Consider the following 57,671-nt stretch of genomic DNA (forward strand, 5'->3'; position numbering starts at 1 on the left):
TCAAATCTTATTAAAAGAGCAAGTAGGCAGAGAACAAGCCAAAATAGCACGCAACTTGAAACAGGCACGTTTTATCGATACGAAGACGCTTGAAACCTATCAGTGGCATAAAGACATTTGTTTACCTAGTCATTTAACAAAAGAAGAATTAGAGCAGCTGGATTTTATTCAGAGAAAAGAGAATGTTATTTTAGTTGGCGCACCCGGCACAGGTAAGACACATTTAGCCTCAGCCCTTGGCCGAAAGGCTTGTGAGTATGGGTTTGAAGTCCGTTTTTATCGCGTTTCACATTTAGTTGAGGAACTAGAGCAAGCCTTGCATACGGGGAAAATGAAGCAATTTAGAAATAAATTAGAAAAAGTGGATTTAATGATTTTAGATGAAATGGGTTATTTGCCTTTTGGCAAAGAAGGAGCAGAATTACTATTTCAAATTATTTCAGAATTCTATGAACAAAAGAGTCTGATTATCACATCAAATTTAGAGTTTAGTCAGTGGAACCGTATTTTCTCGGATTCACGTTTAACGGCAGCTCTGGTGGATCGTTTGATTCACCATGCCCATATTATTTCGTACACGGGCCAAAGCTTCCGTTTAACAAACGCATTGTCGAGAAAATAAGGAAAATATCGGGTGGCAACATTCTGTATTTTTCGTTGCAATTCTCTGCACTTTTTTATTGCAAAACACATTTGGTACAGTATGAAGTTTAAGATTTATGTATGGAACCACAACTGTATCATCAAAATTATTTAGACACGAAAAAATCATCAAAAGATGAATCAGGTTGTATAAAAATAGCACGTTTGTACATATTGTAGGCATTATAACTCATTAGAACACTAAGAACAAGAAGCAACAGTTGGATTAAAAAGCTAGTGACAGGGGCAAAAAGAAGCGTTAATAATAAAAAAAATGCAATTCCTCCATAAAAAAAAGCTGTGTTTTTATTCTTCATAGTAGTCCTCTCTTTCAAACATCATAATAAATTATAGACAAAAAATAGATTTTCTAAACATTTCCATTTACAAAAAATAAATGCTATAGATTATTTCAAAAAAATTTAAAAGATGGTTATCAAGCGTTTTATTTTTTTAGAATAGGGAAAGGTGATAAAGTAAAGAATAGAATTTGAAAAAAATGTAATATTATTTACGCAGTATCCATAGCTTACAAAAAAGGAGTATACCGATGAACAGTGATTTAGAGGAATATTTGATGAACGGTGATTTTGAACAAGCGTTTCATATAGCACAAACAATTTCATATGATGAGTTAGAGAAGCAGATGTTGTATTTAGCGTATGAAAACGAATCCATTGCCATTTATACATTTATTAATTCATTGCTTATCGAACTTGAATCATGGAAATTACATGGAATCGCTTATAAACTATTAACGAGTAGTCTTAGTTTTATGGAAGGTGCTTATATTTCAGCAGCATATCATGCACGTAAAGCAATTGAAATTACAAGTTATCAAGAAATTGGACCACTAGAAGATTTATTATTTTTATATACAGAATCGCTTGAACTCATTTCACAACCAGAAGCGTTACGCCTTGCGAAAGATATTCTTAAATTAGACGAGCATCATAAGCTAGCAAAGCAAGTCATCGGGAAGCTCTCCAATAGAAAATAGGGGGAACTTCAATGAAAAAAATATTTTTACAACCACATGATATTTCGTATGCTGCACAATTAGCGGCAATGCTTGCAACCCCATCTATTAAGCAAGCATTGGCATTAACGGATGAGGAATGCACATTACAGGCGATGGAGCAATTTATTCGGGTGATGCAGCTAGAAGAAATGGAAGGGCATTTTTATTCGCGTATGATTTTTAATGAACAACGTCATTTAATCGGTGTGATTACATTAAAAAATATTAATGAAACGACAAAAAGCTGTCATATGGGGACATGGATTGCAGAACCATATTGGGGGAAAGGGTACAATTTTTTAGCAAAAGAGAAGATTTTGTATATAGCTTTTACACAATATAATTTACAATATGTTTTTGCCGGAGCACGCGTGGAAAATTTACGTTCGCGTAAGTCACAACGGAATTTGCCATATGTGACAACGAAAGTAGAACGTCAATTTGCGACAGAACATCGGAAATTAGAACGCTTAGAACAAACTACGTGTGTACTTAATGTCGTAAAACGTTTTGATTTTTTAAATTGGTATTACAATGGTCGGATTGCTGGATAAGAGCTACGCGCATCGCGTAGTTCTTTTTTGTTATAAAATAAGCAACTTTTAAACGAGCAAGGCGTCTACATAGATAGAAAAGAACTATTTTATCAAATGAGCTTATTTCAGTAATTATAGAGAAATTAGATGGTTATTATGAATAAGGTAAAAAAATGGTGCTAAGTGCTCTATATATAAAAAGGACTTGTATAAATTTGAGAGTGATATATCGAAAGTTCGAATTCTAATAATGGGCATCAAATTTTTTTGATACTGGTTGCGTTATACTAAAAAACTATGATATTGTAGGTTACAAACATGAAATCAGATAGACAACTGAACACATTTTTGTTGGGGGAATTGAGATGCATTCTACAAAAGAATTATTAGAGAAACATAAAAAAAATAAACGTATTAAACGTTTTTCTAGCTTACGAGAAGTTCCAGCACCAACAGTGAAAATTGGCGATCGTCAAGCTGTGACAGAGGAACTTCAAAAAGCATTGAGCGTATTTGATACTATGAAAGATAAAGAAATTGCAAAACAATCAGAAATTGATTGTTTTGCAGATGCTATCGCAGTTTATGAATTGTACATAAATCAAATGTTGGTCATTATGGATAATGGTGAAAATGCGTGGAATTATTCTAATGCTGAAATCGAAGAATTAGTCGAAAGTGTATCATTACTTTATCGACACTTTGATTCTATTGTTCGTAAAAAATTATTTCAATGGTAAAAAAATAAAAATCCGGGAAGTTTTTTCATTCTCGGATTTTTATTTTTTAAAAAAAGCTTTTTAAGGCTTTTTACCGTCTATAAGACAAGAATCGACAATAAGTATGTGGGTGTGTCGAAAAGACGCTTAAACCGTCTAAAAAACGGCTTTAAGCACATCTGTATGACTGATTATTATAAAGTTGAGTAAAACACTCTATTTTTAAAAAAATTATACATAAAATGTATAAATAGATGCATTTTATATGTATAAAAGAATAAAAGTTAATTTTTGTACAAAAATATGTACATTAAATGTTAGAAATAAACAATCGATCATTTTTTTGAAACTAAAAAAATAACGACATAAGCATTTTTAGAATGTGTCGAAAAAAGTCGCTTTTTCAAAAAAGGACATGTTATATGTTGTAGTGTCAAAAAAATATTATAAAGTGCACCTACAGTCATATATATTACGCGGTGTAAACATATCTGTTAAAAATAGGTAACTTCTTAAACTATCTAAATCTAACATAAATCTCACATTCCGAGTAAAAAAGTTATGAGAATAGTAAAAAAGGGGTTTTTTGTGCAAAAAAATACTGATAGTTCTTCTAAAACTACCAGCAGTATTTTTATTGTTATAATCCGACCGAGACTATCGAGCATCTCCCGGTTTTCATCATTTCAATAAAGTATTCAAGTTTATCAAATTGCGCATTCAATTCTTCTTTAGTATACAAGTCGGCACCTTTATTTGCTTCAAAAGCAAAAGGGTTCGTTGGCATTGCATCAACGAGTGCTCTATACTTTTCAATACATTGTATAAAAGAGGGCATAGAATCTTCCAACAACACGGTAAGTTTAAAATTATCTACTGTTGTATTGATTTTTTTATAGTCACTATTTTCATCCGCTGCAGGAATTCTGAATAGGCAATTTTTATTTTTATAATGGTTCAAGTCATCTGGAATACTAATAATTCTCTCCCATTCCACTCTTTTTTTCGTACTTTCCTCAAACATTTCATCTGTCCACTGGAAAACATCAACCTCAAATTTCCCTATATATTTCTGTATCTCATCGTATGCTATATCCACAAAATAGTCCTCAGATTCAGTATCTTCTTTCTTGTGTTCATACAAATACAAAAGATAATCGTCACCCATACCTAACATTTGTTACATCACCTCTCAAAGTTTTAATAGTTTAGTATTATTACTCTGCTACTCTTTATGAGTATATGTAATTGTTGAAATAAAGGAAATATTCGAGGTTACATTTAAACTGAATTAAAAAATAAAATATAGAATCTTTATCTGCTTTGCTCTTTAAAACCCGATATTCGTTCAAAAAATCTCACATTTTTAAGCGGAAACTTCAAACGACGCTATAAAACGTTGATTTAACAACGTTTCTAAGTGTAACAATCTAACATCTATCTAACATAAATCTCACATTCCGAGTAAAAAAGGATGAAATCTCACGCAATGAACGCTACAATGGGAAAGTAGAAAGTCAATAAATACAAGGGTTACGACCCAATATGAAAGAGGCTAGAACGATGAATGCTTATGATGAATATATGCGCGGTATTGTACAACCAATGCGCGAAGAATTAGTAAATGCAGGATTTACACAATTAATGACAGGTGACGAAGTAGCAGAACATATGCAAGAATCAAAAGGCACGTCTGTAATTGTTATTAACTCAGTATGCGGTTGTGCTGCTGGACTTGCACGTCCGGCAGTAATTGAAGCTGTACAAGCAGTAGAGAACAAACCACAACATTTAGTAACGGTTTTTGCCGGACAAGATAAAGATGCGACAGCACAAGTGCGTGCATTCTTTGAAGAAGTACCGCCATCATCACCATCGATTGCTTTTTGGAAAGATGGTAATTTGGCATACTTTATCCCACGCGAACAAATTGAAGGACAAATGATGGAATCTGTACGTGACCATGTGATCGACGTATTAGATAAAATCGTTGAGTAATTGATGAAAACAGTTGTAACAACTGGCGGGCGCCCCGACGAATTATCTCGTCAGCGCGCCCTTTTTGCATCAACGATGTTAGCGATTCCGTTTATCGAACGTCGCAAGCAATCTATGAAAAAAATGATGGAACAAGAGCAAGCTAATATTTTAATTGCCGGAAAATTGCGATATGAATATTATGCTTTTGGTCAACAAGAACCATTTTTCTTCCATCCTTCTTCAGCTGCGTTTCGTGCAAAACGTCTCGTGCGTGGAGAAAAAGATACGTTTTTAGAAGCGGTGCAGTTAAAAATCGGAGATACATTACTTGATTGTACATTAGGAATGGCAACCGATAGTATGTTGGCAGCCATTCAAGTAGGAGGTACGGGGCGCGTAATTGGCTGTGAAGGGAATCCTATTATTGCATTTATGTTGCAACAAGGACTACAACAATATGATTATGTAGAAGAGAAATTACCAGAGTTAGCTAGTATGCGAAAAATTGAAGTCGTCTCATCAATAGCTGTTAACTATTTGCGGCAACTGCCAACAGCATCTGTTGATGTTGTATATTTAGATCCAATGTTTGAAAAAACAATTGAAGAATCTAAAAATTTTACACCCCTTCGAGAAGCGGGTATTCATGTTTCATTAGATGATGAATGGATGAAGGAAGCGATTCGCGTTGCTAAAAAACGCGTCGTATTAAAAGCTCATTTTCGCTCGTTATTATTTGATAAATATGGTTTTACTCAATTAAAACGCCCGAATACAAAATTCCATTATGGGATTTATGAAAAATGATATTTTTTCGTAGAAGACGCCTTCTTTAAGGAGTAGATAGGCGATGAATACTAGTTGCTTGACCTAGAATGCGTATTCTCATAGTGAATTGCTTGGATAAATATGAAAGTTATAGGACAATTAAAGATGAGGGACGTTTTAAAATTTAATTTTTAGTGAATAAAGAAAGTAGTAGCCAATTTGAGCTACTACTTTTTTGTTGGTACATGAAACTTTCTCAATGTATAAAACGTAACATAATTAAGAATATTTTGAGAGCAGGTGAGTTAAGCATGAAAAAATGGTTTCAAAAAGCAATGGTTTCAGCAGTTGCTGTTGTTACATTGGGCTTAATTACACCATCGCATGCATTTTGGGAAAATGTATTTGAAGGAAATTCGCAACATAAAACATTAATTGAACATCAAAATGAACCGACTACAACACTTGTTGCTTACGCAGAAGAGCAACCGGTAATTGAACAAATATATGAACCGATTGATTTTATGCAAGAAGCAAAGGAGCAAGTTTATTTAAAATTTGGTACGAAAGTTGGACCAAAAATCCAACAAAATTTTGATGAATTAATTTTTCCGAAAATGCAAGAAGCAATTGATTATACAGTCGCACGCGTTGGTGAAGAAGAATGGGCAAATTTGGCAATTACTGAAAATCCAAGTGGCAATTACTCTGAGAAAATTTTCAATATTTATAATCGAGAGACGCATGAAGATATGATTCGTTTCCATGTGCGTACAGAAAATCGACCGTTTGAAGGATTCTACTATAATTTTCACTATCATACATATGAAGATAATTTTGCTTCACATTATGACTTAGGGGAAATTTATTGGAGCAAAAATACGCCACCAAAATGGTTGTCATAAATAAAAAAAGTAGGAATCACCCATTGCTAGGCGGTTCCTACTTTTTTGTACTTACGACATATATTAGCATAGTAATAAGGGAGTAAAGTATTGGGGATTATAGGAACTTGTTGACTATTTATGAGGTTGGAGGTTTTAGCGTAGACATTGTTGTAAATACTTATTGTAAGGGTAGGTGGTTTGATGACAATCGAAGAGGCAAAACAATTTTATATGCATTATGGCGGCGATGAGTTAGTGATGGGGCGTGAAGCAGTTTTACAGTATGCTGCCTTTCAACGTCTTGCAATTCAACCGCATATTATTGAAGAATGGCGCCAACAATTAATCGAGAAGCAATTCGATCATTTTTTTGATGATCCTATGGAAATTTGGCAAAGACATCGCGATATTATTCGGAAAATGTTAGAAAGTACGACACCACAAGAAGAAAATGCGAATCGTCTTATTGAAGTGATGGCACAATTGCCAACAAATTTAGAAGAGGACCAACGCTTAGCGTTACTTGAAAATATGGTAGGGCGCAATATAACAAATTGGGATGCAGGGGTGCGAGCGATTTGTGCAGGTAATGCAGATTTGGCGCCTAAGATGGATGTAATAGTAAAAGATGTAGCTAATTTTAATGGTAGTTACTATAAGGTAGATGAGCGAAAAGATGAACTTATGCGTACATATAAACGTGTTTATCGACTTCATGCAAAGAAAAAAAGATTATGGATTTTTTAGTTGGATTTGAAAAGTAGGAACTACGCGTTTGAATCTACGTTAACCATATCATTTTTAATGAACCGTTATTAAAAATGATGAAAGTCACAGAAAATTCAATGAAAACGCTTAGAGTTTGAACGAATTGTGAAAAGATATGAAAAGGTCTTTTCTTTTTTGAAAATCAGAGTAGAATAGGATTTAAGAAATATGTTATATAACAATTTGCAAAAGTCACCGGAAAATAATAATTGTTGTAATACACAACAATGCGAAATGGAGACCTGAATTATGTGGGTAGTAACTGTATTTAATAATATTAATGACATTCGTATGTTTGAATATGCCGATAAAGCAACAGCAACAGCTAAATTACAAGGTTTCGATAATGCTATTTTGTCATATACAAAATAATCGAACAGATAAATCACGAAGCGTAGCAATTCCAAACACGGAGTTGCTGCGCTTTTTGTGTTATTGTAAAGAGACTTATAGATGGAGGAGATGAGTTTTAGATGTCATTCAACTTTGAGACAACATATACGACATTACCGGCATCATTTTATCGTGAGATAGGACCTAATCGCGTAAAAGAACCATGTATGCTTTTGTGGAATGAACGATTAGCACAACAATTAAATGTTGATGATGAACGAGAAAATGTAGATTTATTTACTGGTTCACAACAACGTGACTATATTGCACAAGCATACGCAGGACATCAATTTGGACATTTTACGATGTTAGGTGATGGTCGTGCTATGTTAATCGGCGAACATGCATATCAACAGCATCGTGTAGATATTCAATTAAAAGGAAGTGGGCGTACACATTATTCTCGTGGAGGTGATGGTCGCGCAGGTATTGGGCCGATGGTGCGCGAATATATTATTTCAGAAGCAATGCATGGCCTAGGTATTCCAACGACACGTAGCTTAGCGGTGACAGCGACTGGCTTACCAGTTTACCGTGAAGAAGTGCAGCAAGGTGCTGTATTGACGAGAGTGGCGGCAAGTCATTTACGCGTAGGAACATTTCAATATGCGCGTCATATGTTAGATGAAAATGCTGTGCGCGACTTAGCGGATTATGCGATGGCGCGTCATTACCCATCGCTTGAACAGGGAAATTATATTGACTTTTTCCGTGTAGTCATGAATCGTCAAGCGCAATTAATTGCACAGTGGCAACTTGTTGGTTTTGTACATGGTGTCATGAATACGGACAATATGACGATAAGTGGTGAGACGATAGATTATGGTCCATGCGCTTTTTTAGATGTTTTCCAATCCAATCAAGTTTTTAGTTCAATTGATCAGCAAGGGCGCTATCGTTATAGCCAACAACCAGCAATTGGCGGTTGGAATTTAACGCGCTTTGCGGAAACAATGCTGCCTTTAATTGATGACAATGAGGAAGTGGCGATCGCTTCATTAGAAGAAGTGCTTAAGAGCTATCCACGAGTATTTGGTGATGCATGGCTAGCAGGTATGCGAGATAAGTTAGGCTTTGCTACAGCACGCCCTGAAGATAAATCATTAGCAGAACAATTGTTAACATTGATGGAAGCACAGCAAGCAGATTTCACGACCACATTCCGTGCTTTATCAGAAGGAACAGCTATCAAAGATTTGGGCGAGTGGAAGAAACAATGGACAGCACGTCTAGAGCAAGAGGGAACAACGGTTGAAGAAGCACAGCAGCGTATGCAACGCGTAAATCCAGCGATTATTGCTCGCAATTATTATGTGGAGGCAGCCATTCAAGATGCAGAAGCTGGCAATATGGAAACAGCTAAAGTGTTAGTTGAAGCATTACAAAACCCATATATTGTACGTGAAGAACATGCATATTTGCGCACATCTCCAGCGATGGCGAAACCGTATGTCACTTATTGTGGCACATAAGTAATCTATTATAGGAATGACCATTTTAAAATCGACAATAAAAAAGCAGGAAGCGCACGCTTCCTGCTTTTTTTGATGTTCAACTATTTATTTTTCAAAAATTTTATAGTCAAACGTATAGCCATCTGCTTGTTGAGGCTCAGAACTAGATACTTCATGCCAATCAGCGTATGCAGGGAAATACGTATCGCCAGGGAATTGATGGTGAATTTCTGTAATGTATAAACGCTCTGCAAGTGGCAAGGCCTCTACAAAAATTTGTCCACCGCCAATAATCATAATTTCCGCATGTTCTTTTTTTGCGAGTTCAATTGCTTGGCTAAGGTTACTTACTGTAGTAATGCCTTCAGCTGCATAGTCGCTATTACGTGTAATAACGATGTTAAGACGTCCAGGTAACGCGCGGCCAATGGATTCAAATGTTTTCCGGCCCATAATAATTGGTTTTCCCATAGTTGTGCGCTTGAAATATGCTAGGTCACCAGGAAGATGCCAAGGCATATCATTTTCATAACCAATGACGCGATTTTCATCGTGTGCAACAATTAATGAAATCATGTTTTTCCCTCCTTATTAAACTGAAATCGGCGCTTTAATGCGCGGATATGGATTATAACCATCAATAATAAGGTCGTCCATTTCATAATCGAAAATAGATTGTTTATCAGTTGTGATGCGTAGTTTTGGTAAAGTTCGAGGTTCACGTGTTAACTGTTCATGTACTTGATTTAAATGATTTTTATATAAATGAGCATCTCCTAGTGTATGAACAAAATCACCCACGTCAAGGTTACATTCTTTAGCAATTAAATGTGTTAGTAGCGCGTAGCTTGCAATATTAAAAGGTACACCAAGGAAAACATCTGCCGAACGTTGATAGAGCTGGCAAGAAAGCTTTCCATCTGCTACATAAAATTGAAATAAAGTATGACATGGTGGGAGCGCCATATCATCTACCTCTGCTGGATTCCATGCGCTGACGATATGACGGCGTGAATTTGGATTTTTTTTGATTGATTCAATCACGTTATGTAATTGATCAATTGTGCCACCAGAAGCATCAGGCCAAGAGCGCCATTGCTTGCCATATACAGGACCTAAATCGCCATATGTTTGTGCAAAATCATCATCATCTAAAATACGTTGTTGGAATAACATCATTTGCTCATCATATGCTTGTTTAAAGTGTTCATCTGTTAATGAACGATGACCGAAATCCGTCATATCGGGGCCATTATAAGCCTCAGACGCTATCCATTTTTCAAACGCCCATTCATCCCAAATATGATTATTTTGAGCAATTAATGTGCGTACATTTGTGTCACCTTTTAAAAACCATAATAATTCGGTAGCAATAAGGCGGAATGCTGTTTTTTTCGTTGTTAAAAGGGGGAAACCCTCCTGTAAATTAAAGCGCATTTGATAGCCAAACACACTGTATGTACCAGTGCCTGTACGGTCGCCTTTGTCATAACCTTCCGCTAAAATATGGCGGCAAAGGTCTAAATATTGTTTCACGTCAACATCCCTCCTGAAATTCTGTGTTTAATAATAACGGAATTTGTAGATGCTTTCCAGCGAATTCTCCTCAAATAGAAAAACAGAGCCTGAAAAATTCAAGCTCTGTTTTAGTTAAACATAAAACATTACAGTTGTTAACATAAAGGCACTACCTGCTAAGACAAATAGATGCCAGATTGCATGATTATAAGGTATTTTATGATTGGCGAAGAAGAATGCACCAATTGTATACATTAAGCCACCAGTTAAAAGATATTGGAAGCCCGTCATCGTAATATGCGTCACAACGGGTTGGAACGCTAAAATAATTAACCAGCCCATACCTAAATAGCAAATAAGTGAAATGGCTTTAAAACGTTCAATGAAAAACATTTTAAAAATGATGCCACATAATGCGAGACCCCATTCGATTCCGAAAATTGTCCAGCCTAGGCTACCGCCGATTGCAATTAATGCAAACGGGGTATATGTACCGGCGATTAAAATATAAATCGAGCAGTGGTCAAAGATGCGGAATAACCGTTTATATTTTTCTGGTGCAGCATGATAGACCGTTGACGCTAAAAAGAGCAGTGTTGTTGAAACACCAAAAATGATAAAACTTGTAATATAAAGTGCAGAGCCGGTTGAAGCGGCTTGTGAAATTAAAAATACAAGTGCCGGAATCGTTAATAAAAACCCGATGCCATGCGTGATGACATTCCATGTTTCTTCGTTATTTTTTCGATAGTCTAACACAGTTGTATTTTCCATCGAGTGACACTCCTATCTATAAAAGGGAAATTTGGATACGTTTTTTCTTTATAAACCTATTATGACAGTCATTTTATCATCCAAATATTGACGTTTGTCACATGTATCATATGACAAACACTAGTAAAATAAGGTATAACATATAGAAGTCGAGCAGAAATGCCTCGAAAGCATGAGAAATGGATGTGTCAATAATTATGAAACGTGTACATGTTGTAACAGATTCAACAAGTGGAATCTCACAACAAGACATTGAAAAATATGGTATTCATGTCGTGCCATTAACAATTTTTATCGATGGGGAGTCATTCCAAGATGGTGAAAACTTAACACCTTCACAATTCTTAGATAAGATGACGCAATCAAAAGCGCTACCAAAAAGTTCTCAACCACCAATGGGCGTATTTGAAGCACTTTTCAATGAATTAGGAAAAGATGGTGATGATGTATTAGTTCTTACGCTGACACATACGCTAAGCGGTACGGTAAGATCCGCAGAGTCAGCAGCGCAGTCGTCAATCGCCAATGTGAAAGTGATGGATTCGCAATTTACATCATGGGCATTAGGGTTCCAAGTATTAGAAGCTGCAAAAATGGCGCAGCAAGGTAATTCATTAGATGAGATTATTGCGCGCGTTGAAACAGTGCGTGATAATATGAAACTTTATTTAGTTGTTGATACGTTAGAAAATTTAATTAAAGGCGGCCGTATCGGAAAAGGTATGGGAATGGTTGGCGCATTATTAAATATTAAACCTGTCGCTACATTACATGAAGGAGCCTTAACAAACTTTGCAAAAGTGCGGAGCCATAAACAAGTAGTAAAATTATTGAAAAAGCAATTTTTAGAAGATACGGCAGGTAAAACGATTAAAGGCATTGGCTTAGAACATGCCAATAGTCCAATATTAACGGAACCATTGCTAGATTTCTTTAAAAATGAAGTTGGCTTTGATGATGTGCATTTCAATGTGACATCACCAATTATTAGTACACATACGGGCGTAGGTGCCATTGGCTTAAGCTATTATGCAGAATAGTCACTTCACATTAGTTTAAAAAAAATTCAATTAGTAGTAACATTAAAGTTGTCCACAATGGGCAACTTTTTTTAGTAGGAGATGGGTATGAGAAAGGGTTTGGCATTATGTGTGCTTGTGCTATCAATAGTTGTACTCAGTGCATGCGATATCACTGCACAATTAGAAAAAGATGGCTGGGTACCATTTAGTCATAAAAAAGAAATAGAAGAGAAACCGATTCATTATGTATCTTTAGGAGACTCGTTGACTGAAGGTGTAGGGGATGAAAAAGACCAAGGCGGATATGTAGGGCGTCTTGCAACGGAAATGCAGCATTGGGATGGCGTTGCAAGCGTGACAGTGACAAATGCCGCTAAAAAAGGCCGCCGTAGTGATCAATTGTTAACACAACTTGAAAGTGGCGAATTAGATGAGACGCTGAAAAATGCTGATATTATTACGCTGACAATTGGTGGAAATGATATTATGAAAATTGTCAAAGCACATATGCAAAGTCTTGATAAAGGAGACTTTGATAATGAATTGCCGTTGTATAAAGAGCGCTATGAAAAAATATTCCACCTCGTTCGGGAACAAAATAAAAAAGTACCAATTATCGCGATTGGTGTCTACAATCCATTTACGGTGTATACGCGTGACGTTGGTCAAACAGACATGATTATGAAACAATATAATGAAGCGATGCAACAAATCATTGAGCAACATAACCATTATGCGATTTTCGTACCGATTAATGATTTATTTATTTCCAATGAGAACAAAGTGTATCACGATGATTATTTTCATCCGAATGCGAAAGGGTATCGTTTAATGGAAGAACGCATTGTGACAACGATAGCACAGCAAGACTTATATACATTATCAAGTGGAAATTTAGACATGAAGGAGAATAGCGATGATGAAAAATAAATGGAAAGTCGCCTTTTTCGGACTGTTAGCGCTTATTATCATAGCGTTTGTCGCCTTATTTGTTGTTGTGACATCTTCATCAGAAGATCAAGCAATTCCTAAAAATTTAGCACAAATTGATGGTAGTGAAGTAACGGTCAACGCAACAGCAAATGATTTTGAAACATTAGCGAATCACTTTATTAGTGATGCGACAGCGGATACACAAATGCCGATGAAGATGTTTGTCGATAAGGATATTACATTGACGAGTAAAGTGAGTGTTTTAGGCGCAACATTACCTGTCACAATGGATTTTGAGCCGTCGATTGATGACAAGGGCAATTTAATTCTTGAGCAAACAAGCATTGAAATTGGACGGTTAAATATTCCGCCAACGACGGCGTTAAAATTAGTGAAAGATTCGGGGAAATTACCGGACTTCATCACTATTCAGCCAAGTAAAAATCAAGCGTATATTAATTTGAATGCGATTCGTATTCCGATTTCAAAAAAGGTAGATGCACATCTTCGTGCAACAAAATTTGATTTAACAAATGACGAAATTGAGTTGAAAGTAATTATTCCATCGAAGGAGTAGAAGTATATGACAAAACAAATTGCAACATTTGCAGGCGGGTGCTTCTGGTGTATGGTCAAGCCATTTGACCAACAACGAGGGATTGAACGCGTCGTGTCAGGCTATACGGGCGGTACCGTTGAAAATCCAACGTATGAACAAGTATGTTCGGAGACAACAGGGCATTATGAAGCAGTGCAAATTACATTTGATGATGAGATTTATCCGTATGCTAATTTAGTGGAACTTTATTGGAAGTTGATTGACCCAACGGATGCAGGTGGGCAATTTTATGACCGAGGTCAAAGCTATCAAACGGCGATTTTTTATCATGATGAACAGCAACAACAAATTGCGGAAGCGTCGCGTGATGCTTTACAGGCTTCCGGGAAATTTGAACGACCAATTACGGTGAAAATTTTGCCTGCAAAACCATTTTACGCTGCTGAAGAGTATCATCAACAGTATTATCAAAAAAATCCGATGCATTATGAACGCTATTCACACGGTTCAGGACGCGTCGCGTTTCAACATCAACATTGGGGGGATATTTATGAAAAATAAAGAACAGCGCTTACAAGAGTTAACGGAAATGCAATATCATGTGACGCAAGAAGAGGGCACTGAACCACCATTTCGCAATGAGTTTGATGAACATTTTGAAGAAGGTTTATATGTAGACATTGTATCGGGTGAGCCACTTTTTACATCAAAAGATAAGTTTGATTCGGGCTGTGGCTGGCCAGCGTTTACGAAACCAGTAGCACTATTGACCGAAAATACTGACATGCGCTTTGGTATGTTGCGTACGGAGGTGCGTAGTAAAGATGCTGATTCGCATTTAGGCCATGTATTCCCAGATGGTCCAGCAGAAACAGGTGGCTTACGCTATTGTATTAATTCGGCAGCGTTGCGTTTTATTCCTAAATCGGAATTAGAGGAGCAAGGATATGGTGAATATGTAGCGCAATTTAAATAGCGCACAAAAAAGGACTCGCGATAATGCGAGTCCTTTTTTGTGCGCTCGTTTATTTTACAGCCGTTGCTTCAATAGCTTTTGCAAAAGCTTGTTCAAAGTCAGCGATTAAATCATCAACATTTTCTAAACCGACAGATAAGCGTAATAACCCTTCTGTAATCCCACGCTTGTCACGCTCTTCTTTTGGAATTGCTGCATGGCTCATTGTGACCGGGTACGATAGAATCGATTCCACGCCACCTAAGCTTACCGCAAAGATTGGGATTTTTACATTTTCAACAAATACCTTTGTAAATTCTTTTGACGGCAGTTCAAATGATAGTACAGCGCCGGCGCTTGTTGCTTGTTTAAAATGAACAGCATGACCAGGATGAGATGCTAGTCCTGGATAGTGTACAGCTGTGACATATTCATTTGTGTCAAGGAAATGAGCAATAGTATTGGCAGAGGCACTTTCCAATGTTAGGCGGGCATTTAATGTTTTAATGCCTTGAATTAATGAAAAGGAATCTTGTGCTCCTAAAATAGCGCCCATTGAATTTTGCATGAAGTAAATATCATTGCCAAGTTCTTCATCTTTTGTGACAGCAAGTCCTGCAATAATATCGCTATGACCACCTAGGAATTTGGTTGCGCTGTGCAGTACAACATCGGCTCCTAAATCAAGTGGTTTTTGATAAAGAGGTGTCATAAAAGTGTTGTCGACAAACGTTTTTAAGTTATGTTTTTTGGCAATGGAAATGATGCCTTCTAAGTCCGTAATGCCAAGTAATGGGTTGGCTGGTGTTTCCGCATATAACACTTTTGTATTGTCTTGAATGGCAGCTTCAACTTCTTTTAAGTTTGTGAAATCTGCAAATGTATGCGTGATATTGTATTTTGGTAATACTTTTGTGACGAAGCGGTATGTACCGCCATAAACTTCAGAGGTAATAACAAGATGATCTCCGGCTTCGAGTGTTAAAAGGGCAGATGCGATTGCGGCAATGCCTGATGAAAATGCAAAACCGCGCGTACCATGCTCTAATTCGGCAATCGTATTTTCAAGTGCTTGGCGTGTTGGATTACCAGAACGGCTATAATCAAATGGTCCAAAGCTATCGAAATGTTCCTGGTCAAATGTTGAAGATACGTAAATAGGTACGTTAACGGCACCTGTTTTAGCTTCGTAATCGCCACGCGTTGAAGCGGTAATTAACGTTGTTTCAAAGTTTTCATTATGATTAGTCATGTGCTGTCACTCCTTCTAATGTTGCAAAAACGCGTTGTAAGTCTGCTTTTAAATCATCGATATCTTCTAACCCAACTGAGAAACGTAATAGCGATGCATCAACCCCGCGTGCAAGACGTTCTTCTTCAGGAATATCAGCATGCGTTTGCGTTGTTGGATACGTGATGAAACTCTCAACCCCGCCGAGGCTTTCAGCGAAGGCGATTAAATCAATACCTTCTAAAAAGGCTGGAACCCACGCTGCTTTTTGTAAACGGAATGAGATCATGCCGCCAAGTCCAGCGTATAAAACATCTTTAACTTCTGGTTGTGCATGTAAAAATTCGATAAGTGCTGTCGCATTTTTCGTGTGCTGCTTCATGCGTAAATGCAATGTTTTTAATCCGCGAATTAATAGCCAACAATCGAATGCGCCAAGTGTAGCGCCACTTGCATTGTGTAATAAGAACAGTTTTTCACTTAATTGTTCACCATTTGCAACGACAAGGCCGGCTAATACATCATTATGACCACCAATATATTTCGTCGCGCTATGAAGCACAATATCCGCCCCTAATTCGATAGGACGTTGATAGTAAGGTGTTAAGAAAGTGTTATCGACGATTAATAATAAATTATGTTGATGTGCAAGCGCTGCATATTCTTCAATAGCAATTTCTTGCATTAAAGGATTTGTCGGTGTTTCAATGAAAATGGCTTTTGTGTTGTCATTGATCAATGTTGCAACTTCATGAACATCATGGAACGGATTAAAATGAGCTTTTATGTCATATTGTGCTTCATATTGCTTGGCTAAACGATATGTACCACCGTATAAATCATCTGGATAGATAATTTCATCACCAGCTTTAAAGAGAGAGAATACAAGTCCTACAGCAGCCATACCGCTACTACAAGCAAACCCAGCAGTACCACCTTCTAAATCCGCGATACCATTTTCTAAAATGTCGCGCGTCGGGTTTTTGGTACGTGTGTAGTCATAGCCTGTCGATTGGCCAAGACCAGGGTGGCGATAAGCGGTTGATAAATAGATGGGTGCATTAATGGCACCAGTACGTTCATCTGAATTGTTCCCAAGTTGTGCTAATTTTGTTTCGATATTTGTCATGTGTCATCATCCTTTATTAATGAAATAAAAACTCCCCAATCTATGCAGTAGAAAGGGGAGGAGAAATCGTCCTTTCTTATCTGCAAGACCATGTCTTCGTGGATGTAGCACCTTCCAAAGGGGTTGCTGAGATGTCAACGGGCCACGTCCCTCAATCTCTCTCGATAAGAAAACCTATTCAATTAATAAGATATAATCAATTAATGGAATTCTAACACTAATTTACAGTTGTGACAATATAAAATCTGAAAAATGATAAAAATCAGAAAAAGGAAACGATATTGGTGCATGTGATGTAATCGATGTTAAAAATAATGACAATTAAAAAGCAGAAATCGCCATCATTAGACGATTTCTGCTTTGATCGTACATTATTTCATTGAAGTTAATTGGAATAGCGTTTTAGAACCTTTTGTAATTTTTACTACACCTGTTGTTGGAGCGATGTAATACGTTTCATTTGCCGCTTTCACCGTCACCGTATTTTGGAATGTACCAGCAGTTGTTTTAACTGTTTTATTGACACCAGTCACTTTATACGTTGTTGAACCATTTTTATATATGTCGCCAACTGCGAATGGATAACCTAATAGTTTTACCGTTTTTTCGCCGGCTTTTTTGTAATATAAACCTTTGTTAGCGACTTCTTTTAAATAGATAGTCGATGTTTTTTTCGTTTTATTATCTTTCATTGACCATACTGTATAGCCTGTAGACGTCTTTTTACCTTTGCTAGAAAGCGTTACCGTCGAGCTGTTTAAGGCATATGTGTATGTTTTTGAAGTGTCTAAAGCATACCCTTTTTTCGTTGATGTAGCGGGTGGTTTATTATCTGTCGTTGCAGCAGGTTTTTTCGCACCAATATAGTCTTTATAGACGTAGGCTGTGCCATTATTATATTTAATTTTTACCCAGCCATCTTTAGTTGTACCATAGGCTGTTACTTTTGTTCCTGGTGTTAATTTACCAAGGATTTTTGATGATACATTTCCTTTTTGACGTACATTTGCGCCAGGTTCTTGAATATATTTTGTCGTTGCTTTTGATGTCAATGGTTTGTTCTCAGTTGTTGATGATGTTACTTTTACATAATCTTTATAGATGTATGCTTTTTTATCATTGAATTGAATTTTTACCCAACCATTTTTATCAGTAGAATAAACTTTAACTTTGTCACCTTTTTTTAAAGCGCCAAGTGAATCGCTTTTTACGTCTGCGCCTTCACGAACTGTGACAGGATTTAAAATTGTACCTGACATTGTTGCTGTAGAAGTTGCAGCAAAAGATGGCGTTGCAACTGTTAATGTAGAAGCAGTTAATACTCCTAAAGATAATGCGTATTTTGTTAATTTCATAATCAATCATCTCCCGTTAGGCCATAATACCACTAAAATGTGCGAAAGTGTATTTTTTTCGTCAATAGTGGGGCAATCTTGTAACAGGACGCTGTTAGCGAAGGAAAGCTGCCACCAAAATTAAGAAATTTTAAAAGCTGTAATCATTTTTTGTAGCGAACTTGATTGTAACGATAAATTTTCAATTGCATCGTAAATTGCATCAACAGAGCGTGCGCCTTCTTCAGCAGATTGAGCATTTTCTTCAGCTTGCATGGCGTTTTCTTCGGCAATCATATTTACTTCGATAAATGATTGCGTTACTTCTTCGCTATGCATTTCAAAAGCTGTGATTTTTTGCGACATATCGTCGATAATTGTTAAGGTGTCGGTCGTTTGTGCCACAATAATATCAAGTGATGATGTCGTTTTATTTGTTAAGCCAACACCTTGAATCACTTTTTCAACACCAGTCCTATTTTGTTCAACAATCGTCTGAATTTCTTGTTGAATTGCATGAATCATCGAAGCTACTTCATTTGCTGCTTGTTGCGAAGATTCAGCTAATTTGCGAACTTCATCTGCGACAACAGAAAATCCTTTGCCAGCTTCACCAGCACGCGCCGCTTCAATCGACGCATTAAGCGCTAATAAATTTGTTTGATCGGCGATTTCTGTAATCGTTTGTATAATTGATGTTATTTGTGAAGAACGTTCGCCGAGTTTGTGAACGGTATCGGTCGTATTTGCAATGGTTTCTTCAATTTCCATCATCATATCGGCTGCATTTTGAACAGACGCATACCCTTCATCTGCAGCTGAAATCATTGAATCTGCAGAGAATTTCATATCGTTTGTATCACTTGATAAATCTGCCGCTGCACTATGCAACATTTCCATTTTTTGAGCAGCACTATTCATATGCGTAATCGTATTTTCGCTACTTTCAGAAATGACATTAGAAGATTGCGCAATCGATTGAATAATATCGGTACTTTGAGCAGCCGATGTTTTAAGTTGTGTGCCATTCGCAGCAACATCATGCGCGAGTGTATCCATGTTTTTAACAAGGTCAGCAATCGATTCGATAAGTGAATTGGTACTATTCCCAATTTGAGAAAATTCATCTTTTGTAGAAATGTGAATGCGTTGCGTTAAATCACCGCCGTTATTGGCCATGTCATCAATAGCTGTTTGGATGCGATATGTATTACGTTTGATCGATTTAAATAAAAGAACTCCAGTTATAGATAAGACAGTAATTGCTAACAACGTTAACACGAAAAAAATAATTTCGGCCAATGTCGTAGCTTGCTCTAAATTCATCAACTTTTTAGAGCTTTTTTCATTTAAAGTATTCGTCAAATAATCAATTTGTGTATTAACGTTTGTCATCGCTTTGTGGCCCGTACCACGCGCCACATATTGTTGTGCCGCTGTTAGACCATCTGTTTCTCGCAAGTTCATAGCGTTAGTTGCCGTATTCGCATATGTAGTGTAATATGCTAAAATCGTTTCGAGATGCTTTAATTCATTTTTAGAATGATTAAATTTTTTTTGTAGCTGTTCAATGTGCGTTAAAAACGCTGTCGTTTGTTCATCGTACAAATCGCGTTCGTTATTATTTCCGGTAATAATATACGTTTTTTCAAGTGCTGTAATTTCGGCCAATTTACCAGATAAGCTATTTACTTCAAGTTGCGTTTTTAATGTATCGCCATTAAAGACTTGTAGCTCATGTTTTAGCTTTTCTAAATTGTTGTGTGTTAACAGTAGCATTGCGACGAGTAACAGTGATAAAGCGCTAAACGTGATAACAATTCTCCAACGAAGAAGAAATAAAGGGTGACCTTTTGTGGAGTGTGATAAAAGTCGCGTCTTTTTAGTAGATGAGCTTTTTTCTTTTGTTGCTATTGTCATGAGTATAACCTCCTTCTAACTAGGTATAATTATATAGTACTCGATGATTAGTGTAAAATCTGTATTTTCAAATAACAGGAAGAAAGGAGCGAGAGCAGTGCAACCAAGTTTTTATTTATATGCTTTAAATTTTCGCGGGGCAAGCGATAGTTACGGCGTTTTTGCTGAAGCCATGTTTCATGATCATGCTTTTCCGAAACAAGAAATAAATTTTGAAAAACTTTCTTCGTATATTGAAGAACTAGCGCATGATGATTTAAATACTGTTACATTTGACAGCTTATGGGGTATGTATGAAGAGAAATATTGTCTCGATTATTGATTATTATTTGTCAGAGGTCAGACTTTTTAGTACAATCAAAATAGCTATGAAAAGGCTTTCGATAATTAATGAAAAGAGGGAATTTATATGAGTATTCATATTAACGCAAAAGACGGCGAAATCGCTGATATTGTATTATTACCAGGAGATCCATTGCGCGCTAAATTTATCGCGGAAACATTTTTAGAAAACCCTGTACAATATAACGATGTTCGTAACATGTTTGGCTATACAGGAACGTATAAAGGCCACCGTGTATCCGTACAAGGAACAGGCATGGGTGTACCATCAATTAGCATTTACGCAACAGAGTTATTAAAAGATTATGGTTGTAAAAAATTAATTCGTGTTGGTACAGCAGGTGCATTAAAACGTGATGTAAAAGTGCGTGATGTTGTATTGGCGCAAGGTGCTACAACGGATTCAAAAATGAATGAAATCCAATTTGGCGGTTTAGATTATGCGCCGATTGCTGATTTTGATTTATTATTAAAAGCGTACAATGCAGGTAAAGAAGCGGGTTTAAATTTACGTGTTGGTAACGTATATACAGCAGATTTATTCTACGGAGAGAAAAATCCGAATGATTTATTGGCTGATTACGGTGTATTAGCAGTAGAGATGGAAACAGCAGCACTTTACACATTAGCAGCGAAATATAATGCACAAGCATTAGCTGTTTTAACAATTTCAGATCACTTAATTACAGGTGAAGTAACAACTTCTGAAGAACGTCAAACGACTTTCAAGGAAATGATGGTTGTAGCATTAGAAGCGGCTATTGCTGAATAAACATAAATAAAAAAGCTGGAATGGTCTATTTAATTAGACGATTCCAGCTTTTTTAATGATTTGCACGATAATTTTCAAGCTGTTGTCGCAATAATTTTGAGCTATTTTCAATGCGACAGTTGTTAATATACCATATGTCGGAAATGGCATCATAGGCATGTAAAATATCTGAAAAAGTTAGTGTATCGCCAATGTGATAGCCTTTTTCTTCTAGTGATTCAATGAATGTATAGTCAAACGACGCTTTGATGAGTGGCAAATCCATCTCCTGCAATTGAATCTCGCGGTTATGTTCATCAACGGCCGTGATTTGGGCAGACCATTTGATGCTGCTGCCAGCTTGTTGATAGGCAAGCTGTTGATTTTGCATCGTGCGTTCATCGTGACTCATTCGTAAGTAGTCGATATCCGCATACGCATAATTAATGGTGGCGCTTGTTTTTGTTGGCGATACACAGCCTGATAGTATAATGGTTGTAGTTAAAAAGATAAATACTAATGATTTCATTAACCTACTCCTTTTGAATTAATTACCTTAAATGGTACCATATTTATTTTTTACAATAAGCGCTTTGTGGCAAATTTATCGGAAACGAGGCGTTAAAACCAATATTGCTATACTGGAATTTGAAAAGAGTCGTCGTTTTCACGTAACTTTGCTTTTCGGATGCATAGAATACTGCTAAAATAGACGTAGTGTGCGAACGTTTGAATAGTGAAAGTGGTGAAGAGATTGGACGAGAAAAACTCGCAAAATGAGGAACAACATGATAATGAAGTAAAACCTGCAAAAAAATATGTTCGTATGAAGCCATTTACACTCATTATGCTAATTATCGTTTTGATTATCAGTACGTCAGGTATTACGATTTTAGCATTAACTTTTGGCGAAGAAAAAGTGGTTGAAGTACGAACGAATACACATCCACAATTCCAAAAGTTGCTTGATGTTTATGATGAATTAGACAAAAATTACTTTAAAGCAGTTGATGAAGAAAAAATGGTTGAAGGGGCTATGGAAGGTATGATGGGCGCGCTTGATGACCCATATTCAACATATATGCCGAAAAAAGAAGCTGAACAGTTTAATGACCAAATTTCATCAAGTTTTGAAGGGATTGGCGCAGAGATTCAAGAAAAAGATGGACAAATTGTTGTCGTATCACCAATTAAGAATTCTCCAGCCGAAAAAGCAGGGATTAAGCCAAATGATATTATTAAAACCGTTGATGGCAAATCAATTGTTGGCAAAACAGCAGATCAAGCTGTTAAATTAATTCGTGGTAAAAAAGGAACAAAAGTAAAAATCGAATTCCAACGTGGTGACTCAAAAAATCTACATAAGATGACACTTGTGCGTGATGAGATTCCTGTGGAAACGGTATATGCTTCAATGTTGAAAGGTAAAGTTGCGCATATTCAAATTACGAGTTTTTCTGATGACACGTATAAAGAGTTATTAGAAAAATTAGATGACATGGAAGCTAAAGGCATGCAAGGTCTTGTACTAGATGTTCGCCAAAATCCAGGTGGTCGCTTAGATGTAGCGATTAATATTGCAAGTTTATTTGTTGAAACGGGGAAACCGGTCGTACAAGTAGAAAATCGTGCAGGTAAAAAAGAAATTGCGAATGCACAAGATGGTCGCAAAGTAACGGTGCCAACAACAATTTTAGTGGACGGTGGTAGTGCGTCTGCTTCAGAAATTTTAGCTGGGGCATTAAATGAATCAGCGAATGTGAAAGTTGTTGGTGAAAAAACATTTGGTAAAGGAACTGTTCAAACTGTCGAAGAGCTATCAGACGGTGCAACGCTAAAATATACGACAGCAAAATGGTTAACACCGGATGGCAATTGGATTCATGAAAAAGGCATTCAGCCAAATATTCATGTGAACTATCCATCATATGCAAATTTACCATATATTGATACAACAAAAACGTTGAAGCAAGGGGATGTTTCAGACACTGTTGAGGTCGCTGAAAAAATGCTCGATGCGTTAGGTTATAATGTTGGGAAAATTGATGGTTTATATGATTATAGTACATTAATAGCAGTTCAAACATTCCAGCAACAACATGATTTAGAAACAACAGGTATTATGAATGGAGCGACAACAACTGAAGTGATGAATGAGCTCCGCAAAAAAATTAAAAAAGATGATCCACAGCTGAAAAAAGCGCGTGACATTGTCATAAAAGAAGCGAAATAATAGGGGATAGAAGAGCTGCTTCGGTGGCTCTTTTTCCTATTGGAGGGTATACAAATGAAAGATGTTTATTTATTGAGTGGATTTTTAGGAAGCGGCAAAACAACGCTGCTTGCTAATTTTATTAGTGAATTGAAAGCAAAAGATATGAAGCCAGCCGTTATTATGAATGAATTAGGTGATTTGAACTTTGATTCACAAGCAGTTGAAGAAGGCGTGCCATTAAAAGAAATGCTTAATGGTTGTATTTGCTGTTCAGGTGCTGAAAAAACAGAAGCGCAAGTACAGTCGCTATTAGCAGATTCGGAATGGGATGTCTTATTAATCGAAACGACTGGTGCAGCACATCCGGTAGAGGCGCTTGATGCTGTTTACTCGCCGTTATTTGCGAACGATTTAAATATTAAAGGCATTATTACTGTAGCGGATAGCAAGCGTTGGTTACATCGCGATGACATGACGCCGCAAACGCGCTCATTATTCCTTGAACAAATTCGTCATGCACATTTAATTTTAGCGAACAAATCCGATTTGTTAACACCAGAAGAGTTAGCACAAGTGACATTTGAAATGCAAAGCTTAAATCGTCATGCACCTATTTTACAAACAATCAATGCGAAATTCCCATTTGGTTTTGTTGAAAAAATGCAAGCAACAGCAACGGGTGAAGTGCAAAAAGCTGATATTGGTCATCATTTACATTTAAGTTCGCGTCTGCTGCATTTTGAAGAAGATGAAAGCTATACGATTGAAGAAGTAGAGGACTGGGTGCGTTCGCTACCAGAAACAGTTTATCGCATGAAAGGGTATGTGCCGATTAAAGGAAATAGCCATCCGATGTTATTTCAATATGCATATGGCTTAACACAATGGCTGCCTGAATATATGAAGATGGCACCGGATTTAGTAATTATTGGTGATGGTGTAGACCGAATTCCGTTATTAGGAAGACATAACTAATTAGAGAGGGTCGCATAATAGGCGGCTCTTTTTTTTCATGCTTTCACTATGCTACAATGGACGTTGTGATAATAATTTCGTTGGAACAGGTGCATTTCTTTGTTAGAGGTGTATAATGACGAAGTTGTTAAATTGAGTCGTTAATATTGATAGGAGCGTTTATATAAATTATGAAGAAAACCATCGTTTTTACAGGTGGCGGAACAGCGGGCCACGTATCGCTTAACCAAGCGATTATTCCATCGTTTTTAGAAGCTGGATATGATGTACATTATATCGGTTCAAAAGAGGGGATTGAAAAAGAAATTATTCCACAAGCATTTCCTCAAATTGCCTACCATGCTATTTCAAGTGGGAAATTACGTCGTTATTTTTCAATGAAAAACTTTTCTGATCCATTTCGCGTATTAGCAGGTATTGCACAAGCATCTGCTATTTTACGCAAAGTAAAACCACAAATCATTTTTTCAAAAGGTGGTTTCGTCTCAGTGCCGGTAGTCATGGCCGCAAAAATGGCGGGTATTCCAGTTGTTGCCCATGAATCAGATGTAACACCGGGGTTAGCGAATAAGTTAGCATTACCATTTGCATCGCATATTTTTACGGTTTTTAAAGAAACATTAAAATATGTACCGGCAGAGAAGTCGACATGTACGGGTTCCGTTATTCGCCCTGCACTATTTTCTGGGAATCGTGAATCAGGCTTGAAATACTGCGGATTTTCTAATGATAAACCGACAATTATGATTATGGGTGGGTCGCTAGGTTCTAAGTTTATTAATGACGCAGTGCGCGCAAACTTAGAGGAGTTATTAGCAACGTACAACATTATTCATTTATGTGGTAAAGGAAACATAGAACCGAGACTAGATATATTTGCAGGATATAAACAGTTTGATTATGTCACAACGGAGTTACCAAATTTATTGTACGCCTCAGATTATATTATTTCACGTGCCGGCTCAAATTCTATTTTTGAATTTTTAGCACTTGAAAAGCCGATGCTATTGATTCCGTTATCGGCAGCTCAGTCGCGCGGCGATCAAATTTTAAATGCACGTTTATTTAAATCGCAAGGACTAGCTCTTGTTTTAGAGGAAGAAGCGGTTAACAAAGATACGCTCTTAAACGCAGTTCACGACTTACGCGCTCAAGAACCTGCATTAATGAAAACAATGCAAGAAGCAGAAAAGCCAAAATTACCAGATGATATGATGCAATTAATTTTGCAATATGCTAAAAAATAATAGCGGTATAAACGGGGAGCTACGCAATTGCGTAAGCTTCTTTTTTTGTATTATAAAAGGCAGCTCGCGTCGCATAATTGCTCGGGAGCTGCCTTTAGGTCGGGGTAATTTCGCTTGTGGTATCCATTAGATTGCTTGTTCCTCCTCGTTAGTTTGAGTAGCAAGATATAAATAAAAGTTATCTTTGTCTACTTTGAATAATTCAAATGGGATGTCGCCGCTATTTACTTGTGCATATAGCGCTGGGTGTAAGTCTTGCGCATCGATTGCGTAGCCTAATTTTTCAACAGCACGCTGCGATTGTTTGTTTACTTTACGAACTTTCATAAACACTGTTTGGAATCCTAATTCAAAGAACAGTTCTTTGAAGAACTCGACTTTAGCTTTTGGATTGTAACCTTTACCTTGATAAGGTTTACCAATCCAAGTACCTAAAAATCCTGCGCCGTCTGCAACATCATACAATGCAATAACGCCAATTGGCTTGCCCCAATCATCTGTAATTGTGCGAGATACTGTTTGGCCAAAATGTTCTTCTACCATTAATTGCCGTGTCATAAAAGCAAATTCCTCAGCAGATTGTGCTTTTTGCCGTACGTACGGGAATACCTCAGGGTGTTTCATAAGTTCAAATAGTTCTGCAGATTCGTGCAGCTCACGTTTTTTTAACATGAAGAACGCCTCCTTTAAGATGAGTTAATCATCAGAAAATTTTAAAACAAAAAATTTCAGGGCGGGAATTGAACCCGCTAAAACTAACAAGTTGTTAGTGGCGCACCATTTGCGTTCTAAAATTCTATTTTATTATAGAGATAATCTAAACTAAACAACTTGTTTTATAATTTAGATTATAATGAAAAATTTCCGTTTTGGAAATAAAAAAATAGATTAAATTAGCAAAAAATGCTCTTTTGTGACAGAAAAGTGTTTTTGTTATAGAATAGATTTTCCGTTTTTTTGCTGTGGCGTATCACAAGAAACGCTCACAGTGATATATACCCGCGATGCGCAAAAAGTATACCAATTAACAAAAAAAAACTTAAAAACGATGCAAAATAATGAAAAAACAGGACTAAAAACATAGTAATGTTCGCTTTTTCGCGTAGATTCATCCATTGTACTATATTGAAAGTCGTATTTTTCTATGGTTAAAACAAAAGAAGTTAGTTGTATGAAAGTACATTTCCTATTATCATTAAGGGAAGGAAAGTAGGGGGTAAACAATGGCAGGAAATTTATTAAAAGTACATGGTTCAGGAAATACATTTTATTTATATGAAACAACAGATGAAACTGCAATGGATTGGTTTAAATTTGGTGAATGGTTATGCCGCAAAAATAATGATGGTGGTGCAGATGGCCTACTGTTAGTTGCCCCTTCCGATGTCGCAACAGCAAAAATGCGTGTTATTAATGCGGATGGCTCAGAAGCATCAATGTGTGGCAATGGATTACGTTGCGTCGCACGATATGTTTTAGAACGACAACAAAAAACGTCATGTATTATCGAAACAATGAAAGCGAACTTACTCGTAACAAAAGAACAGTCATTAATGAATGATGTGCCAACGTATGCTGTCGAAATTGCACCGGTGTCATTTGATTTAGCAACGCTACCTATGAATTATAATGCGCAGCGTACATTAATTGATGAAGGCATTCCACCCTTTTCAATGGATATTCGTTTTACGGCCGTATCAGTGCCTAATCCACATTTAATTGGTCTTGTGTCTAAACAAGAAATTAAATCTGTGGCACATCAACAACACTTAGCAGCGATGTTAAATGGTGAAAATGATTATACACCAGATGGGGTAAACGTTAGCTATATGTATCCACTCGGCAAACAAGAAATTTATGTGCGTACATATGAACGTGGTGTTGGTTTTACAAATGCTTGTGGCACTGCGATGACAGCTTCTGCACTTGTGGCTACACTGTTGCACATTGTAGATGAAGGTGTAATTACAGTGTTTAATCCTGGTGGCTTTGTAAAATGTGAAGTAGCAAATAATAAAGGCGAATATCGGTTACGTTTAATTGGCAATGCAACATTTATAGCGTATTATTCGTTTGAACAAGTACAACATGATTGGGTGCTAACAAAACTTCAAGATACAGCCGAACAGCAAGCGTATCAAGCACTCGTAGAATTTACAACAAGTAAGTTGTCGGTATTGAAATAAAATAGCGGCAAGAAGAAAAGGGAGTCATTGAAAAATGGGTGTTCTGTCTATTGAACAGCAAATGGCGGCACTTTATGAGCACTGTATGCAACTCGTTTTCTTTATGAAATACAATGGGCCTTCTACATATGAATATGTCTATGTGAATCCAGCAGCATTAGCGATCTTTGAGCAATCACCAATAGGCAAGTGTGTAGAAGAATCTAGCTTAAGTAAAGATGCGGTTGCGACGATTGTAGAATATTACGGTCAAGCTATTAAAGAAAATCGCCAAATTGTTTATCGGGATTTTTATTTATATGCGGATACGAAACATACAAATGAAACAACTGTGTGGCCTGTGTTTATTGAAAATGAAATTTATTTATTAGCCATTTCAAAGGAAATGTCTTCACATAAAATTTTAGAAGAAGAGCAGCATTTCTTGTCTACATTGTTTTTAAAACAACATAACCCGATGCTTGTCGCAACAAGCACGGGGCAAATATTAAAAGTAAACCGTGTTTTTTCAGAAGTATTTGCTATATCAACCAAAATGGTAGGCAGTTCTTTGAATCCACGTAATGAACAAGAATATTATTTAATTAAACTTTGTTACGAGCGCATCCAAAAAATTTGTGCGGGGAGCAAGCAAGAGTCATTACCAATGCAATGGCTGTATAATGATACAGTTATGCACTATACGGTATTATTTATGCCGATTGTTATGAATGATGAAGTTGTTGCCGTATCGTTAGAGTGGATTGAACAAACTGATGCACAGCATTTAGAAGATGCGCTGAAAGAAACAAGTTTTTTATTAGAAGGTTACAAACAAGCATTAGCAGCGGCGACGAACTTTTGTATTACGAATACAGATGGCATTATCGAATATGTTAGCGAAGGCTATGAATTGCTATCTGGATATAGTTGCAATGAGCTTTTAGGACAAACAAATGCGGTTTTAAATTCTCGTCAGCATACGACGGCATTTTATAAAGAGATGTGGGCAACGATTAAGCGCGGTGAAATTTGGCAAGATGAGATTTGTAATTGTACGAAGCGTGGTACATACTACTGGGCACATACAACGATTGTGCCGGTATTTGATAAAAATCACAATATCAAAAATTATGTGTCTGTATGTATTGATATAACGGAACGTCGCGCGTTAATGTCAAGTTTACAAAGTATTGAAAAAACATTTAAGCTCATTACTGAAAATACGAATGACTTTATTACAATCACGAATGAAGATGGTATTATTTTGTATGCTTCACCAAATCATGAGCAGCGCCTAGGCTATGAAAAAGATAAATTGATTGGCAAGTTTTATGTGGATATATTAACGGCTGAAAGTGCTTCTATTTTAGAATATGAGCTGCGTCATAATGTGAATAACGAAGAAGAGACAAATGTGGAACTAGAAATGATTTCACAATCTGGCAAAACCATTTGGACAGAAGCGTATATTACTGGTGTGCAAGATCCTATCCGTGAGGAAGTTTACCAATATGTTACGATTGCACGCGAGATTACAGAACGTAAACAAAAAGAAGAGGAACTACGCTTTTTAGCATATCATGATGCATTAACCTTATTGCCAAATAGACGTTATTTGACGCTTCAAAGTGCGAAGCTTGAGCAAGAAGCCAATGAGTACAAGCAATCGATTGTGGCGATGTATATTGATGGCGATAACTTTAAAGCAATTAATGATCAATATGGTCATGATATTGGTGATGACTTTATTCGCGAGTTTGGACGCGCGCTGAAACGTAGCTTACGTGATACCGATTTTGTTTGCCGCATTGGCGGCGATGAATTTGTTGTTATGCTAACGCGAATGTCGCCGGAACAAGAAGTATGCCAACAGCAAATTTTAGCGACCGTTGAGCGAATACAACAAGTGTTGAGGACGGGCTGGTATATTGCAGGAACTCACTTTGCACCAACATCATCGATTGGTATTGCCGTTTACCCACAGCACGGTGATTCGGTTGAATTATTATTAGAAAAAGCAGATGAAGCGTTGTATTTAGCGAAAAATGTTAACGGGAAAGATTCCTATCGCTTTGCAACGAATTAATTGAATAGGAGGTAGCGTAACGAAATGAGAAAATCGATTTTATTAGTCGAGGACGAAAAGAGCATCGCGCGCTTTGTTGAGTTAGAACTGAAACATGAAGGTTATGATGTGACGGTTTGTTATGATGGGCGAAGTGGATTAGAGACGGCTTTAGAGGGCGCATTTGATGTGCTCTTGTTAGATGTTATGCTACCGGAATTGAATGGGATTGAAGTGTGCCGCCGTGTGCGAGCACAATCTTCAGTCCCTATTCTTTTGATTACAGCAAGAGATGCTGTAATGGACCGTGTAGCAGGATTAGATGCAGGGGCGGATGATTATATCGTCAAGCCATTTGCGATTGAAGAATTGTTGGCACGTATTCGCTCTGCGTTGCGTCGCACGACAATCGATGACGCGCATGATACGTTAGCAATTAAAAATATTGAGTTAGATGAAACCGCTTATACGGCGACTGTAAATGGTGAGGCGCTTAATTTAACAAAAACTGAATTTGATTTATTGCATTTATTAATGCGTTCCAAAAATAAAGTATGCACCCGCGAAATTATTTTAGAAAATGTGTGGGGCTATAATACCGATGTCGAAACGAATGTTGTCGACGTTTATATTCGCCATTTGCGTGCTAAACTTCCTGCAGAGACGATTGAAACCGTACGTGGTGTAGGGTATGTGATACGTGCATGACAAAACTTAACACATATTGGCGTAGCTTAACATTAAGAAGAAAGTGGGCCTTTACGTCGGCGGCCGTACTCTTTATTAGCTTTGCACTCGTCTGTTGTATTTTATATGTGGCAATTAATAGTTGGTTATTAAATGAAGAAAAATCCTCTGTGACGCGTTCAATGGATGACTTAACAGCATTTTTTGAAACGCGTGGTAGTGGCTTGACGATTGATGAAATACAACGTAATACCGGGCTTATGAATTCCATTATTGATAAAAATCAGACGGTGCGTATTTTAAATAAAGACGGCATTGAAATATTGCGTTTGAATAACACGAGTGAAGAAATTCCAGCTGTACCGCAAACTTTGCCATTAAAAGGGTATATGATGCAACAGGTGAAAGTTGATGGCGAAGATAGTTTTGTGACAACAGGGCATTTACGGCTTGGGAATTTTAGTGGGTATTTGCAGCTGACACACCCATTAAAAGCGTTAACTTCGTTGATGAAATATATTTTAACATCGATGTTGCTAATGGGTATTATCGCGCTCATTGCATCGTGGTTTATTAGTTCAGCGCTTGCTACGGTATTATTAAAGCCATTAAAACGGCTATCGTCGGATATGAAGCGCGTCGCAGATCATCGCTTTGAAGAGCCGATTCAAGTTACCGTTGAAAGCAATGATGAAATTGGTGATTTAGTACGTGTGTATAAGCAAATGATGGCAGAGTTAGAAAGTGCCTTTTTGCAGCAACAACGTTTTATTTCCGATGCGAGTCATGAGTTGAGAACGCCGATCCAAGTGTTGGAAGGGCATTTGTCGATGATTCAACGTTGGGGAAAAGATGAACCGGATATATTAAATGAATCACTAGCAACGTCAATAGATGAAGTGCGCCGCATGAAGCAGTTAATTGAGGAATTATTAGAGCTAGCTCGGCATGAAGCGAAAGACCAATCGCAAAGTGCGGATGTTTTCGTACAAACGGAAATTGTTTTGAAAGAAATGAAAACTATTGCGCCAACTGCTGAAATAAAACTGCATTATAATGAGGATTTTCAGAAATCACATGTTGCTATTTCTGAAAATGCTTATCGCCAGATTTTGCATAACTTATTGCAAAATGCTGTGCGATACACTTCTTCTATACCAAGTATTAACATTTACTTGACATTTGATTTGAACAATTGCACAATCGTAATCGAAGACAATGGGATAGGGATGTCACCAGAATCTTTGGAGCATATATTTGAGCGTTTTTATCGTGTTGATAAGGCGCGTTCAAGAGAGCATGGCGGGACGGGCCTTGGCTTAAGTATCGTCAAAATGCTTATTGACAAATACGCCGGTGAACTAACGGTATCGAGTATATTAAATGAAGGCACGACTTTTACGATTCGTTTACCGCTCTATTTAGCGCAAGAATCCAGTTAATTCTAAACGAAATAAGTCGTTAAAGATGAAATATGCTAGTTTTGAATTAAATTATTGAATTTTTTGTGAAGAGTAGTAAGATTGAATGGTGAAAGCGTTTGTAAAACATGGGCCAAAGCATGTCTATGTTCACAAATAGTAATAATAATATATAGTGGATTTTTTGATTTTTTAAAATGTTAATCGAAGTGCCACTTAGGCAAAATAGTTGGAGGTAATCTCATGACAAACAGTAATCCTTGGTCAGCTTTTTCAGGTCCTAACCTTGGTTATGTAATGGATATGTATGATCTTTACTTAACTTCACCAGAAGAAGTTGATGCAGAACTTGTCGCTTTATTTGAACAATATGGTGCACCAGTTGATACGACTGCAACAGCAGCCGTTGCAACAACAGGCGCAGCGAACACAGGCGATATTCAAAAAGTATTAGCAGCGGTACAATTAGCAGATGCAATCCGTCAACACGGTCACTTAGCAGCTGACATCTACCCTCTAAACAATCAAACCCTTGATACAACTCGCATTGAAACTAGCGCTTATAACTTAACAGACGCTGATTTACGCGAAGTACCTGCATCAGTACTATTAACTAACATTCCTGCAAATGTTAAAAACGGTTTAGATGCAATCAACTACCTAAAAGAAATTTACACAAACAAAATCGCTTATGAATTTAACCAAGTTGTCGGTAAAGACGAACGTGAATGGATTCAATCTAAAATTGAAAGCGGTGCCCTAAATGCGCCACTATCAAATGACGATAAAAAAGCTGTTTTAAATATGCTAAACAAAGTTGAAGGTTTCGAACAATTCCTTCACAAAACATTCGTTGGTGTGAAACGTTTCTCTATCGAGGGCGTTGATGCATTAGTCGTGTTAATCGAAGAAATCATTAAAGGTTCTGAAGCAAACGGCGTGAAAAACATCCAAATTGGTATGGCTCACCGTGGCCGCTTAAACGTGTTAACACACAACGTTCATAAACCATACAAAATGATGCTTGCTGACTTTGCTCATGTACCATCAGAATTATTCGTTCCTGAAGATGGTTCACTTAAAGTAACAAAAGGTTGGTCAAACGATGCGAAATACCACTTAGGTGCAACATATAAAGCACCGAATGGTACAACAATCGGTCTTGCATACAACCCATCTCACTTAGAAGTTGTTAGTCCAGTTGTAACAGGTCAAACTCGCGCAGCACAAGATGACACTTCTAAAGCAGGTGCACCTGTACAAGATGCTTCTAAAGCTTTAGCAATCTTAGTACATGGTGATGCAGCATTTGCTGGTCAAGGTGTTGTAACAGAAACAATGAACTACTCTCGTACAAATGGTTTTGGTACGGGCGGTTCAGTACACATCATCGCAAACAATATGATTGGTTTCACAACAGAGCGTTTTGACTCTCGTTCTACAGTGTACTCTTCAGACCCTGCTAAAGGTTATGAAGTACCAGTAATCCACGTAAATGCTGACGAACCAGAAGCAGTAGTACAAGTTGCTCGCTTCGCAGTTGAATACCGTGCAACATTCGGTAAAGATATTTTAGTAGACTTAATCGGTTACCGCCGCTACGGTCACAATGAAATGGATGAACCAATGATCACAAACCCAGCAATGTACAACATCGTTCATAACCATGAAACGGTACGTGCATTATATGGTAAAAAACTAGCTGCAGAAGGCGTTTTAACAGAAGCGGATGTTGAACAATTACAAAAAGACATCAAAGCGGAATTACAAGCTGACCTTGATTACATTAAAGAACACGGCGCAGGTAAACACTCAGAGTTAGAAATGCCAGATGCAGTAGTAAACGGTTTCGAACTTATTGAAACAGGTGTTGAAAAAGCTCGCCTTGAAACAATGAACGAAGAGCTTCTTACATTCCCAGAAGACTTCCACGTGTTCAAAAAATTAAATAAAATCTTAAACCGTCGCCGTGATCCATTCCAAGGCAAAGGTAAAATCGACTGGGGTCATGCTGAAACATTAGCGTTTGGTACAATCCTACAAGATGGTCACCCAGTACGCCTTACTGGTCAAGATGCTCAACGTGGTACATTCTCACAACGTCACCTTGTTCTACATGATGAACAAAACGGCAATGAATACACACCACTTCACGATATTTCAGGCGCGAACGCTTCATTCACAGCGATCAACAGCCCATTATCTGAAGCATCAATCGTAGGTTATGAATACGGTTATAACTTACAAAACGAAAACGCACTTACAATTTGGGAAGCACAATACGGTGACTTCGCAAACATGGCGCAAATGATGTTTGATAACTTTATCTCAGCAACTCGCTCTAAATGGGGCGTACGTTCAGGTATTGTATTATCATTACCACACTCTGCAGAGGGTCAAGGTTCAGAACATACATCTGCCCGTTTAGAACGTTTCTTACAACTATCAGCTGAAAATAACTGGACAGTTGTGATGCTTTCAAGCGCTGCAAACTACTTCCATTTATTACGCCAACAAGCTGCTATCCTTGGAACAGACGAAGTTCGTCCATTAGTTATGATGTCACCAAAATCACTACTACGTAATCAAATCGTAGCTGCTGATGTAGATGAATTAACTGTTGGTAAATTCCAAACAATCATCGAACACCCAACTACAGGTAAAAACGTTGATGCAGTGGAAAATATCGTTCTTGCGTCAGGTAAAATGGCCATCGATCTTGCTGAAAAAATTGGCGAAGGCGAAGGATTCGATCACTTACACCTTGTACGTGTTGAACAACTTTACCCATTCCCAGCACAAGAAATTACAGATGTTATTGCGAAATATCCAAATGCGAAAACAATCAAATGGGCTCAAGAAGAACCACAAAACATGGGTTCTTGGTTCCTTGCAGATCCATATTTACGCGAGTTAGCTACAGACGCTCAAGCTGTAAAATATATTGGTCGTCCAGCATTATCTTCTCCAGCAGAAGGCGATGCAGATGCATATAAAGAAGCACAAGCAATCGTAATTGAAGGTTCATTATCTAAATAATTTCGGGCAAACCGAATAGGAGGAAATTAAAGTGGCAGATATTATCGTACCAGAATTAGCAGAGTCTATCACAGAGGGTGAAATCGTACGTTGGGTTAAAAACGTAGGAGATACTGTAGAAAAAGGCGAATTTATCGTTGAATTAGAAACAGATAAAGTAAACGCTGAAATCATTTCAGAAGAAGCAGGCGTATTAGTTGAAATTCTTGCGCAAGAAGGCGACGTTGTAGAAGTAGGCGCTGTTATCGCGAAAGTAGATCCAAACGGTACTGCTTCAGCTCCAGCTGCCGCACCAGCTCCAGCTGCCGCACCAGCTCCAACAAAAGAAGAAGCTCCAGCTGCTCCAGTAGTAGAAGAAACAACTTCAAACGGTCGCGTAATCGCTTCACCAGCTGCTCGTAAATTAGCTCGTGAAAAAGGTATCGATCTTGGCGCAATCAACCCAGTTGATCCTCAAGGCCGCGTACGCGTACAAGATGTAGCTGCTCACAACCCAGCTGCACAACAAGCTCCAGCTGCTGCACCAGCACCAAAAGCTGCACCAGCTGCAGATGAATCTCGCGTAGAAGCTGTAAAAATGACTCGTCGTCAAAAAACAGCTGCGAACCGTTTACTAGAAGTATCTCAAGGGACTGCTATGTTAACAACATTTAACGAAATCGACATGACAAATGTTATGGCACTTCGTAAACGCAAAAAAGACGCTTTCATGGAAAAACATGATGGTACTAAATTAGGTTTCATGTCATTCTTCACAAAAGCTGTAACTGCTGCTCTTAAAGCATTCCCAGCTGTGAACGCTAAAATCGTTGGCGAAGAAATCCACTACAACAAATTCTTTGATGTAGGTATCGCTGTTTCAACTCCAGACGGCTTAGTAGTACCAAACGTACGTGACACTGACCGTAAAAACTTCGCTGAAATCGAAGGCGACATCGCTGATTTAGCTGTAAAAGCTCGTAACAAAAAATTAGCTTTATCTGACCTTGAAGGTGGTTCATTCACAATCACTAACGGTGGTGTATTCGGTTCATTAATGTCTACACCAATCATCAACGGCGACCAAGCTGCAATTCTTGGTATGCACAACATCGTACAACGTCCAATCGCTGTAAATGGTGAAGTTGAAGTTCGTCCAATGATGTACGTAGCTCTTTCTTACGACCACCGTATTATCAACGGTAAAGAATCTGTTGGTTTCTTAAAAATGGTTAAAGATTTAATCGAAAACCCAGAAGATTTATTATTAGAAGCTTAATAAACCCTTGCGTAGCAACGGTTTGTGAGATTTATTAATACTCCAACTATTGAAAAAGCCCTCGCTTATGCGGGGGCTTTTTTTGTGCTGTTTAAGGCTTTTTTTCGCTCGTGACTATATTTTGACTATATGAGCTTATATTTTTCGGCTCATTTAAGAAGTTTATGAGCAAATCTGTCGTTTTTTCTACTTGTTCTGTAGTCACGTGTGTATAGATGTTCATCGTCGTTTCAATATGCGCATGACCTAGCAGATTTTGTACTACTTTAACATCTATACACCTGCAGCAAATAGTAGGGAAGCACAAGAGTGATGAAGACCATGTACAGTGATGCGCAGCAGCTTGTATAGCGAGCAATTTCTTACATACGAATTTCGACGATGCTCGATCCGCGTGACTTTTGTGATTATAATCCGTATCAAATAGTCACAAAAAATATTTTTAAAAGTTATTCAACATATATCCAATATTTTACTAGACAAACAACTTAAAATGCACTATAATGAAGTCAATGAGATAAATGATAAAAGCTAATTCACCTATTACAAAGAGTACGTAATGTTTTAGTTTGGTACTTTTTGTAATATGTGAATTTTTTTCTTTTTGAAAAATGTGATCTTATTAAATATTAAAGCAATGGAGGTCATTTAAATGACACAAGGTACAGTAAAATGGTTTAACGCAGACAAAGGTTTCGGCTTCATCGAAGTTGAAGGCGGTTCTGACGTATTCGCTCACTTCTCAGCAATCCAAGGCGAAGGCTTCAAAACTCTTGAAGAAGGCCAAAAAGTAGAATTCGACGTAGAAGAAGGCCAACGCGGTCCTCAAGCTGCTAACATCGTAAAACTTTAATCGTTAGCGATTATATAAAGCAGGTATCCTTTATAGGGTACCTGCTTTTTGTATTACAAAAAAACCGGTCAAGTGACTACTTGCCGGGGGCGTCATGTTGGGAATGCTTAGTTGGTTTCCTGAACTTTTGTATTAATGGTAATAACGGTGCGGTTTTTTTCTTTTTTTATGCCTGTGACAATAAATTTTGTCCCGCGCTGTAATAAATATTCTTGTTCATTTTCATAAGGTGATAATTTATAGACAGGTGCTCCGTAATTGCCAGAGGGTGTTTGAATACGAATAAGCGCATCGTAACCAAAGCCAATCGTACCAGAGCAATCTAATGATGTTGATAAATAGCCTTTATCGGAATAATTAGCGCCGATTGCGAGTGTGCCATTTTTTAAGCCATATTTAAATGTTTTTACATTTGTGCCACGCCAAACCGAAAAGTAATAAGGGTTTTGAAATTTTGCGAGCGCATGATCAATAGCGAGAATACGGTTATCAATTTTTGGAGTCGCTGGTGTAAGACCGCGCAGCACGCCGTTAATATCGACGAAGCCACTACGTGTATAGTCTTGCACTGACTTTCGCTGATTTGCCGTTAATTTTTTATTCCACGTTTTCTCAAGGCGATTGAAGTGCCGGCGTTGTGTAGTAGACATCGACGTCGTTTTATTTGAGTAGGTGTATTTTTTTTCGTGTGTCACAAAAATTGTACCTTCAGGTTGTCGTTTCTTTTTGATGATGATTTGTTTGCCATCAAGTTCTCGAATGTCTTTTTTTACTTCAACAACGCGGTTTGGTTTGAGTGTGAATGATCGTAAAACAGCGAGCGACTTTTTATCGACTACATCGACTGAAATGGCTTTGTTTGTGACGGCTAACTTGTTGTATGTGGCATTTTGTTGCTCGAGTGTTGCTGCTTGTGCTGAGTGCTCTACAAATGCTAGCGGAGCGCACAACGACATAGCGACAGCGAATGTGATGAGTTGTTTTTTCAATGTTTTAACCTACCAATTCTATGTATAGTATGAACAAGTAAATCATCTTCTTTAATTATCGCTGATAGTAACGAGGTTTGCAATTAGTATTACCACGTATTTCCAAGTATCATTAGAAGGTACGTGATGCCATGAGCGTTTTAGCATAAATGGTGCGTTATTTTTCAGCGATATAATCAATATTCCTGTCATACCAGATGTCCAATTTGGGGAATCGTTAAATCGTAATTGAGACGTTTTCACGTAACTGATTGTATGAGGTACGTGAAAAGTCTACTTATATATTTCTAATAAGGTAATTTAAAAACTTGCTAGTCTATATAAAGAACACATCAAACGCGCGTAAAGACACTGTAAAAAGTAGTACAAAAAGTAGTACAGAATGCTGAAAAAACAAAACTGTTATATATCAAAACACGAACATTATTTTTTAAATTCTGATAATTGATACGTTATTTTTTTTATTGATAACATTAACGAACAGTAAATGATTACTAAAAAATATGAAAGGAATTTTCAAAAAATTAAAAGGAAACGCGTAATAAACGACAAGAAAACGTTCACAAAGGGCTAAAAAGTGTTTTATACATATTTGTGACACAAAGTCAAATCTTTCTGAGTGAAAATAGTAGATTTTATGTAGAACCTCTTGTATGATGTAAGTAACAAGAAGGAACGTTACATCCTAGAGATGATAAAAAATAATACAGAAACTCAAAGGAGAGTATTACAGATGAATAACTCAATTCAACAATATGTAGACCAAATGGAAGGCCAATTATTAAGCGACTTAGCAATGAATGATGAAGCAAATCTTTATGATATCGCTTCAGACATGATTGAAGCTTCAGAAACAGATATGATGGATATTTGCCAAGCGTACGAAGTTGTAAAACATAACTTAATCGGCTAATAAAATGAAGAATGACGAGTAATCACGCGACGACGTGGTTACTCGTTTTTTTGTGTAGCAGCGTTCATTGTTTACTAAGATATGTATTGCAGCGAGGAACAGTGGGATGGGCAAGCTTATTTATTAAGTTACAAAATATTTTCAGAAAATTGTTGACATTCTAAAAACTTTTTACTATGATGTTATCAAGCTAATATATTACATGCAAAGAACGGGAGTAGTAAAAGAATGGTTTTTTCAAGAGAGCTAATGGTTGGTGAGAATTAGCAGAAACCGCTTTGAACTCGTCCGGGAGCAAATTATCTGAAAAAATAGTAGGATAAATCGGGTCATGCACGTTATACATGGAACATTTTTGTTCATTAAGTGGGGCGATATATTACAATCGCTCAACTAGAGTGGTACCGCGAGTTAACACCTCGTCTCTAGCGATAGAGGCGAGGTGTTTTATTATTAAATAGTGGAAGAGGAGTGTTGAAGTATGTCGAGAAAAATTTGGGTATTTGATACAACGTTACGTGATGGAGAGCAAGTGCCAGGCGCAAAATTAAACATCTATGAAAAATTAGAGGTGGCACAACAATTAAAAAAATTACAAGTTGATATTATCGAAGCTGGTTTTCCGGCATCTTCAGAAGGAGACTTCCAAGCAGTTAAGCAAATCGCACAGCAAGTTGGTGGTTCAACGAATATGATGATTACGGCGCTAGCACGTGCTGTGAAATCGGATATTGATGCGGTATACAATGCAGTGAAATATGCAGAAAACCCGATGATTCATATGGTATTAGGCACATCGGATATTCATGTGGAAAAGAAGTTTAGCAAATCAAAGGATCAAATTTTACAAATTGGCGTGGATGCAGTGAAGTATGCGAAATCCTTAATGCCGCAAGTACAATATTCAACGGAAGATGCATCGCGCTCAGATTTTGAATACTTATGGAAAACGATCGAGGCAGTTATTGATGCGGGTGCAACGATGATTAATGTACCAGATACAGTCGGTTGGGCTGTGCCAGAGCAATTTGGCGACATGATTTATAAATTAAATAATCGCATTAAAAACGTTAATCCGGACGTGTTATTAAGCGTCCATTGTCATAACGATTTAGGGATGGCGACAGCCAATACATTACAAGCGGTGAAAAATGGTGCCGATAAAGTCGAGTGCACGGTAAATGGCATCGGTGAGCGCGCAGGGAATGCGGCTCTTGAAGAGGTCGTCATGGCCTTATCAACACGCGGTGACTATTTCGATGCATTCACATCTATTAATAAGAAGGAAATCATTAATACATCAAAAATTGTGTCGAGCTTAATGGGCTTAGATGTACAAGTGAATAAGGCGATTACCGGTGACAATGCTTTTGCGCACTCATCAGGTATTCACCAAGATGGACTATTAAAATCGCGTGATGCTTATGAAATCATTCATCCAACAGAGGTAGGCTTAGATGATATGGAACTTATATTAACCGCGCGTTCTGGTCGCCATGCAGTGCGTAATGCTATCAACAACTTATCGATTGATATCACGGATGAGCAATTTGAAGGTGTTTTTGCAGATTTCTTAGAATTAGCAGATGCAAAAAAAGAAGTGTATGACCATGACTTATTTATTTTAGTTGAAGATTATTTACGCCGTCATGATAAAATCGCAAACTTTGAAAAACATGCCGACGCCTTTTATGTATTAGAAGATATTCAAGTAATTAGTAACCCAATTTTCCCGTCAGCAACGATTAAAGTATCGAAAGGAACGGAAACATTCCGTGCAAGTACGGTCGGAACAGGGCCAATTGATGCGCTGTATACGGCGTTAAAAGAAGTGATTGATGTTGACATGAATATTATGGAATATAAAATTTCGAGTGTGACGCGTGGGAAAGAGGCGCTAGGGAAAGTGAAAATTCAAGTGCAAAGCCATGATAAGACGTATATCGCCAAGGCGACGCATACCGATGTCATTCGCGCGAGTGCAGAGGCGTATATTAATGCTGCTAATAGCATTATTGTCGAGCAATTTGTGCCAACGGAAGTTTAAGAAAATAATTTTAAAAAGGGTGGGGATCTCATCCTTTTTTTGTGCCCATATCGTTAGGCAGTTAGAGGTGGCGTATTGTAAAATGAATGTAATAACTTCATGCTAGGGGGAATTACGATGGATTTAGGGAAACGTTTTGGTAAAGGGTTAGGAAATGTTGTCGATCGTACTGTGAAAACAGGGGTATCATTAGCAGGAAAAGGGATTCAACGTACACCATTGAAAGAAGCCGGCAAATGGGTCGAAGAAGTGGCGCCGCTTGTTGGACAAGCAACCGGTAATACCGTAAAACTAGCGGGTACCGTTGTCGATGGCACCGTAACAGCAGGTGTTGGCCTTGTGAAGAAAGATGAGCAAGGTGTTGATAAAGGTGTCAGTGATTTAAAAAAGGCCGGTAATTATGTTGTCCGCGATGTTACTAGTACGCTGAAAAATGTGACCGAAAATGGCGTTGAAGTACTAAAAGGTGTTGCGTATAGTGATCGTAATCGTGCGACAGAGGGCATGAAAATATTAGGGAAAACCGTTGTTGCTGGCTCTGCAGGAACAAATTTTGATACGAGTGACGATGTCGTTGTAACAGCAACAAAACCTGCGTTTGTCGCGCGTCAAGAAGATGCTTCATTTCCACAGTTTACGTCGATTTACGAGGTGAAATTGCCAGAAGAACTCATTAAAGCATCGAATAAAAAGCAAGTAGCATATTGTAATGCGGCGCTTGCAGCAGCTATTAAAGCACGCGAACCGGTGAGTGAGAAATTGTCATTAAATGAACTGGATCGCATTAATATAGAGCATGGGATGACGCCGGAAAACTTTGTGTGGCATCATCATGAAATTCCAGGTGTTATGCAGCTTGTCGATGAAGAAGAGCATAATCAAGTACCACATATGAGCGCAAAATTAATGTGGGGTTAATAAAAAAACCGGAATCGCGAGGGCGGTTCCGGTTTTTTTGTCATTTAAATTGAAAAATCTTCGGGGATAAATACTTTCAGTTGGCGCGGACGAATGAATACGTGTTCACCGCGTTTGAGTGCTAGTTGGCGGAATTGTTCTTTCGGTAACTCAGCTTCTAAATATTCATCGATATCGTCGCGATGCAATTCAATTTGTACAATCGGTCCAATCGCATGAATGTAAATAATCGTTGCTTGCACTGCATCGTCAAATGTTTTTGTGCGCTCAATATGAATGTCATGTGGGCGGACATAGCCGATTGCTTCTGCTTCTGATGATGGAGCGGCTTCTGGCACATCAACCGCCAAATTGCCGTTGACGAGTTGGCCATTTTGCATGCGGCCTTTAAATAAATTAACATTCCCTAAGAAATCATACACGAATGGACTATTTGGGTGATCGTATACTTCTTCTGGTGGACCTACTTGTTCAATATGTCCTTTGTTCATGACAACGATACGGTCGGCAACATCGAGTGCTTCTTCTTGGTCATGCGTCACAAAAATGCTTGTGACATGGAATTCATTGTGCATTTTACGCAACCAACGGCGTAAATCTTTCCGCACTTTTGCATCGAGTGCACCAAATGGTTCGTCGAGTAATAATACTTTTGGTTCAACTGCTAAGGCGCGAGCGAGTGCTACGCGTTGTCGCTGCCCGCCAGACAATTGATTTGGATAACGCTCAGCGAAATGTTCGAGCTTGACAAGTGATAACAGTGTCATGACCTTGTCGTGAATTTCTTTTTTTGACGGGCGCGTTTTACGTGGGCGAACATTTAAGCCATACGCCACGTTATCAAAGACCGTCATATGGCGAAACAGCGCGTAATGTTGGAATACAAAACCGATATTGCGCTCTTTCGCATGGATGTTTGTAATGTTTTCACCGTCGAATAAAATAGCGCCTTCATCGAGTTGTTCTAGCCCTGCAATAATGCGTAGTAGCGATGTTTTGCCGGAGCCAGATGGACCGAGAAGGGCGATTAATTCACCGGATTCGATATCGATTGAGACGTTGTCAACGGCTGTAAAATCGCCGAATTTTTTTTTGACATGTTGGATTGTGATGCTCATGAAAATTCCTCCTTAGCGATGCGCCGTTTTCCATTCGATAATGTTTTTAATAATGATTGTTAAAATAGCTAGTAGCGACATTAATGAAGCAACCGCAAAGGCCGCTGTAAATTGATATTCGTTGTAGAGCACTTCAATATGTAGCGGCATCGTGTTCGTCAAGCCACGTACGTGACCTGAAACGACTGACACGGCACCGAACTCGCCCATGACGCGCGCATTACATAAAATGACGCCATATAGTAGCCCCCATTTAATATTTGGTAACGTCACATGCCAAAATGTTTGCAAACCATTCGCGCCAAGCGACACACTCGCTTCTTCCTCTTGCGTGCCTTGTGACTGCATGAGCGGAATGAGCTCACGTGCGACAAATGGCACGGTTACAAATAGGGAGGCTAGTAAAATGCCTGGAAGCGCAAAGACAATCGGGAAGTCGTGATTTAAAAACCATTCACCAAATAAGCCTTGTGCGCCGAATACTAAAATAAAGACAAGCCCTGCAATGACTGGGGATACCGCAAATGGTAAATCGATGATTGTAATGAGTAAGTTGCGACCTTTAAAGTTAAATTTCGTAATACACCACGCAGCGATGATGCCGAATAATGTATTTAATGGGACAGCAACGACCGCCACAAGCAACGTTAATTGAATCGCGCTAAGTGCATCAGGCTCGGTAATCGCTGCTATATAGACGCCAAAACCTTTTCGTAATGCGGAAATAAAAATAACAGCTAATGGCATCACGAGAAAAATAAATAAAAACAGTAGTGACATGGTCGTGAGCGCAATGCGAACGATACGCGGTTCTTTTAAGGATGTTGGGTCGGCTTTAAGCGATTGTTTTGATTGGTCGAGGGAAATCACCATTGTTGTTCAGCTCCTTACACAGTATATTTACGGCTAACAAGCCATTGAATCGTATTCATAACGAGTAAAATGAGAAATGAGGCAACGAGCATTACGACCGCAATGGCAGTCGCTCCCGCATAATCGTATTGCTCTAATTTCGTCATGATCATCAGCGGTGTAATTTCGGTTTTCATGGGCATATTGCCGGCGATAAAGACGACCGAACCATATTCGCCAAGTGCGCGAGAGAACGCCAGTGTAAAGCCGGTTAAAATGGCTGGAATCAGTTCTGGAAAAATGACTTTCGTAAACGTTTGGAGGCGATTCGCACCAAGTGATGCACTCGCTTCTTCAGATTCGGCACCGATATTTTCAAGTACGGGCTGCACGGTACGCACGACAAATGGCAAGCCGATAAATGTTAACGCCACGATAATACCAAGCGGTGTAAATGCAACTTGGAACGGTAAAAATTGGCCAATCCAACCATTTGGTGCATACAAAGCTGTCAGTGCGATACCTGCTACGGCAGTCGGCAACGCAAATGGTAAGTCAACAAGACCATCAATGATTTTTTTGCCAAAGAAATTGTAGCGTACGAGCACCCAGGCGATCATCGTGCCAAACAGCACATTGATAATGGCGGCAATGAGTGCTGTACCGAATGTTACTTTATACGAGGCGACAACTCGTGGGTCGGTAATGACCGCCCAAAAATCTGCCCATGATAATTGCATCGTATTCCAAACGAGCGTGGATAACGGTAATAAAATTAAAATGCTAATGTAGAGCACCGTATAGCCAAGCGTTAATTTGAAGCCTGGTAACACCGTCATTTTTTTACGCTTTGTCGGTGTGGTTGTCTGCGGGGAAAGCGTCATGTAAGTTCACCTCTTAATTCGTCGTATAAATTTTATCGAATGTGCCACCATCACTAAAATGTTCGGCTTGCGCTTTATTCCAGCCGCCAAAGTCGCGAATGGTCAACATCTCGATGTTTGGAAATTGTTGTTTGTATTGTTGCAGTACCTTTTTATTACGTGGACGATAGTAATTTTTTGCGGCAATTTCTTGACCTTTTGTTGTATAAAGAAATTGTAAATATGCTTGTGCGACTTTTTCGGTGCCCTTATGTGCCGTATTTTTATCGACGACGGCAACAGGTGGTTCAGCTAAAATACTCATCGAGGGCGTAACGATTTCATAGTTATCATGGCCAAGTTCATCTAATGATAAATACGCTTCGTTTTCCCATGAAATGAGCACATCACCGATGCCACGTTCAGTAAAGGTTGTCGTCGAGGCACGCGCACCTGAATCGAGCACTTGCACATTGCCATACAATTTTTTCATAAAATTCTCAATTTTCAGTTTATCGTTGTCATAATGCTTTGCTGCATAGCCCCACGCTGCTAAGTAGTTCCAGCGTGCACCACCCGAGGTTTTCGGATTCGGCGTAATGACTGACACATTGGATTTTGTTAAGTCATCCCAATCGTGAATGTTTTTGGGATTGCCTTTACGCACTAAAAAAACAATCGTTGAAGTGTATGGTGATGAGTGGTCAGGATATGCGTTTGCCCAATCTTTTTGAATAAGATGGCGATTTTTCGCTACTTCATCAATATCATAGGCGAGTGCAAGCGTTACGACATCGGCTGGTAGTCCATCGATGACCGCGCGTCCTTGTTTGCCAGAACCGCCATGTGATTGTTGGATTTTGACGGTTTGGCCGGTTTCTTGTTGCCATTTTTTAATGAATGCGCTGTTGACATCCTCATAGAGCTCACGTGTTGGATCGTACGACACATTTAATAAGTTAATCGTGTCAGCATGGCTGTTACGGTCGCTTGATGAACACGCACTAAGCAACAATGAACAAGTGAATGCGGCTACTGCAAAGGTACGTTTTTTCATGTGATTCACATCCTCATAATAAATTTAATCAACAAAAGGCTACAAAGGTGCGTGGCGATGTCGGTTCATCGCTTGCGCCTTTGTAGCCTTCAGTCGTCTGATCAGCTTATGTACAAATGCTTTAGCTATACTTTAAAAGGTTATTTCCGATAAGTCAACTATGAATTAAAATTTTTTTTGTTAAATACAAGTTGACAACTCGGAAATGAATAGTTTATACTTTGAGCAATTCATCATGATGAACCGAATAAATAAGCTGACCAGAAAACTGGAGGCACTGCAAACATCGATAGCTCGTCGCTATGTTGATGTCGCGGTGCCTTTTTTGATTAAAATAGAGGTGAATAATTATGTTAACATTTAACACGATTCATGATGCGGTATTGCCGGAATTTGAAGTAGATGAACGGTATAAAGGCGCATTAAATACGTTGAAATGGGCGTATGCCGAGTATGGTGATGATATCGTCTATGGATGTAGTTTTGGTATTGAAGGGATTGTCTTAATCGATTTAATCTCGAAGGTGAAACCAGATGCCAACATCGTCTTTTTAGATACGAATGTTCATTTTAAAGAAACGTATGACACGATTAACAACGTCAAAGCAAAATATCCAGCGCTTCAAATAGAGTTAAAGCAGCCAAAGTTAACGCTTGAGCAACAAGCTGCGCAGTATGGCGACAAGTTATGGGAGCGTGAGCCGAATACATGTTGCCAATTGCGCAAGCTGGATTCATTAAATGAAGTCTTGTCTGCTTCAACTGCTTGGATTTCAGGTTTGCGCCGCGAACAAGGTGGTGCACGTGCAAAGACAAACTTCATTAATGAGGATAAAAAATTTGCATCGATTAAAGTATGTCCATTAATTCATTGGACGTGGAAAGATGTTTGGCGCTACGTTTCAACAAACGATTTACCGTACAATCCATTGCATGACAATGGTTACCCAAGTATCGGTTGCGAAAAATGTACAAAGCCGGCATGGACTGTTGAAGATTTACGGTCAGGCAGATGGCAAGGGCAAGGAAAAACAGAGTGTGGCTTACACGGTTAATTGATTGATAATTCAGAAAAAGGGAGAGATACACATGACAATTTCAGCACATGGCGGGACATTAGTAAACCGCTTCAATCCAACATACGACACATCGGCTTTAACGAAAGTGATTACAATCGATGACATCGCACAAAGTGATTTAGAGTTAATCGGTATCGGTGGTTATAGCCCGATTACAGGATTTTTGAACGAACAAGATTATACGAGCGTTGTCGAAAATATGCGTTTAGCAGATGGTACGGTTTGGTCGATTCCAATCGCACTACCGGTATCGGATGCCGAATTAAAAGACTTAGTAATTGGCGATGAAGCGAAACTTGTACGCGATGGTGAAGTGTACGGTACGATTACGATTTCATCAATCTATACACCAGATAAACAACAAGAAGCGGTGAACGTTTACGGTACAGCAGATGAAGTGCACCCAGGTGTAAAGCAAATGCTGAATCGTCCAGATACATATGTTGGTGGGGACATCGTGTTAATTAAACACCAAGAGCCTGAATTTGAAGCGTACACCTTTACGCCAGAAGAAACGCGTGCGACATTTGCGGCAAAAGGGTGGCAGACTGTTGTTGGCTTCCAAACGCGTAACCCGGTTCATCGCGCGCATGAATACATTCAAAAAGCGGCACTTGAAACAATCGATGGTTTATTTTTAAATCCATTAGTAGGGAAAACGAAATCAGATGATATTCCAGCCGATGTGCGTATGGAAAGTTATGAAGTGTTATTAGAAAATTATTACCCGAAAAATCGCGTACATTTAGGGATTTTCCCAGCGGCTATGCGCTATGCTGGGCCACGTGAAGCAATCTTCCATGCGTTAGTGCGCAAAAACTATGGTTGTACACATTTTATCGTGGGTCGCGATCATGCTGGTGTTGGTGATTATTACGGCACATACGATGCACAAGAAATTTTCACTAACTTTACAACTGAAGAATTAGGCATTCAACCACTTAAATTTGAGCATAGCTTCTATTGCAACGCATGCAGTGGTATGGCGACAACTAAAACATGTCCACATGGTAAAGAAGACCATATCATTCTTTCAGGAACAAAAGTGCGTGAAATGCTGCGTGCTGGTCAAGTCCCACCGAAAGAATTTAGCCGTAAAGAAGTCGTTGACGTGTTAATTAAAGGCATGCAACAAGCAGAGGTGAACGCATAATGGTCGAAAATATCGTCTGGCATCAAGCATCTGTTACAAAACAACAGCGCGAACAACAATCAGGACAAAAAAGTGTAATTGTTTGGTTTACAGGGCTGTCTGCATCAGGAAAATCAACGCTTGCGAATGCCTTTAACCATGCGTTATTTGAACGTAATAAACAAGCGTACGTGTTAGATGGCGACAATATTCGCCATGGCTTAAATCAAGATTTAGGTTTTGATGAGGACAGTCGCAAAGAAAATATCCGCCGTATCGGTGAAGTGGCAAAATTATTCGTCGATAGCGGTCAAATCGTGCTAACGGCGTTTATTTCTCCGTATCGTGCTGATCGCCAAATTGTCCGTGAATTAGTCGAAGAGGGCGAATTTATTGAGGCGTATGTCAAAGCGTCGGTTGAAGCGTGCTCAGAGCGTGATCCAAAAGGGTTATATGAAAAAGCAAAACGTGGTGAAATTCCAAACTTCACCGGTGTATCAGCACCGTATGAACAACCGGAACAACCGGAAATTATTTTAGATACCGAGCGCTACAGCATTGAAGAATGCGTCGAGCAGTTATTAGCAAAACTAAATATTGCGTAACCTATTTATTGAAGCGGGAATGGTGCCAGTGGCCGATTCTCGCTTTTTTTCATGGAGATTTAAGCGACGGACATTGACTTTTGGTGTAATATTTGATAAAATGTCTTTAAATTAAGATAAATATTTTGAAGATACAGGGGGACTTACAATGTCAGAAGTCGCATTAAAGTCATTAACAGTCTTACTACGTTCATCGCAATCAATTGAAGAAGTGTTGCGTAAAGATATGCAAAAATACGGTTTGAATATGACTGAATTTGCAGTATTGGAATTACTTTATCATAAGGGTGAGCAACCAATTCAAAAAATTGGTGAAAAGATTTTAATTACGAGTGGTAGTATCACGTATGTAGTAGACAAATTAGAGAAAAAAGGTTTTGCGGAACGCATCGCCTGTCCGACAGATCGCCGCGTGACGTTTGCAGCGATTACGGAATCGGGCAAGCAATTTATGGATGAAATTTTCCCGCAACATGAGAAAAAAGTAGAAGATATTTTTGCGGTATTAGATGAAACACAGCAACAACAATTTATTGAAGTAGCGAAACTTATTGGCTTTCATGCAAAAGATTTATTAAATGTAAAAGCATAAGCTACTTAAAAAAACGACGAATCCAGTAAACGCGCGCTGGATTCGTCGTTTTTTTTGTGGCATTTTAGATAGCAAAAAAATACAATCATTTTATCTTATGGATTTTACAGTATTTTTAGTGAGTGTTAGCGAATGCTGCCGTAAGTCTCGTTAAAAAAGGAATTATAGGAAATAAAAAATTATTTTTCCACAATGTGACAAGTATATTATGTTGAAAAATAATTTGATTTGAACAAAAATAGTAAAAAATAAATCGTTGAATCCGATAATAAAAGCACGAAACTATTATTTTTAAAAGGGGGATTAGGATGAATACCTCTGCTGTCCTACATAATTCGACAAAACAAGCGATTCAACAGGCCTTATTTACGTTATTAAAAGAGAAAGATTTTGCCAAAATCTCGGTGGCGGAAATTGCAAAACAAGCGTATATTAATCGCGGCACATTTTATTTACATTATAAAGATAAAGATATGTTATTTCAGGCGGTGAAATCCAATGTTCTAAAGGATTTAGAACATTTTGTGTTGCATACGAAAATTGAATTCTCACTCGACTCGCCAAAACGTTACGAATTATTGCAGTATATTGTTAAGTTATTTGCATATGTGGCGGAGCGTGTAGACATCTTTAAAGTTTTATTGCTAAATGGTAGCAGTATTACGTTTAGCAATGAGTTAGGTGGCCTTATTAAGCAGTGGTTTGTCTATGGACAATGGCCGCATCCGTTAATGTTGTTGCGTAAAGATATTCCCGAACATTATTTAGCGACGATGGCTGCAACCTCGCTCGTGTCATGTCTTGTCGAGTGGCTGTCTACAGAGCACCGTGAAACACCTGAAAAAATGGCCAATTTCTATGTGGAAATGGCGGCATGTAATAGCCATTAAAAAATGCTGACTTCACATCGCGCATGATGTGAAGTCAGCATTTTTTAAGTGTTTAATAACATAATTTTTTTCAATTGCGCGTTTAAATGTGAGACTTCATCGTTGAAATCATGTAAAATCCACGTCCGCGCCATACCTAAAATGGCGCCCGCTTGATAGCCTGCTAATAGCGCGATGTCGAGCGTTGGGTCAGCATCTTTACGGTAAAGCAAGTCTGCAAAAAATAATTCGTACAATTTGTCGTAAATACGCTGTTGAAGCTGTACATTTGGTGCATGTTTGTAAATGTTTCCATAGAAGAGGCGATATTTTGAAATGTGGTCGAAAAAAGAAATCGTTGTTTCATCGAGTGTCCAAATGCTGAGTTGTGGATTTTTTTCGTACGGTTCAAAATAAGCATCGAGCAAATCATCAATAATTGCTTCCATGACTTCTTCGTAAAGCGCTTCTTTTTTAGCGTAATGTAAATAAAATGTGCCGCGATTTAACTTAGCTGTACGACAAATTTGTGTGATCGATAATGCATCAAGTGTATGTGTTTCTAATAATGTAAGCATCGCCGTATGGAATGCTTGTGTTATTTTTTCAGTACGTGCTGTCATCGATAAAAGCCCTCCTTTTTAAATGAACAAAAGCGTTCCTTTTTGTTCATTTGTGTTGTGCGAGATTTTTGCAAACGCTTTCGTATCGTTATTATAATAGTAAATGAACAAATGTTGATTCGTAAAGGAGAGAGGAACATGGATCGTTTAGTAAATAAAGTAGCTATCGTAACAGGTGCCGCGTCAGGTATGGGGAAAGCCATTGCGGAGCTTTATGCACAAGAAGGCGCCAAAGTAGTTGTCTCGGATTTGAATTTAGAAGGTGCTGAATCAGTCGTAGCGGCAATTAAAGCAGCAGGCGGCGAAGCCATTGCTGTAAAGACAAACGTCGCAAATGGTGCCGAGTTACAACAAATGTACGATGAAACAATCGTGGCATACAAGCAGGTCGATATCGTTGTTAATAACGCCGGAATTATGGATGGCATGGAACCGGTTGATGAAATCGAAGACGAACGTTGGGATTTAATTATGGCTATTAATACGACAGCTGTCATGAAATCGATGCGTATTGCGTCAAAACTATTTTTAGCGCAAGGTCATGGCGTCATCGTCAACACTATTTCGGCGGGAGGCTTACATGGCGCTCGTGCCGGTGCTGCATATACGGCATCAAAACATGCTGTTGTTGGTTTGACGAAAAATACCGCCTATATGTATGCCGATAAAAATATTCGTTGTAACGGTATTGCACCAGGTGGCGTTAACACAAACATCGGCTCGTCAATGAAAAATATTTCACAAATAGGAATGAAACGTCAGCAAACAGGTCAAGCGACAATGCCGCGCGTTGGTGAACCACAAGAAATCGCACAATTGGCGTTATTCCTTGCGTCAGATGAAGCGAGTTTTGTAACAGGTCAAGTGATTGAGGCAGATGCTGGTTGGGGCGCCTATTAAGCGTTTAGAAAGTCCATTCGTGGGCTTTCTTTTTTTGATAGCTTTTTAGGTGCAATATATGGGCATTTTCTCGTATACTAGAAAGGATATAGGGAGTGTTAAAATGAAGAAATTAGTTTTAGGAATGTCGGCGCTCGCGCTTGTATTGACGGGGTGCGGTAAACAGAATGCTGACGAAGCGGTTGTTGTTGATAAAGGATTAACCGGTGTGACGATTATGATGGAGCCGGATTATGCCGGTACCGTTGATGCATCGCTTGCAAAAGATGTTGAAGAATCAGCCAACCAACTTACATATACCATGTCGCATGCTAATTATCGTAAGGCGATGAATGACATTGATTTACAAGTGCAGCAAAGCTTTACGATGGTTCAAATGCAATATCCGGCATTCACAGATATTTTAGTGAATAGCTCACATACGATTGCGGACGTTAAGGTGGATTTCACGCAATTTAATGATCAGCTACAAACAGCCTTTTTAGCAGTTGCGTCATCATTAATGTATTATCAAGTGTTTGATGGTCGTTCGCAAGAGGACTTTAAAGCGGTTATCAACGTGTATGATGCCGAAAATGACGACTTAGTTGAAACGTTCCATTTACCAGATGATTTGTATTAGTAAGGCATAACAAAAGAGGCTAGGACATACGTGTAACAACACCCTCTCAGATGAGCATAAGAAAAACCGGAATCGCGCTGTGGCGCGGTTCCGGTTTTTTGTGGCGAACGCTAAAAAAGGAACAGGAACTGTTTTGTAAAAGCCTCTTTTTATTATGTCAAAAGTGCGCTAAAGTCTTGTTCGCTCATCATGCGTAGTGGTTGGCCTTGCATCTGGAGCTGTTTGGCTCTGCGCCATTTTGTGCTTTCTTGACCGGTGCGTTCGTGGCGCTCGATACTGCTTGCGCTAATGACGAGTAGCGTCGTATGCTTCGTTATCGTATTGCTAAACATCGCACCTTGTTGGCGAATGAGGCGCGCAGCAGTTGCGCGTGTCATGTCCGCTAAGCCGCCGGTAAAAACGATTGTTTCGCCTGCTAATGATGTAACGACTGAAGCGAATTGCGCGGTCGTTTGTAAATCATCTTTTGTCCAACGCATGGCACATAAAATTGTCGCGAGCATTTCACCTTCTGATGGCGCTAATGTATGCGACGCCTGTAGCGCCATATGCATCAGCGTTGGTGTAACGTTTGGCCATTCCATTTTGGCACGTGCTTGTAAGCTCGTAAACGTACAATTCGGGATGAGTAAATCGTGGGCGTTATACGTGTCGCGAAGTATTTGTTCTTCGTACGGTGCATAATAAGCAACAACGACTTCGTTTGTCAGCCATTGCGTCAAAATCGGTGCAAAGGCCGCAAATGTCGAGGCTTGCGCTACATCGCTGGCACTAATCCCATGAAGACTCGTGAAAAACGGATCGAAATCATCAGCGTAAATATACGTGTCGAGCGTATCGATAATTGTATGCTGCTGGATTTTTGCTAAGCTAATATGGCAGACGCTATCGGGCCATTGATTGGCCGTATGTATTGCTAACGTAATCATCTATGAAACTCCTTTGTGAAAAGCATGTACATTTAGTATAACAGAAGCGTAAAGTGGCAAGATTTCTTTGTTTTAAAACCTGCATGATTTCAATAAAATGGGGTATAATAGGAAAAGAGACATAGAAGAGGAGGCATTTTAATGTTATCAGAAAAATTACACCATGCATTAAATGACCAATTAAATTTTGAATTTTATTCAGCACATGCTTACTTGGCAATGGCTGCGTATTGCACCGATGAAAATTATGACGGCTTTGCAAACTTCTACTTAATTCAAGCAGAAGAAGAACGTTTCCATGCGATGAAATTTTATAACTTCTTAAGCGATATGGGGTATCGTGTAACGATTCAACCATTCCCAGAAGTAAAAAATGATTTTACATCATTACTTGATACATTTAAAACGGCATTGAAACATGAAAAAGAAGTTACAAAACGCATCTATGCACTTTCAGATATTGCATTAGATGAACGCGAACATGCAACAATGGCATTTTTAAAATGGTTCATTGATGAACAAGTCGAAGAAGAAGCGACATTCGACAACTTAATTTCAAAATTAGAGCGTATTCGCAAAGATTCAAATGCAGTCATTATGTTAGATGATGAATTAGCAAAACGTACATTTAATATGCCGGCAGAAGCATAAAAATAGGCACTTAAAGGGGCTAGACGATGAGATTGTCTAGCTTCTTTTTTTGTATGGACTAATAGCGTAATGAAGAGGTGAAGCAATGAACGATTTACAAAAACAACTCATTATTTGGCGCCGCCATTTACACCAGTATCCAGAATTGTCGTATAAAGAAGTAAACACAGCGGCTTATGTTGAACAACAACTGCGCGCGATGCCACATTTAGTGCTCTCAAAGCTAACGCCAACAAGTGTTTTGGCCGTGCTCACGGGCGATAAAGCAGGCAAGACGATTGCGCTTCGTGCGGATATGGACGCCTTACCGATTCAAGAGGAGACCGATTTGCCGTTTCAATCGAAGCATAAAGGCGTTATGCATTCTTGCGGCCATGATGCGCATACGGCGATGTTACTCGGTGCAGCGCGAGAGCTTAGCGAGCGCGGGACACAATTTGCTGGCGAAATCCGTTTTATTTTTCAACATGGCGAGGAAGTAGCGCCCGGTGGAGCCGTTGATTTAGTTGCGGAAGGCATTATGAATGACGTCGATTACATTTTTGCGCTCCATGTGCACCCTGCATATGAAACCGGACAAATTGCGATTCGCTCAGGAAAGATGAATGCGGCTGGCGATGATTTTCAAATTACGGTGCGCGGTAAAGGTGGGCATGCATCGGAGCCGTATAAAGCGATTGATCCACTCATTATCGGTACTGAAATTGTTGCGGCACTGCAAACGATTGTATCGCGAAAAATGCCAACGTTTGATACGCCGGTACTTTCTGTGACGATGTTTCATTGCGGCAGTGCGCCAAATATTATTGATGAACAAGCAAAAATTGGTGGAACGATTCGTTCGCATAATGAGCGTGTGCGTGTGGCGTCGCGTGAACAGTTGGAGAAGATTGTTCACAATGTTTGTTTGATGCACGGCGCAACGGCGAGTGTGGAATGGCATTTAGGGTGTGCTGCGGTTATTAATGATGACGAGGCGACGGCTTATGCCGAGCGGGCGGCGATTTCGGTTGTTGGTGAAATGCGGACGGTACCGATACCAGAGCCGTTATTTATTGCCGAAGATTTTTCAGCTTACACCGAAGTCGTGCCGGGTGCAATGCAGCTGTTAGGCGTCTATAATAAAGATTTTGGCGACGCGTATCCGCTACATCATGCAAAATTTCGTTTAGATGAAAAGGCCTTGATTAATGGCAGTTGCTACTTTATTCAATTGGCTGAAGAGTTATGTCCAAGTTATTAAGCATTGCGCACGATTAGCGCGATGCTTTTTTTGAAAAATAACGAAAAAACATTGACGTCAATAATATGCTGTGATAATATAATAAACGTAAACAGCATTGTAATGCGGAAGTAGTTCAGTGGTAGAACATCACCTTGCCAAGGTGGGGGTCGCGAGTTCGAACCTCGTCTTCCGCTCCATATGGGGCCTTAGCTCAGCTGGGAGAGCGCCTGCCTTGCACGCAGGAGGTCAGCGGTTCGATCCCGCTAGGCTCCACCATTTTTTATTGTTATATAATTTTTCTCGGAGGTATACCCAAGTCCGGCTGAAGGGATTGGTCTTGAAAACCAACAGGCGGGTTAAACCGCGCGGGGGTTCGAATCCCTCTACCTCCTCCATTTTTATAACGGGTTTGTAGCTCAGTTGGTAGAGCATTAGATTGAAGCTCTAAGTGTCGGCGGTTCGATTCCGTCCAAACCCATATTAAACGCTTACGTCACGAACGTAGGCGTTTTTTTAAATTTTAAAAAGCCCATCTCCTAGCATTGGATGGGCTTTACAAATTAAATAAGTGCTTTGGTTTATTAAATAATAATGCAGTATAATCGATAGAATCAATGAGAGATGTTTCCATCACCGCTTGAATAAAAGAATGGAGGCGGTTGATGTGTTTCACAGTGATGCCGTTATAATAATCTTCAAGTGTACGAATCACCGAGCAAATCGCACTGGCTACAATATCGTAATCGATATCTGAATAATAGAGGTAATTGCGGTAAATCGTTTGAATTTCAGTGCGATCATAGCGATAAACTGCGTGGAAAAAGCTCGTTTCCGCTATATTTAAATAGTCTTGAAATAGTCGCAACAATGGATAATTATGTGACACATAAATAACTTGTCCGTCCAATGGCGTTCAAATCCTCCCCCCAGTAATACATATGTAAGGAATAATTTACATTTTTTCAAGCGTAACGTAAATAGTGAAGAAATCCCTTTTTCTCTTGACATGATAAGTAGAATCCGCTATTTTGTTCGGCGGAAATTTACGAAGTATTAAATGACAATAGACGTCAAACCGTCTAAAAAATAGGTTGTTTTTAGGTAGAAAATATTAATAAATCGCGGATTAGCTGTATTATAAGATTCGTTATGGATCACCTATTTCAAATGATATAGGTGATTGCTTATTGTGTGAATAAAAGGGTACGCGTAATGTTACAAAATAGTAGATAAAAAATACTCTGTTTAATAAACAGTAGAGGGAAATGAGCATTACATTCGTAATCAAAAGGTCCTTTTTTCTGCAAAATAAAAAACAAGGAATTATTTCAACTATTCTTCAAATAAATCATCGGCAAGCGCATCGATTTCACGTTTCAGCGCTTGTGTACGCGCGGCATCAATCGTAATCGTACCATCTTCTGCGATATCGATTGCTTGTCCAACGTCAATATTATCAGGGCAATGTGCACGCGGGACATCTTTTGTCGTACCATCTTCTAATTCGATAACGACGAAACAACATTCAAACCGATCGACAATCGCTTTCATTAGCGTTCCTCCTCAACTGCAATGGATTTTCCGTTAGACGTAAAGACGATAGACCCATGCTCATCGGTGCGCAAAATTTTAGCACCACTCGCTTTTAATCGCTCTAGCGCACTAGCGGTTGGATGATTGTATCGATTTCCTTCGCCAACGCTAATAACTGCATATTGCGGCTTTACGGCGGTTAAATAGTCGCTCGTAGATGCTTCATTTGCTCCGTGATGGCTCACTTTTAACACATCAACGGCTTCAACGACACCCGCTGCAAGCATATCTTTTTCAGCAGGGGTTTCGGCATCCCCGGTTAATAAAAATTTCTTTTGCCCATGCGTTAGTTCGAGCACAGCGCTCCAATCATTTAAGTCGTTTTTGGCGTAGTCCTTCGTCGGACCGATAAACGTCATATTGACGCCGGCTGCTGTACTGTTAATCGTCACACCTTGCTTTGCTACTTTAATCGATAATTGCTGCTTTTTAACAGCTTCTAAAAACTCTTTGTAAGCTTGCGTTGTATGCGTGACACGCGGCGCATAGACGGCTTTGACGGGGAAATGATTAATAACATCGGCAAGTCC

The 57,671-nt window shown here is 38.7% G+C and carries 59 protein-coding genes, 4 tRNA genes, 1 riboswitch and 1 other annotated feature (1 of these 65 running past the window's edge); of the genes, 43 read left to right on the forward strand and 20 right to left on the reverse strand.

Annotated elements, in window-relative coordinates; translation table 11 throughout:
- The 4 genes from istB to V514_RS0104205 all read left to right on the forward strand — a co-directional run.
- Positions 1–622 (forward strand): IS21-like element helper ATPase IstB (gene istB / locus V514_RS0104185; protein ID WP_029498505.1); only part of this gene is annotated, 622 nt, incomplete at its 5' end.
- Between the two features lie 570 nt (positions 623–1,192).
- Entirely contained in the window at positions 1,193–1,642 is a 450-nt protein-coding gene (locus tag V514_RS0104195; protein ID WP_029498508.1) for a hypothetical protein, read from the forward strand.
- Between the two features lie 11 nt (positions 1,643–1,653).
- On the forward strand, positions 1,654–2,217 hold the full coding sequence (locus V514_RS0104200; protein WP_029498509.1) for a GNAT family N-acetyltransferase: 564 nt from the start codon (positions 1,654–1,656) through the stop codon (positions 2,215–2,217).
- 347 nt (positions 2,218–2,564) lie between these two features.
- On the forward strand, positions 2,565–2,939 hold the full coding sequence (locus V514_RS0104205; protein WP_029498510.1) for a hypothetical protein: 375 nt from the start codon (positions 2,565–2,567) through the stop codon (positions 2,937–2,939).
- Between the two features lie 619 nt (positions 2,940–3,558).
- Here the strand turns inward: V514_RS0104205 and V514_RS0104210 are convergent.
- Positions 3,559–4,095: a hypothetical protein gene (locus tag V514_RS0104210; RefSeq protein ID WP_029498511.1), complete on the reverse strand. Its 537-nt coding sequence runs from the start codon at positions 4,093–4,095 to the stop codon at positions 3,559–3,561.
- A 386-nt stretch (positions 4,096–4,481) separates the two neighbouring features.
- Here V514_RS0104210 and V514_RS0104215 point away from each other — a divergent pair, with 386 nt between their 5' ends.
- From V514_RS0104215 to V514_RS0104240, 6 genes are all read left to right on the forward strand, one after another.
- On the forward strand, positions 4,482–4,916 hold the full coding sequence (locus tag V514_RS0104215) for a BrxA/BrxB family bacilliredoxin (protein ID WP_029498512.1): 435 nt from the start codon (positions 4,482–4,484) through the stop codon (positions 4,914–4,916).
- 3 nt (positions 4,917–4,919) lie between these two features.
- Positions 4,920–5,705 carry a class I SAM-dependent methyltransferase gene (locus V514_RS0104220; RefSeq protein WP_029498514.1) on the forward strand — a complete coding sequence of 262 codons (786 nt, stop codon included), beginning with the start codon at positions 4,920–4,922 and terminating at the stop codon, positions 5,703–5,705.
- Between the two features lie 272 nt (positions 5,706–5,977).
- A complete protein-coding gene (locus V514_RS0104225) occupies positions 5,978–6,571 on the forward strand; it encodes a YpjP family protein (protein WP_029498515.1) in 594 nt (197 codons plus the stop codon).
- Positions 6,572–6,754: 183 nt separating this feature from the next.
- On the forward strand, positions 6,755–7,300 hold the full coding sequence (locus V514_RS0104230) for a hypothetical protein (RefSeq protein ID WP_029498516.1): 546 nt from the start codon (positions 6,755–6,757) through the stop codon (positions 7,298–7,300).
- A gap of 270 nt (positions 7,301–7,570) precedes the next feature.
- Positions 7,571–7,693: a hypothetical protein gene (locus V514_RS20750; protein WP_268744205.1), complete on the forward strand. Its 123-nt coding sequence runs from the start codon at positions 7,571–7,573 to the stop codon at positions 7,691–7,693.
- Between the two features lie 101 nt (positions 7,694–7,794).
- Complete coding sequence (locus V514_RS0104240) at positions 7,795–9,186, forward strand: protein adenylyltransferase SelO (RefSeq protein ID WP_029498517.1); 1,392 nt, start codon at positions 7,795–7,797, stop codon at positions 9,184–9,186.
- Positions 9,187–9,273: 87 nt separating this feature from the next.
- Here the strand turns inward: V514_RS0104240 and V514_RS0104245 are convergent, their stop codons facing one another.
- From V514_RS0104245 to trhA, 3 genes are all read right to left on the reverse strand, one after another.
- A complete protein-coding gene (locus V514_RS0104245; protein WP_029498518.1) occupies positions 9,274–9,744 on the reverse strand; it encodes a dihydrofolate reductase in 471 nt (156 codons plus the stop codon).
- A gap of 15 nt (positions 9,745–9,759) precedes the next feature.
- The gene (locus V514_RS0104250) at positions 9,760–10,704 is read right to left on the reverse strand and encodes a thymidylate synthase (protein ID WP_029498519.1); all 945 of its coding nucleotides are present in this window, start codon (positions 10,702–10,704) and stop codon (positions 9,760–9,762) included.
- A gap of 114 nt (positions 10,705–10,818) precedes the next feature.
- On the reverse strand, positions 10,819–11,460 hold the full coding sequence (gene trhA, locus V514_RS0104255; RefSeq protein WP_029498520.1) for a PAQR family membrane homeostasis protein TrhA: 642 nt from the start codon (positions 11,458–11,460) through the stop codon (positions 10,819–10,821).
- Between the two features lie 197 nt (positions 11,461–11,657).
- Here trhA and V514_RS0104260 point away from each other — a divergent pair, with 197 nt between their 5' ends.
- From V514_RS0104260 to msrB, 5 genes are all read left to right on the forward strand, one after another.
- Entirely contained in the window at positions 11,658–12,500 is an 843-nt protein-coding gene (locus V514_RS0104260; protein WP_029498521.1) for a DegV family protein, read from the forward strand.
- Positions 12,501–12,587: 87 nt separating this feature from the next.
- A complete protein-coding gene (locus V514_RS0104265) occupies positions 12,588–13,412 on the forward strand; it encodes an SGNH/GDSL hydrolase family protein (protein ID WP_029498522.1) in 825 nt (274 codons plus the stop codon).
- Entirely contained in the window at positions 13,399–13,992 is a 594-nt protein-coding gene (locus tag V514_RS0104270; protein WP_029498523.1) for a YpmS family protein, read from the forward strand. The genes V514_RS0104265 and V514_RS0104270 overlap by 14 nt, the downstream gene beginning before the upstream one ends.
- Before the next feature lie 6 nt (positions 13,993–13,998).
- Positions 13,999–14,535, forward strand: coding sequence for a peptide-methionine (S)-S-oxide reductase MsrA (gene msrA, locus V514_RS0104275; RefSeq protein ID WP_029498525.1), 537 nt, complete (start codon positions 13,999–14,001; stop codon positions 14,533–14,535).
- On the forward strand, positions 14,525–14,950 hold the full coding sequence (msrB, locus tag V514_RS0104280; protein WP_029498526.1) for a peptide-methionine (R)-S-oxide reductase MsrB: 426 nt from the start codon (positions 14,525–14,527) through the stop codon (positions 14,948–14,950). Before msrA ends, msrB begins: the two co-directional genes overlap by 11 nt.
- A 49-nt stretch (positions 14,951–14,999) precedes the next feature.
- Here msrB and V514_RS0104285 read toward each other — a convergent pair whose 3' ends face one another.
- The 4 genes from V514_RS0104285 to V514_RS0104300 form a co-directional block, all read right to left on the reverse strand.
- The gene (locus V514_RS0104285; RefSeq protein WP_029498527.1) at positions 15,000–16,181 is read right to left on the reverse strand and encodes an aminotransferase class I/II-fold pyridoxal phosphate-dependent enzyme; all 1,182 of its coding nucleotides are present in this window, start codon (positions 16,179–16,181) and stop codon (positions 15,000–15,002) included.
- Positions 16,174–17,289 carry a methionine biosynthesis PLP-dependent protein gene (locus tag V514_RS0104290; RefSeq protein ID WP_029498529.1) on the reverse strand — a complete coding sequence of 372 codons (1,116 nt, stop codon included), beginning with the start codon at positions 17,287–17,289 and terminating at the stop codon, positions 16,174–16,176. The genes V514_RS0104285 and V514_RS0104290 overlap by 8 nt, the downstream gene beginning before the upstream one ends.
- A gap of 73 nt (positions 17,290–17,362) precedes the next feature.
- A riboswitch (SAM riboswitch) is annotated at positions 17,363–17,460 on the reverse strand.
- Between the two features lie 200 nt (positions 17,461–17,660).
- Positions 17,661–18,644 carry an SH3 domain-containing protein gene (locus V514_RS0104295; protein ID WP_029498530.1) on the reverse strand — a complete coding sequence of 328 codons (984 nt, stop codon included), beginning with the start codon at positions 18,642–18,644 and terminating at the stop codon, positions 17,661–17,663.
- A gap of 120 nt (positions 18,645–18,764) precedes the next feature.
- Positions 18,765–20,543, reverse strand: a complete 1,779-nt coding sequence (locus V514_RS0104300; protein ID WP_029498531.1) for a methyl-accepting chemotaxis protein — start codon at positions 20,541–20,543, stop codon at positions 18,765–18,767.
- A 97-nt stretch (positions 20,544–20,640) separates the two neighbouring features.
- On the opposite strand from V514_RS0104300, the gene V514_RS0104305 reads away from it, so the two are divergent.
- The gene (locus tag V514_RS0104305) at positions 20,641–20,865 is read left to right on the forward strand and encodes a YozE family protein (RefSeq protein ID WP_029498532.1); all 225 of its coding nucleotides are present in this window, start codon (positions 20,641–20,643) and stop codon (positions 20,863–20,865) included.
- Positions 20,866–20,952: 87 nt separating this feature from the next.
- The gene (gene deoD / locus V514_RS0104310) at positions 20,953–21,657 is read left to right on the forward strand and encodes a purine-nucleoside phosphorylase (protein ID WP_029498533.1); all 705 of its coding nucleotides are present in this window, start codon (positions 20,953–20,955) and stop codon (positions 21,655–21,657) included.
- 52 nt (positions 21,658–21,709) lie between these two features.
- Here the strand turns inward: deoD and V514_RS0104315 are convergent, their stop codons facing one another.
- Positions 21,710–22,165 (reverse strand): hypothetical protein, encoded by a 456-nt coding sequence (locus V514_RS0104315; RefSeq protein WP_029498534.1) that lies wholly within the window; start codon positions 22,163–22,165, stop codon positions 21,710–21,712.
- Between the two features lie 225 nt (positions 22,166–22,390).
- Between V514_RS0104315 and V514_RS0104320 the strand changes: the two genes are divergently transcribed.
- The 3 genes from V514_RS0104320 (at position 22,391) to V514_RS0104330 (ending at position 26,073) form a co-directional block, all read left to right on the forward strand.
- On the forward strand, positions 22,391–23,869 hold the full coding sequence (locus V514_RS0104320; protein ID WP_029498535.1) for a lmo1851 family serine protease: 1,479 nt from the start codon (positions 22,391–22,393) through the stop codon (positions 23,867–23,869).
- Positions 23,870–23,923: 54 nt separating this feature from the next.
- Entirely contained in the window at positions 23,924–24,826 is a 903-nt protein-coding gene (locus V514_RS0104325; protein ID WP_029498536.1) for a CobW family GTP-binding protein, read from the forward strand.
- A 167-nt stretch (positions 24,827–24,993) separates the two neighbouring features.
- Positions 24,994–26,073, forward strand: coding sequence for an undecaprenyldiphospho-muramoylpentapeptide beta-N-acetylglucosaminyltransferase (locus V514_RS0104330; protein ID WP_029498537.1), 1,080 nt, complete (start codon positions 24,994–24,996; stop codon positions 26,071–26,073).
- A 126-nt stretch (positions 26,074–26,199) separates the two neighbouring features.
- On the opposite strand, the gene V514_RS0104335 is transcribed toward V514_RS0104330, so the two are convergent.
- Entirely contained in the window at positions 26,200–26,745 is a 546-nt protein-coding gene (locus V514_RS0104335; RefSeq protein ID WP_029498538.1) for a GNAT family N-acetyltransferase, read from the reverse strand.
- A gap of 551 nt (positions 26,746–27,296) precedes the next feature.
- Here V514_RS0104335 and dapF point away from each other — a divergent pair.
- The 7 genes from dapF (at position 27,297) to V514_RS0104375 (ending at position 37,564) form a co-directional block, all read left to right on the forward strand.
- Positions 27,297–28,259, forward strand: a complete 963-nt coding sequence (gene dapF, locus V514_RS0104345) for a diaminopimelate epimerase (protein WP_029498539.1) — start codon at positions 27,297–27,299, stop codon at positions 28,257–28,259.
- A 34-nt stretch (positions 28,260–28,293) separates the two neighbouring features.
- Positions 28,294–30,327 (forward strand): sensor domain-containing diguanylate cyclase, encoded by a 2,034-nt coding sequence (locus tag V514_RS0104350; protein ID WP_029498540.1) that lies wholly within the window; start codon positions 28,294–28,296, stop codon positions 30,325–30,327.
- Positions 30,328–30,351: 24 nt separating this feature from the next.
- On the forward strand, positions 30,352–31,014 hold the full coding sequence (locus tag V514_RS0104355; RefSeq protein ID WP_029498542.1) for a response regulator transcription factor: 663 nt from the start codon (positions 30,352–30,354) through the stop codon (positions 31,012–31,014).
- A complete protein-coding gene (locus tag V514_RS0104360; RefSeq protein ID WP_029498544.1) occupies positions 31,011–32,435 on the forward strand; it encodes a sensor histidine kinase in 1,425 nt (474 codons plus the stop codon). Before V514_RS0104355 ends, V514_RS0104360 begins: the two co-directional genes overlap by 4 nt.
- Positions 32,436–32,657: 222 nt before the next feature.
- Entirely contained in the window at positions 32,658–35,453 is a 2,796-nt protein-coding gene (locus V514_RS0104365; protein WP_029498545.1) for a 2-oxoglutarate dehydrogenase E1 component, read from the forward strand.
- A 31-nt stretch (positions 35,454–35,484) separates the two neighbouring features.
- Positions 35,485–36,711, forward strand: coding sequence for a 2-oxoglutarate dehydrogenase complex dihydrolipoyllysine-residue succinyltransferase (odhB, locus tag V514_RS0104370; RefSeq protein WP_029498547.1), 1,227 nt, complete (start codon positions 35,485–35,487; stop codon positions 36,709–36,711).
- A 652-nt stretch (positions 36,712–37,363) separates the two neighbouring features.
- Positions 37,364–37,564 carry a cold-shock protein gene (locus V514_RS0104375; protein ID WP_020189763.1) on the forward strand — a complete coding sequence of 67 codons (201 nt, stop codon included), beginning with the start codon at positions 37,364–37,366 and terminating at the stop codon, positions 37,562–37,564.
- A gap of 107 nt (positions 37,565–37,671) precedes the next feature.
- Here V514_RS0104375 and V514_RS0104380 read toward each other — a convergent pair whose 3' ends face one another.
- A complete protein-coding gene (locus V514_RS0104380; protein WP_029498551.1) occupies positions 37,672–38,553 on the reverse strand; it encodes an ADP-ribosyltransferase in 882 nt (293 codons plus the stop codon).
- Positions 38,554–39,286: 733 nt separating this feature from the next.
- Between V514_RS0104380 and V514_RS0104385 the strand changes: the two genes are divergently transcribed.
- From V514_RS0104385 to V514_RS0104395, 3 genes are all read left to right on the forward strand, one after another.
- Positions 39,287–39,466, forward strand: coding sequence for a hypothetical protein (locus V514_RS0104385; protein ID WP_029498553.1), 180 nt, complete (start codon positions 39,287–39,289; stop codon positions 39,464–39,466).
- A gap of 198 nt (positions 39,467–39,664) precedes the next feature.
- Positions 39,665–39,896 (forward strand) — a binding site (T-box leader).
- Positions 39,897–39,947: 51 nt separating this feature from the next.
- Positions 39,948–41,513 carry a 2-isopropylmalate synthase gene (locus tag V514_RS0104390; RefSeq protein WP_029498554.1) on the forward strand — a complete coding sequence of 522 codons (1,566 nt, stop codon included), beginning with the start codon at positions 39,948–39,950 and terminating at the stop codon, positions 41,511–41,513.
- Positions 41,514–41,630: 117 nt separating this feature from the next.
- On the forward strand, positions 41,631–42,431 hold the full coding sequence (locus V514_RS0104395; RefSeq protein WP_029498556.1) for an HNH endonuclease: 801 nt from the start codon (positions 41,631–41,633) through the stop codon (positions 42,429–42,431).
- A 44-nt stretch (positions 42,432–42,475) separates the two neighbouring features.
- On the opposite strand, the gene V514_RS0104400 is transcribed toward V514_RS0104395, so the two are convergent.
- The 4 genes from V514_RS0104400 to V514_RS0104415 are packed head-to-tail and all read right to left on the reverse strand — an operon-like array spanning position 42,476 to position 46,321.
- On the reverse strand, positions 42,476–43,549 hold the full coding sequence (locus V514_RS0104400) for a sulfate/molybdate ABC transporter ATP-binding protein (RefSeq protein WP_029498557.1): 1,074 nt from the start codon (positions 43,547–43,549) through the stop codon (positions 42,476–42,478).
- Positions 43,550–43,561: 12 nt separating this feature from the next.
- Positions 43,562–44,422: a sulfate ABC transporter permease subunit CysW gene (gene cysW, locus V514_RS0104405; RefSeq protein WP_029498558.1), complete on the reverse strand. Its 861-nt coding sequence runs from the start codon at positions 44,420–44,422 to the stop codon at positions 43,562–43,564.
- Positions 44,423–44,436: 14 nt separating this feature from the next.
- Positions 44,437–45,285, reverse strand: a complete 849-nt coding sequence (cysT, locus tag V514_RS0104410; protein WP_029498559.1) for a sulfate ABC transporter permease subunit CysT — start codon at positions 45,283–45,285, stop codon at positions 44,437–44,439.
- Positions 45,286–45,298: 13 nt separating this feature from the next.
- Entirely contained in the window at positions 45,299–46,321 is a 1,023-nt protein-coding gene (locus V514_RS0104415; protein ID WP_029498560.1) for a sulfate ABC transporter substrate-binding protein, read from the reverse strand.
- 350 nt (positions 46,322–46,671) lie between these two features.
- Between V514_RS0104415 and V514_RS0104420 the strand changes: the two genes are divergently transcribed.
- The 5 genes from V514_RS0104420 to V514_RS19615 all read left to right on the forward strand — a co-directional run bounded on the left by V514_RS0104420 (position 46,672) and on the right by V514_RS19615 (position 50,619).
- Positions 46,672–47,376: a phosphoadenylyl-sulfate reductase gene (locus tag V514_RS0104420; protein ID WP_029498561.1), complete on the forward strand. Its 705-nt coding sequence runs from the start codon at positions 46,672–46,674 to the stop codon at positions 47,374–47,376.
- A gap of 34 nt (positions 47,377–47,410) precedes the next feature.
- Positions 47,411–48,553 (forward strand): sulfate adenylyltransferase, encoded by a 1,143-nt coding sequence (sat, locus tag V514_RS0104425; RefSeq protein WP_029498562.1) that lies wholly within the window; start codon positions 47,411–47,413, stop codon positions 48,551–48,553.
- Positions 48,553–49,137 carry an adenylyl-sulfate kinase gene (gene cysC / locus V514_RS0104430; RefSeq protein ID WP_029498564.1) on the forward strand — a complete coding sequence of 195 codons (585 nt, stop codon included), beginning with the start codon at positions 48,553–48,555 and terminating at the stop codon, positions 49,135–49,137. Before sat ends, cysC begins: the two co-directional genes overlap by 1 nt.
- A gap of 148 nt (positions 49,138–49,285) precedes the next feature.
- On the forward strand, positions 49,286–49,729 hold the full coding sequence (locus V514_RS0104435) for a MarR family winged helix-turn-helix transcriptional regulator (protein ID WP_029498566.1): 444 nt from the start codon (positions 49,286–49,288) through the stop codon (positions 49,727–49,729).
- Between the two features lie 308 nt (positions 49,730–50,037).
- Positions 50,038–50,619: a TetR/AcrR family transcriptional regulator gene (locus tag V514_RS19615; RefSeq protein ID WP_029498568.1), complete on the forward strand. Its 582-nt coding sequence runs from the start codon at positions 50,038–50,040 to the stop codon at positions 50,617–50,619.
- A gap of 44 nt (positions 50,620–50,663) precedes the next feature.
- Here the strand turns inward: V514_RS19615 and V514_RS0104445 are convergent, their stop codons facing one another.
- Positions 50,664–51,221, reverse strand: a complete 558-nt coding sequence (locus tag V514_RS0104445) for a TetR/AcrR family transcriptional regulator (RefSeq protein WP_029498569.1) — start codon at positions 51,219–51,221, stop codon at positions 50,664–50,666.
- 138 nt (positions 51,222–51,359) lie between these two features.
- On the opposite strand from V514_RS0104445, the gene V514_RS0104450 reads away from it, so the two are divergent.
- Both V514_RS0104450 and V514_RS0104455 read left to right on the forward strand, forming a co-directional pair.
- Positions 51,360–52,121 carry an SDR family oxidoreductase gene (locus tag V514_RS0104450; RefSeq protein ID WP_029498570.1) on the forward strand — a complete coding sequence of 254 codons (762 nt, stop codon included), beginning with the start codon at positions 51,360–51,362 and terminating at the stop codon, positions 52,119–52,121.
- Between the two features lie 103 nt (positions 52,122–52,224).
- A complete protein-coding gene (locus V514_RS0104455; protein WP_029498571.1) occupies positions 52,225–52,743 on the forward strand; it encodes a hypothetical protein in 519 nt (172 codons plus the stop codon).
- A gap of 152 nt (positions 52,744–52,895) precedes the next feature.
- Here the strand turns inward: V514_RS0104455 and V514_RS0104460 are convergent, their stop codons facing one another.
- Positions 52,896–53,672: a DNA polymerase III subunit epsilon gene (locus V514_RS0104460; protein ID WP_029498573.1), complete on the reverse strand. Its 777-nt coding sequence runs from the start codon at positions 53,670–53,672 to the stop codon at positions 52,896–52,898.
- Positions 53,673–53,813: 141 nt separating this feature from the next.
- Between V514_RS0104460 and V514_RS0104465 the strand changes: the two genes are divergently transcribed.
- The 6 genes from V514_RS0104465 to V514_RS0104495 all read left to right on the forward strand — a co-directional run bounded on the left by V514_RS0104465 (position 53,814) and on the right by V514_RS0104495 (position 56,026).
- Complete coding sequence (locus V514_RS0104465) at positions 53,814–54,323, forward strand: ferritin (RefSeq protein WP_029498574.1); 510 nt, start codon at positions 53,814–53,816, stop codon at positions 54,321–54,323.
- A gap of 85 nt (positions 54,324–54,408) precedes the next feature.
- Positions 54,409–55,566 carry a M20 metallopeptidase family protein gene (locus V514_RS0104470; RefSeq protein WP_029498575.1) on the forward strand — a complete coding sequence of 386 codons (1,158 nt, stop codon included), beginning with the start codon at positions 54,409–54,411 and terminating at the stop codon, positions 55,564–55,566.
- Positions 55,567–55,670: 104 nt separating this feature from the next.
- A tRNA-Gly gene (locus V514_RS0104480) sits at positions 55,671–55,745 on the forward strand.
- Between the two features lie 3 nt (positions 55,746–55,748).
- Positions 55,749–55,824 (forward strand) — tRNA-Ala (locus tag V514_RS0104485).
- 26 nt (positions 55,825–55,850) lie between these two features.
- Positions 55,851–55,943, forward strand: a tRNA-Ser gene (locus V514_RS0104490).
- Positions 55,944–55,953: 10 nt separating this feature from the next.
- Positions 55,954–56,026 (forward strand) — tRNA-Phe (locus V514_RS0104495).
- A gap of 75 nt (positions 56,027–56,101) precedes the next feature.
- Here V514_RS0104495 and V514_RS0104500 read toward each other — a convergent pair.
- The 3 genes from V514_RS0104500 to V514_RS0104510 form a co-directional block, all read right to left on the reverse strand.
- Entirely contained in the window at positions 56,102–56,455 is a 354-nt protein-coding gene (locus V514_RS0104500; protein ID WP_029498576.1) for a hypothetical protein, read from the reverse strand.
- 425 nt (positions 56,456–56,880) lie between these two features.
- Positions 56,881–57,099 carry a DUF3006 domain-containing protein gene (locus tag V514_RS0104505; RefSeq protein ID WP_029498577.1) on the reverse strand — a complete coding sequence of 73 codons (219 nt, stop codon included), beginning with the start codon at positions 57,097–57,099 and terminating at the stop codon, positions 56,881–56,883.
- On the reverse strand, positions 57,099–57,671 hold the 3' portion of the coding sequence (locus V514_RS0104510; RefSeq protein ID WP_029498578.1) for a ComEC/Rec2 family competence protein. 303 nt of this gene lie beyond the right edge of the window; only the last 573 of its 876 coding nucleotides appear in the window; its start codon lies off the right edge, out of view — the gene reads right to left on this strand; its stop codon occupies positions 57,099–57,101. Before V514_RS0104510 ends, V514_RS0104505 begins: the two co-directional genes overlap by 1 nt.

This window comes from Kurthia huakuii LAM0618, from assembly GCF_000505545.1.
GTDB lineage: Bacteria > Bacillota > Bacilli > Bacillales_A > Planococcaceae > Kurthia > Kurthia huakuii.

Excerpts from the sequence above, each read along its gene's own strand:
- V514_RS0104390 (WP_029498554.1), top strand. The coding sequence starts at position 39,948 with ATGTCGAGAAAAATTTGGGTATTTGATACAACGTTACGTGATGGAGAG.
- V514_RS0104295 (WP_029498530.1), bottom strand. The coding sequence starts at position 18,644 with ATGAAATTAACAAAATACGCATTATCTTTAGGAGTATTAACTGCTTCT.
- V514_RS0104335 (WP_029498538.1), bottom strand. The coding sequence starts at position 26,745 with ATGTTAAAAAAACGTGAGCTGCACGAATCTGCAGAACTATTTGAACTT.
- V514_RS0104375 (WP_020189763.1), top strand. The coding sequence starts at position 37,364 with ATGACACAAGGTACAGTAAAATGGTTTAACGCAGACAAAGGTTTCGGC.
- V514_RS0104205 (WP_029498510.1), top strand. The coding sequence starts at position 2,565 with ATGCATTCTACAAAAGAATTATTAGAGAAACATAAAAAAAATAAACGT.
- V514_RS20750 (WP_268744205.1), top strand. The coding sequence starts at position 7,571 with ATGTGGGTAGTAACTGTATTTAATAATATTAATGACATTCGTATGTTT.
- V514_RS0104460 (WP_029498573.1), bottom strand. The coding sequence starts at position 53,672 with ATGATTACGTTAGCAATACATACGGCCAATCAATGGCCCGATAGCGTC.
- V514_RS0104210 (WP_029498511.1), bottom strand. The coding sequence starts at position 4,095 with ATGTTAGGTATGGGTGACGATTATCTTTTGTATTTGTATGAACACAAG.
- V514_RS0104200 (WP_029498509.1), top strand. The coding sequence starts at position 1,654 with ATGAAAAAAATATTTTTACAACCACATGATATTTCGTATGCTGCACAA.
- V514_RS0104270 (WP_029498523.1), top strand. The coding sequence starts at position 13,399 with ATGATGAAAAATAAATGGAAAGTCGCCTTTTTCGGACTGTTAGCGCTT.
- V514_RS0104435 (WP_029498566.1), top strand. The coding sequence starts at position 49,286 with ATGTCAGAAGTCGCATTAAAGTCATTAACAGTCTTACTACGTTCATCG.
- V514_RS0104260 (WP_029498521.1), top strand. The coding sequence starts at position 11,658 with ATGAAACGTGTACATGTTGTAACAGATTCAACAAGTGGAATCTCACAA.
- V514_RS0104385 (WP_029498553.1), top strand. The coding sequence starts at position 39,287 with ATGAATAACTCAATTCAACAATATGTAGACCAAATGGAAGGCCAATTA.
- msrB (WP_029498526.1), top strand. The coding sequence starts at position 14,525 with ATGAAAAATAAAGAACAGCGCTTACAAGAGTTAACGGAAATGCAATAT.
- V514_RS0104420 (WP_029498561.1), top strand. The coding sequence starts at position 46,672 with ATGTTAACATTTAACACGATTCATGATGCGGTATTGCCGGAATTTGAA.
- V514_RS0104315 (WP_029498534.1), bottom strand. The coding sequence starts at position 22,165 with ATGAAATCATTAGTATTTATCTTTTTAACTACAACCATTATACTATCA.
- V514_RS0104395 (WP_029498556.1), top strand. The coding sequence starts at position 41,631 with ATGGATTTAGGGAAACGTTTTGGTAAAGGGTTAGGAAATGTTGTCGAT.
- cysC (WP_029498564.1), top strand. The coding sequence starts at position 48,553 with ATGGTCGAAAATATCGTCTGGCATCAAGCATCTGTTACAAAACAACAG.
- V514_RS19615 (WP_029498568.1), top strand. The coding sequence starts at position 50,038 with ATGAATACCTCTGCTGTCCTACATAATTCGACAAAACAAGCGATTCAA.
- cysT (WP_029498559.1), bottom strand. The coding sequence starts at position 45,285 with ATGACGCTTTCCCCGCAGACAACCACACCGACAAAGCGTAAAAAAATG.
- V514_RS0104365 (WP_029498545.1), top strand. The coding sequence starts at position 32,658 with ATGACAAACAGTAATCCTTGGTCAGCTTTTTCAGGTCCTAACCTTGGT.
- cysW (WP_029498558.1), bottom strand. The coding sequence starts at position 44,422 with ATGGTGATTTCCCTCGACCAATCAAAACAATCGCTTAAAGCCGACCCA.
- V514_RS0104415 (WP_029498560.1), bottom strand. The coding sequence starts at position 46,321 with ATGAAAAAACGTACCTTTGCAGTAGCCGCATTCACTTGTTCATTGTTG.
- V514_RS0104455 (WP_029498571.1), top strand. The coding sequence starts at position 52,225 with ATGAAGAAATTAGTTTTAGGAATGTCGGCGCTCGCGCTTGTATTGACG.
- V514_RS0104240 (WP_029498517.1), top strand. The coding sequence starts at position 7,795 with ATGTCATTCAACTTTGAGACAACATATACGACATTACCGGCATCATTT.
- V514_RS0104360 (WP_029498544.1), top strand. The coding sequence starts at position 31,011 with ATGACAAAACTTAACACATATTGGCGTAGCTTAACATTAAGAAGAAAG.
- V514_RS0104465 (WP_029498574.1), top strand. The coding sequence starts at position 53,814 with ATGTTATCAGAAAAATTACACCATGCATTAAATGACCAATTAAATTTT.
- V514_RS0104195 (WP_029498508.1), top strand. The coding sequence starts at position 1,193 with ATGAACAGTGATTTAGAGGAATATTTGATGAACGGTGATTTTGAACAA.
- msrA (WP_029498525.1), top strand. The coding sequence starts at position 13,999 with ATGACAAAACAAATTGCAACATTTGCAGGCGGGTGCTTCTGGTGTATG.
- V514_RS0104350 (WP_029498540.1), top strand. The coding sequence starts at position 28,294 with ATGGGTGTTCTGTCTATTGAACAGCAAATGGCGGCACTTTATGAGCAC.
- V514_RS0104220 (WP_029498514.1), top strand. The coding sequence starts at position 4,920 with ATGAAAACAGTTGTAACAACTGGCGGGCGCCCCGACGAATTATCTCGT.
- V514_RS0104230 (WP_029498516.1), top strand. The coding sequence starts at position 6,755 with ATGACAATCGAAGAGGCAAAACAATTTTATATGCATTATGGCGGCGAT.
- V514_RS0104505 (WP_029498577.1), bottom strand. The coding sequence starts at position 57,099 with ATGAAAGCGATTGTCGATCGGTTTGAATGTTGTTTCGTCGTTATCGAA.
- sat (WP_029498562.1), top strand. The coding sequence starts at position 47,411 with ATGACAATTTCAGCACATGGCGGGACATTAGTAAACCGCTTCAATCCA.
- V514_RS0104265 (WP_029498522.1), top strand. The coding sequence starts at position 12,588 with ATGAGAAAGGGTTTGGCATTATGTGTGCTTGTGCTATCAATAGTTGTA.
- deoD (WP_029498533.1), top strand. The coding sequence starts at position 20,953 with ATGAGTATTCATATTAACGCAAAAGACGGCGAAATCGCTGATATTGTA.
- V514_RS0104225 (WP_029498515.1), top strand. The coding sequence starts at position 5,978 with ATGAAAAAATGGTTTCAAAAAGCAATGGTTTCAGCAGTTGCTGTTGTT.
- V514_RS0104400 (WP_029498557.1), bottom strand. The coding sequence starts at position 43,549 with ATGAGCATCACAATCCAACATGTCAAAAAAAAATTCGGCGATTTTACA.
- dapF (WP_029498539.1), top strand. The coding sequence starts at position 27,297 with ATGGCAGGAAATTTATTAAAAGTACATGGTTCAGGAAATACATTTTAT.
- V514_RS0104355 (WP_029498542.1), top strand. The coding sequence starts at position 30,352 with ATGAGAAAATCGATTTTATTAGTCGAGGACGAAAAGAGCATCGCGCGC.
- V514_RS0104290 (WP_029498529.1), bottom strand. The coding sequence starts at position 17,289 with ATGACAAATATCGAAACAAAATTAGCACAACTTGGGAACAATTCAGAT.
- V514_RS0104450 (WP_029498570.1), top strand. The coding sequence starts at position 51,360 with ATGGATCGTTTAGTAAATAAAGTAGCTATCGTAACAGGTGCCGCGTCA.
- V514_RS0104285 (WP_029498527.1), bottom strand. The coding sequence starts at position 16,181 with ATGACTAATCATAATGAAAACTTTGAAACAACGTTAATTACCGCTTCA.
- V514_RS0104445 (WP_029498569.1), bottom strand. The coding sequence starts at position 51,221 with ATGACAGCACGTACTGAAAAAATAACACAAGCATTCCATACGGCGATG.
- V514_RS0104245 (WP_029498518.1), bottom strand. The coding sequence starts at position 9,744 with ATGATTTCATTAATTGTTGCACACGATGAAAATCGCGTCATTGGTTAT.
- V514_RS0104470 (WP_029498575.1), top strand. The coding sequence starts at position 54,409 with ATGAACGATTTACAAAAACAACTCATTATTTGGCGCCGCCATTTACAC.
- V514_RS0104300 (WP_029498531.1), bottom strand. The coding sequence starts at position 20,543 with ATGACAATAGCAACAAAAGAAAAAAGCTCATCTACTAAAAAGACGCGA.
- V514_RS0104215 (WP_029498512.1), top strand. The coding sequence starts at position 4,482 with ATGAATGCTTATGATGAATATATGCGCGGTATTGTACAACCAATGCGC.
- trhA (WP_029498520.1), bottom strand. The coding sequence starts at position 11,460 with ATGGAAAATACAACTGTGTTAGACTATCGAAAAAATAACGAAGAAACA.
- V514_RS0104325 (WP_029498536.1), top strand. The coding sequence starts at position 23,924 with ATGAAAGATGTTTATTTATTGAGTGGATTTTTAGGAAGCGGCAAAACA.